Origin of the sequence: Bacteroides sp. OM05-10AA (assembly GCF_003439055.1) — a bacterium.
Taxonomy (GTDB): domain Bacteria; phylum Bacteroidota; class Bacteroidia; order Bacteroidales; family Bacteroidaceae; genus Bacteroides; species Bacteroides intestinigallinarum.
Genome location: NZ_QSUR01000013.1, coordinates 13,151 through 70,821, shown reverse-complemented (window position 1 = coordinate 70,821; position 57,671 = coordinate 13,151). Strand labels below are relative to the sequence as shown.

Genomic DNA, 57,671 nt, shown 5'->3' with positions numbered 1-57,671 from the left:
GTTGAAGAAGATGTATGAATCTTATGGCAACCACTCTGCCGACTTCATTTTGATGAATCATCAGGCACAGTATCTGTGGAATAAATTGAGCGAGCCGTTACGTTGGGCTAACCGCTATCAACTGGATGCCTATAGTGTATTTTGTCGTACGCTGGGCTACGGTATTAAGCGGAGCGAACGTTCGCCGGCACGCATATCCGAATCTATGTTCAATGAGAATCTACCGTCTCAAGTTTTGTATCTGTTGGTGCGCATGGAGAAATATCGATGGAATGCCGAGCGTACAGTGGCTGGCTGGAGACGTGCCGAGGTGAAAGATAAAGTTTTCTTGCAACACCCTCTCATTATGCCTTTCAACGAATTGCTGCAAAAGTACCCCGAAGAGGTGGAGAAGGATGCCGACGTTATTCTTAATCTGCCCTATGTACTGGCATTGGGAGGATATGAACTTTATAAACTGGCCGATCAATAAGTCGACTTGACATTTGTATATAATAACAGTATTTAGATCTATGAGAAACATAAAAGTCTTTATTGCTTCGTCGGCCGAACTCGATGAAGATAAATTGCAGATGGATCTTTATTTTTCACAGAAGAATAAGGGGTATAGGCAGCGCGACATCAATTTTGAACAACGTACCTGGCGTGATTTCCCCAGCTATCTTTCTGAAGAGCATCTGCAGAGTAGATACGATGACTACATTCGTCAGTGCGACATTGTGATTTTCCTCTTCCATACCCGTTTGGGGCAATATACATTACGCGAGCTACAAGTTGCATTCGAACAGGTAAAGGCGAGTGGGGGGAAGCGTCCAAAAATCTATATTTATGCTAAGCGCGATGAGCATGGCGAGGCATTACTAGAGAAGCTGAAACAATACAGTGAACAAGAATATGGACATTTCTGTGATACTTATGCCGACTACAATGAGCTGTTTCATCACTTTGACTATCAGTTAACGCAGCTGGAAAACGAAGGATTCATACGCCCCGATCCGGTAGATTTGCCACGTACCAAACGTTTTGTTTTGCTTTGCTTACTTCCCGCAGTGATAGTGGGTCTTTTTTTGCTGGTCTATCAGTTGTGGCAACCTGTAACGTTCAGGGTAGAATTAAAGGAGGCAATCCCCACTGAACTGCCCTTTCGGGGTGCTACGCTCACACTGAAGTATGCCGATGTGGTGGAAACCCGCGAACTGGCTACGTTGCAGGAAGTGGTGGAATTTGAGGGGATCAATCGCAAGCATGCCTGGCTCGACGATTTTACTTTAAGTTTCAAAGCGAAGGGCTATATGCCTATAGATACCACACTAAGTTACATTCATACTTGCCCTCTAAATATCTGTCGTAATAGTGATGCTGGTGTGCTGAAAGGTGTCGTGACCGATGAAGAGCGACGCCCCGTGGCTGATGCTCGTGTGCAAGTACTGGGTTACTCTGCACAGACCGGGGCCGACGGTTCCTTCTTGATAGAAATCCCACTGTCTCAGCAAGCCATTAGTTATCGCCTCACAGTGATGAAAGATGGTTTCGATATTTGGGATTATAATGGAGTGGCTCCATCGCCTACCGAGCAGATGCGCATAGCCTTGCGTAAAAAGTAATATAACCTTCAAACACAGTATACTCATGACAAAACTCTTACTTACTATTGCACTATGTGCAGCTACTCTTTTGTCTATACATGCACAGAGTCAACGCGGTACAGTAGTCATACAAAACTCGGGTAAGAAAGCCTTGCCACAGGTGACGATAGTGATAGAGGGAGCTACCCCCACTACCAGTGATGCCCGAGGCTGCTTCGAAGTGCAACTACCCAATCATATAGAAGGACAACGGTTACTTATACAGCAGATAGCATACCGCGACTGGGTGGTGGTTAACCAACACATGGTGAACCAATGGGTATATGCACCCACCAAAAACTATAGAGTCGATATGTGTGCTAAAGAGGAGTATACGGCTAGAGTTGAGCAATTCTACCAGATAGGTAAAACCAATGCGAAGGCTAAGTATACCAGTGCCATGGTTCAACTCAAACAACTCAAAGAGGAAGGTAAAGTGAATAGCGACCGCTATATGCAACGCCGGAAAGAGATACAAGCGGCTCTGAACACTGCACAAGAGATGTTAGACTGTTATGTACCTTTACTGGTAGCTATCAATACAGACTATTTGGAACCTATAGAAAAACAGGCACAACAACTAGTGACGCAGGGAAAGCTGGATGAGGCTATCGGACTATACGAAGGATTACAATTGGAAAAAAGATTGGCGCATGACCTTGGCTTAAAGAAACAGTGGGATGAAGATATCGAAAGTATGATACCCACTGTTGAACGCTATGCACAAACATTGGTGTTACAAGGTGGTGAGGAGAGTTACCGGAAGGCAGGAGATTTATTCAAGAAGATAGCTGACAGTAGTCCCACACACATGGACCGTAATGCCGATTACGCAAACTTTGCTTATTATCAACGGAATTTTACAGATGCAGAGGCTTACTACAAGAAAGCCATAGAGCACAGCAAAACACCTTATGATTTGGCTGATTGGTATACGAAACTAGGCCTTATCTATGATGATATGAACCGCTTGGATGAGAGTATCGACTACTTTGACAAGGCACAACAATTGCTCGAAAAGTTACCGAGGAACATACTGGCTACAGCCGAACTTACGGTAAACCTTGATATCAACTTTTCGACTGTACTCTTTAAAATGGTACGTAAGGGTACTCCCGAAACAAAATTGAAAGGCTGCCGAATAGCGCTCAATTCGCTCAAAGAGGCTGTGAAGATACTATTAGCTTTAGGTCCCACACAGGCACCAGACTACGAATCTAAGCTTATGGTCTGTTATCAAAACATGACTACTATCTATGGGGTGATGGGCGACAAGAAAGGGCTGGCACAAGCCCAGGCGGACATTGCTAAACTTAATATGACTGATGCCAAAGCTGATACGCAGGTAGAGTATTGGGTGGCGAAAGGAAACAATGCCAATTATAAAAAGAAATATGACGAGATGTTAGCTGCCTATCTGAAAGCTGATGAGATCATAGAGAAATTGTATCGTAACAATCCTTCTCAATATAAAATAGAGCGCATTACTATCTATCAGTTGTTAGCTGCTGCCTATTATGAGCAGGATCGCTATGTCGAAGCGGTGGAGGCTGATGAAGAAGGCTTGGCTATTTTCAATACTCTCCCCGACGAGGAGCAGAGTACACAACGCGAACTTTATTATAACCTCTATTACAATCTCTATCAATGCTACTATTACACCCAACAGCATAATGAGGCATACGATGCTATCGAAAAGATTCATCCTTTCCTGAAGACCGAGGCGTCAGAATATGCTGTAAATATATGGTTCACAGCGCTCAACGCCGCCTACAATTTGGGGCGTTATGAAATCTTGAAATATGGTGAAGAGATTATTGAAACCTTGAAAGCATGTCAGGACAACAAGACTGTTTATTCGCAGGTCAATACTTGTTATGCTTTGTTAGGGGCACTTTTCTTCGTTACCGGACATGTAGATACTGCTTTTTATTTCTATGATCTCAGCGATAAGGGCGCTACCCGGCACGGACATGTCCGTATGTTGGCTTATAATAAACTCAATCGTCTGTCGCTTAGCCTTATATGTCATCGGGCACAAGAAGTCGTTGCAGATGCTCCTGACGTAGAAACGGAATTGAAGAAAAGGCAGGGCGATAACGACAGTTTTGCACAATTAAAGTATATTCAAATGATGGCTTATATGATGTTGGGGCAATGGAACGAAGCTAATCGTATCTCGCAGCTCATGAATCGGATGCCATCGCAGGATGCAGCAACCGGACGTGCCCATGCACTGTTGGCACAGGCAGTGTTATGCATGCACACCAAACAGGAAGCGAAGCCCTATTTTGATCGTTTCATAACCGAGGCAGAGGATGCGCGCCGCTCCAGTCTCTTCATGTACCATGAACTGATGGCAGACTACTATTTTGTATGCCTCTACTATGCTATGCAGAATAAACAATACAAACAGGCTTCAGAGATTACTGCCAAATTAGCTGATGTTGTGAATAATTTGACCGAGGAATCTCCTATTCGAGGCGTTTATATGCAAATACTGTTCCTGAACAAATGCGGAGATTTGGCTTACTTCACTCACCACTATCAGAAGGCTCTTGATATATATGAAAGTACTATCTCTTTATTTTATGAATATCATGCAAACTCAAAAGTGCAATGTTATACCTATATGTATGACTGGGTGTCGACATTATTGCTGGATAATGATTTTTATAAAGTAGAGCAAGCCATGCGACAGATGGGAACAGCCCGTCAGGGAATCATTCAGCAGGCCTTCATACTAGCACTTCATGTTTTACATACCGATGTCCAAGCGGGTAAAGAACTGGTGGCTCATCTCAAAACTCGTAAGTTGTATAAAAGTGAAGAGTATTATGCTCCGGTTTTATTGCTTTACAGTAAACAGATGAAGGATCGCATAGGGCAAGACTATCAACCTACACTAAATCTACTCATTCAATTGTTGTCATGAGAAAATATTTGTTGTCATCAGCTTTCTGTGGGCTATGTGTCCTTGGTATTCAGGCTCAAGTTACACTCAAAGGAGTGGCTGTGAAAATGAACTCTGATTTTACTCCTGTAGCAGGAGTAGAGGTTGTTGTGCAAGGTGGTGTGCCTACTCTCACTGATGGTGCGGGTACTTTTATGCTGAAACTACCTCACATGGAACCGGGCGACCTTCTTTTTGATATCCGTATCAGCAAACAGGGTATGGAGATAGTTAATCTCAAAGAGGTAGAGCAATGGGTGGCAAGCGGAGATATACTCTATAAAGTAGTACTCTGTCCGAAAGGGTATATTGAGCAGAGCAGGCGCAAATTCTACAACATAGGCAAGAGTTACTATCAGCGGGAGTACGAACGCAAATTGCAGGAACTCCGTGTGACACGTGAGTTGCAGCAGGCAGATATTGCTACTTTTGAACAAGAGATGTCACAACTCAGTCAGGAGTATGATAAGCGTATGAAGTTGCTGGATTACTATGCCGATAAGTTTGCACGTATCAACAAGGACGAGCTGTCGGCCATGGAGCGACAAGCTATGGCATTGGTAGAGAAGGGAGACATTGATGGTGCTATACACATCTATGAAGCATCGGGTATTGTGGAACAATTTAGTAACAAAATGGCGCAACGTGATTCATTGCAACAGTCATTGCAAACTACCCGTAGGCTCATTAAACAGCAGTTGGAGTGGTACGAAAAAGAAGGAGGCAGTGTATCTCAAGAAAAAGCGATTCAGCTTAAGCAGGCGTTACAACAACTAGAGGAAAAGTACAAACTAATGAATAGAAAATGAAGTAAGCACTATCTATACAAAGATTGTGTACTTTTAATCTGGCAGTGACACTACCAGCCGTAATCCATAATCAATATCCCATCGTTGCGGGTTAACTCCGTAGCGGCTGGTGACTTTACAATATTTCTCGAAAGTATAATAACTACCTCCACGCAACACTTTATGCGTATCTTTTTCGCTTATGACCGGAGCGATGTTTCCGGTAAAAGGAACCTTTCTGTCATACCAGTCCATACACCATTCATATACGTTTCCACTCATGTCATAAAGTCCCAGTTCGTTGGGCTTCTTCGTTCCTGTTTCTTTGGATACGTAAGTATTGTAATATTTTTCTCTAAACCAGGCAACCTGTTCTGCATTATTGCTGCCGGCATAAATGAAATTCTTGGTTTTTAGTCCCCCACGTGCTGCATATTCCCATTCTGCTTCGAAGGGGAGACGGAAGGGTAGACCGCTTAATTGAGAAAGTTTTTTGGTAAATCGTTGAGCGTTGAACCAATTGACTTGGTCTACCGGATAGTTACGTCTGTGTTGGTTAGAAGGATTTTCTCCCATAATGACATACCATTCATCCTGACTAACTTCATATCGGTTGATGAAAAAAGAGGCTACATCCACGGGATAGTTGTTGTTGTCTCCGAGATTGGCTGTACCACCTTCCACGTAAACCATATTCCATAGTATATAGCGTATAACCTCTTTTTGTTCTTTATTTATTGTCGGCGACCAGTGCAAGGCTTTTTCTAATTTGGAGGGGAGAGTGTCAATAATACTTGCTTCTCTTCGACATTTATCGTGGTATCGTTGCCACACTTGTTGTTCTTGCGCTCTGCTTGATAATGCGATTCCTTGTAATAGAAAGCAAATGATTATAGTTTGTTTGGTGTACTCTTTTATCATGATAATTGTATGTTTATTTATTGGACGAACTAAAGTAGCAATGACTGCAATAGTAACACTTAAATTTATTTAATATTTTTCGCTAAGAAATGATCTCTGTGATGGTAACCCTCATACGTTGAAAACCCAAAATTTCTTCCTGCATTGGATAAATGCCTTTTTTTCATTAAAATCCTCTTTCTTTTAGGCAATAATCGTGGCGCGTTTGTTATTTATAAATAAGAAGATCAATTATTTAAATAGAATGAACATGAAGAAAAAATTAGCAGGAGTTGCATTGGTGTTGGCTGCCGTCTCTTTGATGAGTATACAGCCTGTAGAAGCATGTACGCGTGCAGTGTATATAGGCCCTGACCAGATGGTGGTAACAGGACGTACAATGGACTGGAAGGAAGATATCATGACGAATATCTATGTATTTCCGCGTGGCATCCAACGTATGGGACATAACAAGGAGAAAACTGTGAACTGGACTTCCAAATATGGAAGTGTGATTGCTACAGGATATGATATAGGTACTTGTGACGGAATGAACGAGAAAGGATTAGTGGCTAGCCTGCTTTTCTTGCCGGAATCCATTTACTCTCTTCCCGGCGATACCCGTCCGGCAATGGGTATCAGCATTTGGACACAGTATGTGCTTGATAACTTTGCCACGGTACGCGAAGCGGTGGATGAATTGAAAAAGGAGACTTTCCGCATTGATGCTCCCCGTATGCCGAATGGAGGACCGGAGTCTACCTTGCATCTGGCCATAACCGATGAAACAGGCAATACGGCTGTATTGGAATATCTGGATGGGAAATTAAGTATTCACGAAGGAAAAGAATACCGGGTGATGACAAATTCTCCTCGATATGAACAGCAGTTGGCCATTAATGATTACTGGAAAGAAATCGGTGGCTTGCAGATGTTACCGGGAACCAACCGGGCAAGCGACCGTTTTGTACGGGCTTCATTCTACATTCATGCCATTCCGCAAATTGCGGATGCAAAGATTGCAGTTCCCAGCGTGTTGAGTGTGATGCGTAATGTTTCCGTGCCATTTGGTATTAATACACCGGAGAAGCCTTATATATCTTCTACCCGTTGGCGTTCCGTATCCGATCAGAAGAATAAGGTATATTATTTCGAATCTACCCTGACTCCGAATTTGTTTTGGCTGGATTTGAAGAAAATTGATTTTAGTCCAAAAGCCGGCATCAAGAAACTGTCTCTGACAAAGGGCGAAATTTATGCAGGTGATGCAGTGAAGGATTTGAAAGACAGCCAATCATTTACCTTCCTTTTTGAGACTCCGGTCATGTAATTTGTCAGTGTGATAGATATATAAAAGAGTGGTGGACAAATGCTTGTAATCAAGCTTGTCCACCACTCTTTTATATATATCGTTTATAACTTGATTGTTATTTATCCGCTTTATCGTCTGGCATATTCTTGATGAAACTCAATGACTGCCTCTATCCCTTTCCGGAAGATATCCAATGAGCAGTTCTCGTTCGGAGAATGGATTGCATTCGATTCGAGTCCAAATCCCATCAATACGGTTTTGATTCCCAATACCTGTTCGAAAGTAGAGATGATGGGGATACTTCCGCCACGGCGTACCGCCAACGGCTTTTTCCCGAAAGCGATCTCGAAACCTTTCTCTGCTGCCTGATAGGCAGGAAGTGAAATCGGGCACACATATCCTTGTCCCCCGTGCATGGGAGTCACTTTCACCTGTACTGTATCAGGAGCGATACTAAGAATATAATCTGCGAACATTTGCGAAATCTTATGGTGATCCTGATGCGGTACTAACCGGCAAGATACTTTAGCATAAGCCTTTGAAGGCAGTACGGTTTTAGAACCTTCTCCTGTATATCCGCCCCAAATACCACATACGTCAAAAGACGGACGGCAACTGTTACGTTCCAATGTGCTATATCCTTTTTCTCCGAAAAGCTCTTTTACACCGATTGCTTCTTTGTATTTCTTTTCGTCAAAAGGAATATGGGCTATCATTTCCCGTTCGGTTTGCGGCACTTCTTCCACGTCATCGTAGAATCCGGGAACAGTGATACGTCCGTCGGCATCCGTTACTTTGCTAATAATCTGGCAAAGCACGTTGATCGGATTGGCTACCGCACCCCCGAAATGTCCGGAATGCAAGTCACGATTCGGTCCCGTCACTTCTATTTCCCAATAAGCCAGTCCGCGCAGACCAGTAGTCAATGAGGGCAGTTCAGCTCCTAGCATACTCGTATCCGACACCAGAATAACGTCTGCTTTCAGCAATTCTTTATGTTCTTCGCAGAAAGCTTCCAGACTGGGCGAACCTATTTCTTCTTCACCCTCGAAGATGAACTTCACATTATTCTTCAGTAATCCGTTTTTGACGAGATATTCAAATGCTTTCACCTGAATGAACGATTGTCCTTTGTCATCATCCGCTCCACGTGCCCAGATATGTCCGTCACGTATTTCCGGTTCAAACGGTTCGCTTTTCCAGAGTTCCAATGGTTCGGCCGGCATCACATCGTAATGAGCGTAGATTAATACAGTCTTTGCATCCGGGTCCACGATCTTTTGAGCGAAAACAACCGGATTGCCCTGTGAGGGCATTACCAATGCTTCGTCCACACCTGCTTCCAATAACAGCTGTGCCCAGCGTTCCGCACAAGCCAGCATATCGTCGTGGTGCTCCGGCAGAGCACTGATACTGGGAATGCGAATAAGGCTGAACAAGTCATCCATCATCTTTGGTTCGTGTGCCGCTATGTATTTTTGAATCTCGTTCATTAGAGTTGCGTCGTTTTATCCAGTAAGTAATAATCGAGTATAGTCATGGCGGCCATTGCTTCTACGATAGGTACGGCACGAGGTAATACACAAGCGTCATGACGTCCGCGTGCTTTCAGAGTGGTGTCGACGCCATCAATGTTGACAGTTTCCTGTTCCATCAGCAGTGTGGCAATCGGTTTGAACACTACACGGAAATAAATATCCTGACCATTACTCAATCCTCCCTGAATACCTCCGGAGTGATTGGTGTGCGTCTCGATCCGTCCGTTATTGTTATAGAAAACATCGTTCTGTTCGGAACCTTTCATTTTCAATCCCTTGAATCCTTCGCCGTATTCGAATGCTTTGGCAGCGTTGATGCTTAACATGGCGTTACCCAAGGCAGCATGAAGTTTACCGAAAACAGGTTGTCCCAATCCGATGGGGCATCCCTTAATGACACAAGTCAGTGTACCTCCGATGGTATCGCCTTCGCCTTTTACCTTATATATAAGATCTGCCATTTCTTTTGCTTTTTCAGGGTCCGGACAACGTACATCGTTGGTTTCTATCAGGTCGAAATTATAGTCCGAGTAAGTACCCTCCAGTTTGATAGGACCTACCTGCGAGGTATAGGCCGTGATATTGACTCCCAGTTGGCGGAGTGCCAGCTTAGCCAATGCACCGGCTACAACGCGCGAAATCGTTTCGCGTGCAGAGGAACGTCCGCCGCCGCGATGGTCACGGATTCCATACTTCACCGTGTATGTGTAATCAGCGTGTGAAGGACGATATACATTTTTCAGATTGTTGTAGTCATTGGGGTGTTGGTTTTCATTCCAAACGATAAAACCGATAGGACACCCGGTTGATTTCCCCTCAAAAATACCTGAAAGAAACTCTACTTTATCAGCTTCTTTGCGTGGGGTGGTAAGGATTGATTGTCCCGGACGACGGCGATTTAGTTCTTGTTGTACAAATTCTTCGTCGATGGTAATTCCTGATGGGAATCCGTCAATCACTCCTCCAATTCCTTTTCCATGAGACTCACCGAAACTTGTGAGTCGAAAGATATTGCCAAATGAATTAAACATAGTTGTGGCTTTTTTAAAATTACTATATGCAAATATAACAAAGTTTTCGGTAAGAAAGTTGCGAACTCGAAATAACTTCGAAAAAGGAAGCATATTGAACCTTTTTTCTTCTTTTTAGTTTATAAAGGACGAATTTATTGTAATAACTAAACCAAAGACGTATGAAAAAGAATCTATTGTATTTATTGGCATTGGTATGTTCTCTTACTCTCTTTGCTGCTTGTAGCAGTGATGACGACGACAGTGATAACAAGAATAATGAGAATCCTCCCGAAGAGGAAGCTGTGATAACGGCTCCGGATGTAATCGGAACGTATTGGGGAAATCTGGATATATCCATGATACCGGATGGCTCGGATCAGGAAATTGTCATTGGCGACGGAATAGAGAAGTTTATCACGCTCTCGCAGGTCAGCAATACGGAAGTGAAGATTGAACTGAAGGATTTTGAATTGTTCATCAACCAGCAGATATTAAAATTTGGAGATATTGTCATTGATAAATGTGAAGTGAAAAAGGGGGAAGGTGTGTCTACATTCACCGGACAGCAAGATCTTACATTTGAAGGAGATGCTGCCTCTTTGGGTACTTGCCCTGTGACAGTTACGGGAACCGTAGAAGATGGAAATGCAGACATGACTATTAATGTGAAAGTGCCTGCATTGCAACAGACGGTGAAGGTAACCTACTCCGGAGTGAAGCAGGTGGCAGAGCCTAGTGGGACTTAAAAAGCATACCCGAAACCTATATTCAAGTAGATGGGGTACATAGCAAAAGTGATTGTATTAAAATCGTTTTTAAATATATCATTCAATCCCCAGGTAAGATCGGCATACACATTGAGGTGCTTGAAGGCTCGCCATCCGGCTCCTACCTGTAATCCCCACTGGAAATGTCTCAAGTCGTCCGAGAAATCGTATGTTGCAATTTTACCGTCGGTAAACTCAACCTTCGGACCGGTGGGATTATCTTCCCGCAAATATCCTTCGTATACGTGACCTGAAAATTCTCTTGAAAGTAGATAGGAGAAATAAGGTCCGGCTTTGATATTCCACCGGTTGGTTAGTTTGTAGGTAGCCATCAGAGGTATTGTCAGTCCGGCGGTATGTACTTTGGTTTTTACTCCGCCTGTCCATACTCCGCTGATTCTTTCACCTCCCTGCCCGAGAATCTCCATATTGTAATTCTTCACGGTGGCTTCGGTAGTCATTGCTTTGTTTTCAAGCCGCAATCCGACTATAATTCCGAGCTTGTTCTGAACGGCAATCCATTTGGTCACTTCACCTCCTATACTGATAGCTAATGTCGGGTTATATCCGTCAATGGAACGGATTTCCACCGGAAGAGGAAGCGGGGCTGTGCCGCCAATGCTGAAACCTGCTTTTATCTCATATTCCAGTCCGTGAAGGGCGGAACGGATCAGTGTTTCATTTCGATCAACCTGTGCATAGCCGGGGAGGGCTATTCCTATACAGGTTAGTAAACTGAATATATACAGATAGATTTTCATTGTTCTTGTTGTTATAAAGTTATTTAGTTCCACTAATCTTCCGAGTGATAGATTAACTCGGCCTCGTCAATGAGCAACGTACTTCCGATTGCTCCGTTAAAATGATCTCCTTCCAGACTTGAGGTGAACACTATGGCTATATTATATTTTCCATCCATTAGCTTTTCCTTATCTATGAATTTGCCGGGGAGAGTGGTGAAAGGAAGCTTAAAGTAAGTCCATTCGTTCGTTTCTTTGGCGTTATTAATCCGTGCTGTTGAAATCAGGTTTGGGCTGGTAAATGCGTTCGTTCCGTCAAGGGTTGGAACAGATTCGCTGGTTTCGTACATGATGGCATATATGTCACAGATATCTCGTTTCCCATTTACAGGTTTGCCTCCTTCTGTAAACTGATCTCCCGCTTTGTACTTATAATAGCCAGCCAGATAAGTAGGTACATGCCGGAAAGGAAGACCGAATTTAGTTGCTTTAAGCGGATTACTCATCGCATTGCTTACATCAAAGGAACCGATAAACAGATTTCCTGCCGCGATAGGCATTCCTGCTATTTGTCCAAAGAATCCGGTACTGCGTGTCACTAAAGAAAGGCATTTGCCGGCTTTTCCGTCCGTTATTTGGAAAGTGGGAGTCATCAGCAGTTTTGGCTACGCCGGTCATGGCATAGCCCGCATTTCCACTGGCCCATTCCATAACGACTTTACCTCCTTCGCGTTCTACAAATATGTAGTACTTCTTTCCGCCAAGCGTATCTTCGAAATTATAGTTCGTGGCAAGTTCCGTGTCGATAACGGATATGATATACGTTTTCTTCCAAACACCATCGGCAGCTGTAACAGTATATTCTTGTGGAGTATTGAAATTTCGTTCCGTACCGCTAAGAGGATTAATTGTAGCTCCCGGAGTCAATGTAAATTCAGGTGTAAGTTCTGAAATATCAGTTCCCGGACCGACGAAGATAGTGATGGAATTATTGTTAATAATAGGACTGGTTGTCATGGCTACTCCCGGTAGTGTGCAACTTACTATGTCTGCTTCTGCATTGAGAGCTTCTTCGCCGATACAGGAAGAGGAAACAATAGCCAGTAGCAAATAGAGAATCACGTGTTTTGCTTTCATTTTTCTATCAATTCTTTCTGTTAAAGTTTGGTGTATGGGAGATTTTATAACAATATGAGATTTTATTTGTTCATTATAGAATGTTGGAAAAGAAAGAATTTCCTATTTTTGTGGAACCAAAACTTATAAGTCCATGACTGAATCAGAAAGAAGGCAAATTATAGAGTTGATTAAGAAAGAAGTCATTCCGGCTATTGGATGTACGGAACCTATCGCAGTAGCGCTTTGTGTAGCTAAAGCTGCTGAAACGTTGGGAGTGAAACCGGAAAAGATAGACGTCTTGTTAAGTGCTAATATACTAAAGAATGCCATGGGAGTCGGAATCCCGGGAACGGGTATGGTAGGTCTTCCCATAGCTGTGGCTTTAGGTGCGTTGATTGGTAAATCAGACTATCAGTTGGAGGTGTTGAGGGACTGTACGCCGGAAGCAGTGGAGCAGGGGAAACTGTTCATTGCAGAAAAACGGATTTGTATTTCTCTGAAAGAAGATATTACGGAGAAGCTTTATATCGAAGTGATCTGTAAAGCGGGAGATAAAACAGCTAAAGCTATCATTGCCGGTGGACATACTACCTTTATATATATAGCCAAAGATGAACAGACATTGCTCGACAAGCAACATACAGTCAGCGAGGAAGAGGAAGATGCTTCGCTCGAATTAAACTTGCGTAAAGTCTATGACTTTGCACTGACTGCTCCGCTGGAGGAGATTCGCTTCATTCTTGATACAGCCCGTTTGAATAAAGCTGCTGCCGAGCAAGCCTTTAAAGGTAACTACGGACATTCTTTAGGTAAAATGCTTCGGGGAACTTATGAACATAAAGTGATGGGGGACAGCGTATTTTCTCATATTCTCTCTTATACATCAGCTGCTTGCGACGCCCGGATGGCGGGTGCAATGATTCCTGTCATGAGTAATTCCGGCAGTGGTAATCAGGGGATATCCGCTACACTCCCTGTCGTTGTCTTTGCCGAAGAGAACGGAAAGAGCGAAGAAGAACTTATCCGTGCTTTAATGCTAAGCCATCTCACTGTTATATATATCAAACAAAGTTTAGGACGTCTGTCAGCTTTGTGTGGCTGCGTGGTAGCTGCTACCGGATCCAGTTGTGGAATCACCTGGTTGATGGGAGGAAACTACAATCAGGTTGCCTTCGCCGTTCAAAACATGATTGCTAATCTGACAGGAATGATTTGTGACGGTGCAAAACCGAGTTGTGCATTGAAAGTAACTACCGGAGTTTCGACAGCCGTATTATCTGCAATGATGGCAATGGAAGACCGTTGTGTGACTTCCGTAGAGGGAATTATCGACGAAGATGTAGATCAAAGTATCCGCAACCTGACAAGAATCGGCTCGCAAGCCATGAACGAAACGGATAAAATGGTGCTTGACATCATGACGCATAAAGGATGCTGATTTCAAGTATTAAGTATCAGGTATTAAGTATTAGCTCAAATAACGGCATAAAAAAAGTATTAAGTATTAAAGCCCGGTTGTGTCCGCATGGAATTAATACTTAATACTTTATAATTTAATATTTTATTTAGTGACAGTGTCCGCCTTCGCAACCGCAGTCGTCGCCACAGCCATCACCGCAGCTGTCGCATCCGCAACTGCAGCCACCTTCGCCACTCATCATTTTCACAAGTTCCTGAATTTCTTCGTTCGTAGCAGGGCGGCTTTCCAGTATTTCACCTTCAAAGATCAGGTCGGCACCAGCCAACGGGTGGTTGAGGTCAACTACTACAATATCCGGTTTGATTTCTACTACGCTGGCATTTACGCGTTGACCGTCACCAGTCATCAAAGGTACGATGTTACCTTCTTTAATACGTTCGCTGTCAAATTTGCCATCTATTTCAAATATATTTTTGGGGAGGTCAATGACGTGTTGTTCGTCATATTGTCCGTAAGCCTTATCTGCCGGAATGGTAAAGTCAAATTTATCACCTTTAGAAAGAGCAGTTATTTGATTTTCGAAGTCTTCGAGTGTTGTTCCTAATCCTGAAATGAATTGAAAGGGATGTTCTGCTTTTGCTTCTTCGAACAACTCTTTTTCACCATCTTCCATTGTATATAGTTTGTATGCAACGGTAATGTACTTGTTTTCTACTGTTTCCATCTGATATTTTTTGTTTCTGATTAATAATTCCCGGTAATCCGGGTCGACAAAGATACGAATTATTTGCTTGTCCTCCGGTATAGGGAGGGTAAATTTCAGATTATTAAGTGCTTTTGTCAGAAAAAGAAGGTGGAATGTGCACTTAGATAATAGTTGTAAATTCAACCTTTAAGTGATAAAATAGAGAAATAATACCTCTCTTTTCTTACAATTATTCGCTTTTAAGTGATTTTTTTCTTCGATTTGTTTGGATATAATAAAAAAGCCCTTACCTTTGCAGCACGAAAATAAAGAAAAGAAGATATGAATATGTTACATACATCTATTAACCTAGCAGTCCTGCATATTATTCGCCTCGTGGTGGTCCCATCAAGAGCGTGAGAAAGGTTTTTGTGTTGTATGTGTTCGTACCATAAAAGATAGAATTTAGAGCCTTTCTCACTTGTGTGAGGAAGGCTCTTTAATTAAAAGATAGATTGAAATGAAAAAGCAATTACGCAGTTCGTTTAGTACACAAGGCCGTCGGATGGCGGGAGCCCGTGCGTTATGGGCAGCCAACGGCATGAAGAAGAATCAGATGGGTAAACCCATTATCGCTATCGTCAATTCGTTCACACAGTTTGTTCCGGGACATGTGCATCTGCATGAAATCGGTCAGCTGGTGAAGGCAGAGATTGAGAAGCTGGGATGCTTCGCTGCGGAATTCAATACAATAGCTATCGACGACGGTATAGCAATGGGGCATGATGGTATGCTTTACTCGCTTCCTTCACGTGACATCATTGCAGACAGTGTAGAGTATATGGTTAATGCGCACAAGGCAGATGCAATGGTATGTATCAGCAATTGCGATAAGATTACTCCCGGAATGTTGATGGCGGCTATGCGTCTGAATATTCCTGCCGTATTTGTATCGGGCGGTCCGATGGAAGCCGGAGAATGGAATGGTCAGCACCTGGATTTGATCGACGCGATGATTAAATCGGCTGATGAAAGTGTCAGCGATCAGGAAGTAGCGAATATCGAGCAAAATGCTTGTCCTACTTGCGGATGTTGTTCCGGTATGTTTACCGCCAACTCAATGAACTGTCTGAATGAAGCAATCGGACTGGCTCTTCCCGGAAACGGAACCATCGTAGCTACACACGAGAATCGTACGCAGCTTTTCAAAGATGCAGCAGAACTGATCGTGAAAAATGCAAAGTTATATTATGAAGAAGGAGACGAAAGTGTGCTTCCTCGTAGCATTGCTACCCGTCAGGCTTTCTTGAACGCCATGACGCTGGATATAGCAATGGGTGGTTCTACTAATACAGTTCTTCACCTGTTGGCTATTGCTCATGAAGCAGAGGTAGATTTCAAGATGGATGATATCGATATGCTTTCCCGCAAGGCTCCTTGTCTCTGCAAGGTGGCTCCCAATACACAGAAATATCATATTCAGGATGTAAACCGTGCCGGTGGTATTATTGCTATCATGGATGAACTGGCAAAAGGCGGTCTGATAGATACATCTGTTCGACGGGTAGACAGAATGTCATTGGCGGAAGCTATTAATGAATATTCAATCACCAGCCCGAATGTAAGCGAAAAGGCAATTAAAAAATATTCGAGTGCAGCCGGAAATAGATTCAATCTCGTACTTGGTTCACAGGGCATGTACTATAAGGAACTGGATAAAGACCGTGCAAACGGATGTATCCGCGATTTGGAACATGCTTATAGCAAAGACGGTGGATTGGCCGTATTGAAAGGCAACATTGCCCAAGACGGTTGTGTGGTAAAAACAGCAGGTGTAGACGAAAGTATCTGGAAGTTTACCGGACCTGCCAAAGTATTTGATTCGCAAGAAGCAGCCTGTGAAGGCATCCTCGGAGGCCGAGTCGTCAGTGGTGATGTCGTCGTCATTACGCACGAAGGTCCGAAGGGTGGTCCCGGTATGCAGGAAATGCTTTATCCTACCTCTTATATCAAATCTCGTCATCTCGGAAAAGAATGTGCTTTGATTACCGACGGACGTTTCAGTGGTGGAACTTCCGGATTGAGTATCGGACATGTTTCTCCCGAAGCGGCAGCTGGAGGCAATATCGGAAAAATTGTGGATGGAGACATTATCGAAATCGATATTCCGGCCCGGAAGATTAACGTGCGACTGACGGATGAAGAACTGGCGGCTCGTCCGATGACTCCTGTCACTCGTGACCGTTATGTACCGAAGAGTCTGAAGGCGTATGCCAGCATGGTAAGCTCTGCCGATAAGGGAGCAGTGAGATTAATCTGATATAGTTCATTTATCAACTATCAACTAATATGAAAGATTTAATAACAGGTGCAGAGGCTATGATGCGCTCCTTGGAACATCAGGGAGTGACTACCATCTTCGGTTACCCCGGTGGTTCCATAATGCCGGTGTTCGATGCCTTGTACGATCATCAAAATATATTGAACCATATTTTGGTTCGTCACGAGCAGGGAGCTGCCCACGCGGCACAAGGTTATGCCCGTGTATCAGGAGAAGTAGGTGTTTGCCTGGTGACGAGCGGTCCCGGGGCAACCAATACGGTAACAGGTATTGCAGATGCGATGATCGATAGTACACCTATCGTAGTGATTGCCGGACAGGTAGGAACAGGTTTTCTCGGAACGGATGCTTTTCAGGAAGTTGACTTGGTAGGTATTACGCAACCAATCGCTAAATGGAGCTATCAGATCCGTCGTGCGGAAGATGTAGCCTGGGCGGTAGCACGTGCGTTTTATATTGCCCGTAGTGGTCGTCCCGGTCCGGTGGTACTGGACTTTGCCAAGAATGCGCAAGTAGAAAAAACGAAATATGAACCGACGAAAGTCGATTTTATTCGCAGTTATGTTCCCGTTCCCGATACGGACGAGGAGTCTGTACAGGCAGCTGCCGAACTGATTAATAACGCCGAACGTCCGCTTGTATTGGTTGGACAGGGTGTTGAATTGGGAAATGCACAGAACGAATTGCGTGAATTTATCGAAAAGGCAGATATGCCTGCAGGCTGTACGCTGCTCGGACTGTCAGCTTTACCGACAGAACATCCGTTGAATAAAGGAATGTTGGGTATGCACGGTAATTTGGGACCGAATATCAATACCAATAAATGCGATGTACTGATTGCTGTCGGTATGCGCTTTGACGACCGTGTGACTGGCAATCTGGCTACTTACGCCAAACAGGCGAAGGTGATTCATTTTGATATCGATCCTGCAGAAGTCAATAAGAATGTAAAGGTAGATGTAGCTGTTTTGGGAGATTGCAAGGAGACATTGGCTTCTGTGACTAAACTCCTGAAAAAGAAAACTCATACCGAATGGATTGATAGCTTCAAAGAATATGAGAAAGTAGAGGAAGAAAAAGTAATCCGCCCTGAACTTCACCCTGCAACAAACTCTTTGAGTATGGGAGAAGTGGTACGTGCGGTAAGCAATGCCACTCAACATGAAGCAGTTTTGGTAACAGATGTAGGTCAAAATCAGATGATGTCTGCACGTTACTTCAAATATACGAAAGAACGCAGTATCATCACTTCCGGAGGACTCGGAACTATGGGCTTCGGTCTTCCCGCAGCTATTGGGGCAACTTTTGGAGCACCGGAACGTACCGTATGCGTATTTATGGGAGATGGTGGACTGCAAATGAATATTCAGGAGTTGGGTACGATAATGGAGCAGAAAGCTCCGGTGAAAATTATCTGCCTGAATAATAATTACCTCGGAAACGTACGCCAGTGGCAAGCTATGTTCTTCAATCGCCGCTATTCGTTTACTCCGATGTTGAATCCGGATTATATGAAGGTTGCTTCGGCTTATGATATTCCTTCCAAACGTGCTTTCACCCGTGAAGAACTGAAAGAAGCTATTGCAGAGATGCTGGCGACAGATGGTCCGTTCCTGCTCGAAGCGTGCGTAGTGGAAGAAGGCAATGTTTTGCCGATGACTCCTCCGGGTGGTTCGGTCAATCAGATGCTGTTGGAATGCTAGGAGAAGTTGAATATTGAGAATGGAAGATTGAAAGTTCGCAATTAAAATTTAGGATTATGAGTGACAAGACATTATATACGATAATAGTTCATTCCGAAAATATAGCCGGATTGCTGAATCAGGTAACTGCTGTATTTACTCGTCGGCAAATCAACATCGAGAGTCTGAATGTATCTGCTTCTTCTATTAAAGGTGTACACAAGTATACGATTACAGCTTTGACGGATAAGGACACCATTGAGAAGGTAGTGAAACAGATCGAAAAGAAGATCGATGTGATTCAGGCACATTATTTCACCGAGGATGAAATATACTTCCATGAGATTGCACTATATAAGGTATCTACTCCTGCTTTTCAGGAAACTCCGGAAGCATCCAAGTTGATCCGCAGATACAATGCCCGTGTAGTGGAAGTTAATCCGGTATTTTCTATTGTCGAGAAAAATGGTATGAGCGAAGATATAACCTCACTCTACGGTGAACTGAAGGCTTTAAATTGTGTTTTGCAGTTTGTTCGGTCGGGACGCGTAGCGATTACTACCAGTTGCTTTGAACGGGTGAACGAGTTTCTCGATGGACGGGAAGCCATGTATAACCAGAGTAAAAACCAACAAGAATAATGAGTGAAGAAAATAAAATAGGAACTTATCAGTTTGTGGCAGAGCCGTTCCATGTTGACTTTAATGGACGTCTGACTATGGGCGTACTGGGAAATCATCTGTTGAATTGTGCAGGTTTTCACGCAAGTGACCGTGGCTTTGGTATTGCAACACTGAACGAGGATAATTACACCTGGGTACTTTCACGTCTGGCCATTGAGTTGGATGAAATGCCTTATCAATATGAGAACTTTTCAGTTCAAACATGGGTGGAAAATGTCTACCGCTTGTTTACTGACCGTAACTTTGCTATTATTGATAAGGATGGGAAAAAGATTGGTTACGCGCGTTCCGTATGGGCGATGATTAATCTCAATACCCGCAAACCGGCCGATCTATTGACCTTGCACGGAGGAAGTATCGTAGATTATGTCTGTGACGAACCTTGTCCTATTGAAAAGCCTTCACGTATTAAAGTGACAAGCGATCAGCCAATGGCTACCCTGACGGCAAAATACAGTGATATTGATATTAACGGTCATGTGAACAGCATACGTTACATCGAGCATATCCTTGATTTGTTCCCGATAGAGCTGTACAAGACCAAACGTATCCGCCGTTTCGAGATGGCGTACGTAGCCGAAAGTTATTTTGGTGATGAGCTCTCTTTCTTCTGCGATGAAGTGAATGCAAACGAGTTTCACGTAGAAGTAAAGAAGAATGGCAGCGAAGTTGTTTGCCGTTCGAAAGTGATATTTGAATAAATGTGAGAATACAAAATTAATTAATAACGGATGACGTAAGTCATCAAAAACTAAAAACAAAAAGAAAATGGCACAGTTGAATTTTGGAGGTACTACTGAAACTGTAGTAATCCGTGACGAATTTCCATTGGAAAAAGCTCGTGAAGTATTGAAAAATGAAACAATTGCTGTAATCGGTTATGGCGTACAGGGACCTGGACAGGCACTGAACTTGCGTGATAACGGTTTCAATGTAATCGTTGGTCAACGTGAAGGAAAAACATACGATAAAGCAGTAGCAGACGGATGGGTTCCGGGCGAAACTTTGTTCGGCATTGAAGAAGCTTGCGAGAAAGGTACTATCGTAATGTGCTTGTTGTCTGACGCAGCAGTAATGTCTGTATGGCCTACTATCAAACCTTACCTGACTGCCGGAAAAGCTCTTTATTTCTCACATGGTTTTGCTATCACTTGGAACGACCGTACAGGTGTAGTTCCTCCTACTGATATCGACGTTATCATGGTTGCTCCTAAAGGTTCGGGTACTTCTTTGCGTACAATGTTCCTCGAAGGACGTGGCTTGAACTCTTCTTATGCTATCTATCAGGATGCTACAGGCAAAGCAATGGACAGAACCATCGCACTGGGTATCGGTATTGGTTCCGGTTATCTGTTTGAAACAACTTTCCAACGTGAAGCTACTTCTGACTTGACAGGTGAACGCGGTTCATTGATGGGCGCTATCCAAGGTTTGTTGCTGGCACAATACGAAGTATTGCGTGAAAACGGTCATACTCCTTCTGAAGCATTCAATGAAACAGTAGAAGAACTGACACAGTCATTGATGCCGTTGTTTGCAAAGAACGGTATGGACTGGATGTACGCTAACTGTTCTACTACTGCTCAACGTGGTGCTCTTGATTGGATGGGCCCATTCCACGACGCTATCAAGCCGGTAGTTGAAAAGTTGTATAATAGCGTGAAGACTGGTAACGAAGCGCAGATTTCTATCGACAGCAATTCACAACCTGATTATCGTGAAAAATTGAATGAAGAGCTCCGTCAGCTGCGTGAAAGTGAAATGTGGCAGACTGCTGTAACTGTTCGTAAACTTCGTCCGGAAAACAATTAAGCTGGGTAAATTATACAAGTTATTAAAAGGGAGAGGGCTGTTTGCTTTCTCCCTTTTTTTGTTAAAAAGAGATTTAGAAATGAACAAATGAGGCTTCCCTAATTTTTTTTCAAAAATATATTGATTATATGGACAAAAAATGCAAGTTTATGTTTATCTTTGCGTCATCAGATAAAATAAACGAGAAGTATGAATTAATTTAACCAGCCCTGAAGAATGATTAACATCACTAAATAAATAAACGAATAACGCTGCTTTTGATTTATCAGAAGTGGTGATTTAGTGTGTTTTACCTTTGTGGAAGTTGATATTTCTTTTTGAGATCTGTATTTGTATATTGGAAGTAAAAGTCATTTTTTGACTTCTTAAATAAAGAATAGTACTGATGTGAAATAAAATATTGTTTGTTTTGTTTGTGTTAAAACGAAGTGTGGTTTCGTGAGAAAGTGCACTTTGTTAAAAGGAGGATTAAGTATTTAATCCTCCTTTTTAATGAATAACATCAGTCTTTTGTAGAAAGGATGTTTGGTAAGGGTGGAGGCATCTCCTAATATAACAAGCTTCATTCGTGCCCTTGTAATCGCTACATTCATTCGTCGCAAATCATTCAGGAATCCAATCTGCCCATCCTCGTTGGCACGTACAAGACTGATGAAAATAACATCTCGCTCCTGTCCCTGAAAACCGTCTACCGTGTTTACGGTGATGAGGCTGCGGAAGGGACGTAAAAAGCTGCTCCCTTTGATCTTTCCCCTCAAATATTGCACTTGCGCCTTGTAGGGTGAAATCAGGCCGAAATCAATTCTTTCATCCAGTATCCGTTCTTTGCCGATACGTTCGATATATGCTTCCAGTTCCTGTAGTAATAGATTGGCTTCCTGCTTGTTGATGCGTCCGAAGCTCTCGCCTACAAAATCTTCGTGAAAGTCCATTTCTGAAGTATCAATCCAGTTCATAGGAGTGTCAAAGTCAAGAATACCTCGGTAGCGCACTTCCGGGGCAGCTTCTAGTTCTCCGTGGTAGAACCAGTCGGAGGGAAACTGCATGATAGCCTCGTGCATTCTGTACTGTACCTTTAGTAAAGAGACAGCAGAAGGCTTTTGCTGAACCACTTTTTCCATTAACGTGTGATCCAGTCCTCCACGAGCTGCTTCTATACATTTGATAGTTGGCGGAAGCTGGCAATGATCTCCTGCAAGGATGACACGGTCTGCTTTGCGGATGGCAATCCAGCAGGCAGCTTCGAGCGCTTGAGCAGCTTCGTCAATGAACAAAGTAGGAAAACGACGCCCGTTGAGCAGACGATGGCTACTGCTGACTAGCGTAGAAGCAATCACACGGGCACTATCAAAAAGATCGGCATTGATTTGTATTTCCAACTCCGTAGCACGATCGCGGAGATGACTCATGCGATTACGTATACCTTCCCGTTCAGAATAACTACCCCGGCGCATCCGGCTACCCATTTCACGGATAGATTTGCGAATTCCCCAAAGTTCCGGATAGGCAGGATGGCTTTCAAACCTACGTTCATAGGTGGATGATAGCATTTTGTCGTTGACCCGGGTAGGATTTCCGATGCGGAGTACGGGTACTCCCCGGTCTACCAGTTTCTCACAAATCCAGTCGACAGCAGTGTTACTTTGTGCACAGACAAGCACTTGCGGTTCCCGGTGCAATGTTTCATAAATCGCTTCGACAAGAGTCGTTGTTTTTCCGGTTCCCGGAGGACCGTGAACGATGGATACATCACGCGTGCAGAGTACCTTGTTGACAGCTGTTTCCTGTGTGCTGTTCAACCAGGGGAAGCGGACAGGATACAACTCCCGGAATCCCGGTTTTTGTGTGCCAAGCAAAATATCACGCAGTTCTGCCAGACGATTATCTTTAGCTCGTATGGTGTCTTCCAGTGCCTCGAACATGGCCCGGTAGGATGTTTCGTCAAAATAAAGTTGCACCCCCAGTATGCCGTCAGTTTGCAGTTCCGCTAAAGCTCCCGCTCCGGGAAGTACAACTACCATTCGCTCCTCATCCGCAAAGCTGACAGTAGCGATGAAATTCATGTACTTCACTTTTCCTTCGAATGATTGGTGGAAAAAGCAGACGGGACGGCCGAACTCGAAGGAATGCTCTATTTCTTTATTTTCGGTCCGTGTAATATCTATTACAAGCTGATTCAGAGAATTGTAGTAACTTCGGCCAAGAGAGACGGGATACCAGCAGAGACCGCGTTTCACTTTACGGGCAACGCCCATTGTTTCGGTCTGCCGTTTAAATTCTTCCTTCTCGTATTCATACTCCATCCGCAGGAGGAGTTGCTGTTGCTGAAGGTCGATGATTGGACTTTTCGGATTATTACTCATAATAGGCGCAAAGGTAACAAATCTTCGTTCCGGGTAGAAAAAATATTTCATTTTGTTAAACATTACTCGAACGCCGTTCGTTATTTTTATAGATAGACTCATAAAAGATAAAACAATATGGTATATGATGTGACTATGTTAGAAGCTTTCTACGCTGCTTATAAAGGAAAGGTAGAACACGTACGGGCTATATTGAAACGCCCCTTAACGTTGGCCGAGAAAATTTTGTATGCTCATCTGTATGATGTAACCGATTTAAAAGATTACAAACGGGGAGAAGATTATGTGAACTTCCGTCCCGACCGTGTAGCTATGCAGGATGCGACTGCGCAGATGGCATTGCTTCAATTTATGAATGCAGGTAAGGATCAGGTGGCTGTGCCCTCAACAGTACATTGCGATCACTTGATACAGGCGTACAAAGGTGCAAAGGAGGATATTGCTACGGCAAGATTGACCAATGAAGAAGTATATGACTTCCTTCGTGATGTATCTTCCCGTTATGGCATCGGTTTCTGGAAACCGGGAGCAGGTATTATCCACCAGGTAGTACTCGAAAACTATGCTTTCCCCGGAGGTATGATGGTAGGAACGGATTCTCACACTCCTAATGCAGGCGGACTGGGCATGGTAGCTATCGGTGTCGGTGGCGCGGATGCAGTGGATGTGATGACAGGAATGGAATGGGAACTGAAAATGCCGAAAATTATCGGTGTCCGTCTGACCGGAAAACTAAGTGGTTGGACATCTCCGAAAGATGTAATCCTGAAACTGGCCGGCATTCTTACCGTAAAAGGAGGAACGAATGCTATTATCGAATATTTTGGTCCCGGAACCGAATCCCTTTCTGCTACCGGGAAAGCTACCATTTGTAATATGGGTGCTGAAGTAGGGGCTACTACCTCTCTGTTTCCGTTTGACGGGCGCATGGCTGCCTATTTGAGAGCTACCGGCAGAGATTGTGTAGTCGATTGGGCTGAAGCTGTCGATGCCGATCTTCGTGCGGATGATGTAGTGACCGACGAACCATCCAACTATTACGACCGTGTGATTGAAATAGATTTGTCGGAACTCGAACCTTATATAAACGGACCGTTTACACCGGATGCCGCTACTCCAATTTCCGAATTTGCAGAAAAAGTGTTATTGAACGGCTACCCTCGCAAAATGGAGGTGGGCTTGATTGGTTCATGTACCAATTCTTCTTATCAGGATTTGAGCCGTGCGGCTTCTCTGGCAAAACAGGTCACTGAAAAGAACTTGAGTGTCGCTGCTCCGTTGATTGTCAATCCGGGTTCGGAACAAATCCGGGCTACTGCCGAAAGAGATGGTATGATTGAAGCTTTTGAACAGTTGGGCGCCACGATTATGGCAAATGCCTGCGGCCCTTGTATCGGTCAATGGAAACGCGAGACGGACGATCCGACACGGAAAAATTCAATCGTTACTTCTTTCAACCGTAACTTTGCCAAACGTGCTGACGGTAATCCGAATACCTATGCGTTTGTAGCTTCTCCGGAACTGACGATGGCATTAACGATTGCTGGTGACCTCTGCTTCAATCCGTTGAAAGACAGACTGGTAAATCATGACGGAGAAAAGGTGAAACTATCCGAACCTGTAGGAGATGAACTTCCTTTGAAAGGTTTTACATCCGGGAACGAGGGATATATTGCCCCACACGGAGCAAAAACGGAAATCAAGGTGAAGTCTGATTCTCAACGTCTCCAACTCCTGACGCCTTTCCCGGCGTGGGACGGACAGGATTTACTGAATATGCCTTTACTGATTAAAGCACAAGGCAAATGTACTACCGACCATATCTCTATGGCAGGTCCGTGGCTCCGCTTCCGGGGACATTTGGAGAATATTTCCGACAATATGCTGATGGGAGCTGTCAATGCTTTTAACGGTGAAACGAACAGCGTTTGGAATCGTTCAACAAATACTTATGGAACAGTTTCCGGTACGGCAAAAATGTATAAGTCTGAAGGTATTCCGTCTATAGTTGTTGCCGAAGAGAATTATGGAGAAGGTTCCAGCCGTGAACACGCAGCCATGGAACCGCGCTTTCTCAATGTGCGTGTCATTCTGGCTAAGAGTTTTGCCCGTATCCACGAAACGAATCTGAAGAAACAGGGAATGCTTGCTCTTACTTTTGTAGACAAGGCGGATTATGACAAGATTCAGGAACATGATCTTCTGTCAGTCGTAGGTTTAGTCCATTTCGCACCCGGTCGTAATTTGACGATTGTTCTTCATCACGAAGACGGAACGAAAGAAAGTTTTGAAGTACAACATACATATAATGAACAGCAGATAGCCTGGTTCCGTGCCGGTTCTGCTTTAAATGCAAGATAAAAAATGAGCAAGATAACCATGCAAACAGATGGTACGTTGCTGGTGCCTGATGTGCCTACCGTACCTTATATTACCGGTGATGGAGTAGGAGCGGAAGTGACTCCTGCCATGCAAGCCGTAGTGGATGCAGCTATCCGGAAAGCCTATGGCGGCAAACGTCGGATCGAATGGAAAGAAGTGTTGGCGGGAGAACGTGCCTTCCATGCAACAGGTTCCTGGTTGCCGGATGAAACAATGGAAACCTTTCAGGAATACTTGATAGGAATCAAAGGGCCGTTGACAACTCCTGTCGGAGGTGGAATCCGGTCGTTGAATGTAGCGCTGCGTCAGACACTTGATTTATATGTCTGCCTTCGTCCGGTCCGTTGGTATCAGGGAGTACAGTCGCCTGTCAAATCACCTGAAAAAGTGAACATGTGCGTGTTCCGTGAAAATACGGAAGATATTTACGCAGGTATCGAGTGGGAAGCCGGTACTCCGGAAGCTGAAAAGTTCTATAAATTCCTGAAAGACGAAATGGGAGTAACAAAAGTCCGTTTCCCGGAAACCTCCTCTTTCGGTGTGAAACCTGTATCACGTGAGGGTACCGAACGTCTGGTACGTGCTGCCTGCCAGTATGCACTCGATCATCATTTACCTTCTGTAACCCTGGTGCATAAAGGAAATATCATGAAGTTCACAGAAGGTGGTTTCAAGAAATGGGGCTACGAACTGGCACAACGTGAATTTGCCGATGCTTTGGCAGACGGCAGACTGGTGATAAAAGATTGCATTGCCGATGCTTTCTTGCAAAATACACTCCTGATTCCCGAAGAATATTCCGTAATAGCTACCTTGAACCTGAATGGAGACTATGTTTCCGATCAACTTGCAGCTATGGTAGGCGGTATCGGTATTGCTCCGGGAGCAAACATCAACTATCAAACAGGACATGCCATCTTTGAAGCGACTCATGGAACAGCTCCCAATATTGCGGGAAAAGATGTGGTGAACCCTTGTTCTATTATACTTTCGGCAGTGATGATGCTCGAATATTTTGATTGGAAAGAAGCGGCTGCTCTGATAGAGAAAGCCTTGGAACAAAGCTTCCTGGACGCTCGCGCTACACACGATTTAGCTCGTTTTATGCCGAATGGAACCTCCCTCTCTACTTCCGCTTTCACTCGTGAGATCGTGGAAAGAATTGAAAAATAAAAGTAACGAATAAAAAACGAAGAAAGATGAAAAAAGAGTACCTGATTTACAAACTTTCCGAGGAGATGAAGGAAGCTACCCGGATTGATAATGAATTGTTCCCAAAGTTTGATGTGAAACGCGGATTGCGTAATGAAGACGGCACGGGTGTATTGGTAGGTTTAACCAAAATCGGTAATGTAGTAGGCTATGAACGTATTCCGGGTGGTGGACTGAAACCGATACCGGGAAAATTATTCTATCGTGGTTATGATGTGGAAGATATTTCGCATGCCATTATCAAAGAGAAACGTTTTGGTTTTGAAGAAGTGGCTTACCTGTTGCTTTCCGGACGTCTGCCGGATAAAGAAGAACTGCTTTCTTTCCGTGATTTGATTAACGACAATATGCCGTTGGAGCAGAAGACAAAAATGAATATCATAGAGTTGGAAGGAAACAACATCATGAATATTCTTTCACGCAGTGTGCTCGAAATGTACCGTTTTGATGCGAATGCGGATGATACTTCCCGAGATAACCTGATGCGCCAGAGTATTGAACTGATTTCGAAATTCCCCACCATCATTGCTTATGCGTACAATATGCTTCGTCATGCTACTTTCGGACGTTCTCTGCATATCCGCCATCCGCAGGAAAAACTCTCTATTGCCGAGAACTTCCTGTACATGCTGAAAAGAAATTATACCGAACTCGATGCTCGTACCCTCGATTTGTTGCTGATTCTTCAGGCAGAACATGGGGGTGGTAACAACTCCACTTTCACCGTTCGCGTTACTTCTTCTACCGGAACGGATACATATTCGGCCATCGCCGCAGGTATCGGTTCATTGAAAGGCCCGCTTCACGGAGGTGCAAATATTCAGGTTGCCGACATGTTCCAGCATCTGAAAGAAAATATCAAAGACTGGACAAGTGTGGATGAGATAGACACTTATTTCACCCGAATGTTGAATAAGGAAGTATATAATAAGAGCGGACTGATCTACGGAATAGGACATGCCGTTTATACGATCTCCGATCCCCGTGCTCTTCTGTTGAAAGAATTGGCTCGTGACCTTGCCTGTGAAAAAGGAAGAGAAAGCGAATTTGCTTTCCTCGAACTGTTGGAAGAACGTGCTATCGCTACTTTCGGACGTGTTAAAAACAACGGAAAGACAGTATCCAGCAATATTGACTTCTATTCAGGCTTCGTGTATGAAATGATCGGCTTACCGCAGGAAATCTTCACTCCTCTGTTTGCTATGGCGCGTATTGTAGGCTGGTGTGCACACCGTAATGAAGAATTGACCTTCGAAGGCAAACGAATTATCCGCCCGGCTTATAAGAATGTACTCGATGATTTGGCTTATATTCCAATCAAGAAACGCTGATAAAAACAAATCCTTTTATTGAATATATAAGTGATCCCGGATGTATGCCTGGTAATTCCAGGTATGCGTTCGGGAATGCTGTTTTTATATTTGTAAAGGAATGTATTTCAGATTCTTTCTCTTTTTTGTACTGTCATTCGTCTCATTTTTGTTATTTTTGCGTGTTACAAAAAAAAGATCGACATGAATATAGATGCTTTTAATCTGTTTCTGGGCGTGATGAGCCTGATTGCCCTGGTTGTTTTTATCGCCCTTTACTTTGTGAAAGCCGGATATGGCATTTTCCGCACGGCATCGTGGGGCGTAGCTATATCCAATAAACTAGCCTGGATATTGATGGAAGCTCCGGTTTTCCTGGTGATGTCCGTAATGTGGATATATTCCGAGCGTCGGTTTGAACCGGTGATCTTCACTTTTTTCCTGTTTTTCCAGATTCACTACTTTCAGCGTGCTTTCATTTTTCCTCTGTTACTGACGGGGAAAAGTAAGATGCCGCTGGCAATCATGTCGATGGGTGTTCTTTTTAATTTGCTGAATGGCTATATGCAAGGTAAATGGATCTTTTATCTTGCTCCCGAAACGATGTATCAATCCGATTGGTTCACTTCACCGTGGTTTATTATAGGTACACTGCTTTTTTTTACAGGTATGCTGACGAACTGGCATTCGGATTATATCATCCGGCACTTGCGCAAACCGGGAGATACCCGGCATTATTTGCCTCAAAAAGGAATGTACCGTTATGTCACTTCCGCCAACTATTTCGGTGAAATAGTAGAATGGGCAGGATGGGCGATACTCACTTGTTCACTTTCCGGACTTGTTTTCCTTTGGTGGACGATTGCTAACCTTGTTCCCCGTGCCAATGCCATCTGGTGCCGTTATCGCGAAGAATTCGGAGATGCGGTGGGAGAACGGAAACGAGTGTTTCCTTTCCTTTATTAGGTATTAGAGGCACTTTTCATCACGACTTAAATATGACTCAATAAATATAACTACTATGGAATCTAAACTTTTTAGCCCGGTCACTTTTGGCCCTTTGACGTTGCGGAATCGAACAATCCGTTCGGCAGCTTTTGAGAGCATGTGCCCGGACAATACTCCTACGCAGATGTTGCTGGATTACCATCGTTCGGTAGCTGCAGGAGGAGTGGGCATGACAACAGTGGCTTATGCCGCCGTGACGCAAAGCGGACTTTCTTTCGACCGTCAGTTGTGGTTGCGCCCGTCTATTATTCCCCGTTTGCATGAATTGACAAAAGCTGTGCACGATGAAGGTGCAGCAGTGGGTATACAAATCGGCCATTGTGGAAATATGTCCCATCGAAATATTTGTGGTGTCACTCCTATATCCGCATCTTCGGGTTTTAATCTTTACTCTCCTACGTTTGTGCGTGGAATGGAAAAGGAGGAGTTGCCGGAAATGGCACAAGCGTATGGAAATGCAGTCAATCTGGCGAGAGAAGCAGGATTTGACGCTGTTGAAGTACATGCAGGACATGGTTATTTGATTAGTCAGTTCCTTTCTCCATATACCAATCATCGGAAAGATGAATACGGTGGTTCGCTCGAAAACCGGATGCGTTTTATGGACTTGGTGATGGAAGAAGTGATGAGAGCGGCAGGCAATGATATGGCTGTTTTCGTGAAAATGAATATGCGTGACGGTTTCAAAGGAGGCATGGAGATTGACGAATCGATACAAGTGGCCAAACGTCTATTGGAACATGGCGTTCATGGATTGGTGTTGAGTGGAGGCTTTGTGAGCCGTGCACCGATGTATGTGATGCGGGGTGCCATGCCGATCCGTTCGATGTCTTACTATATGAATTGCTGGTGGTTGAAATATGGGGTTCGTATGTTTGGTAAATGGATGATACCCACTGTACCTTTTAAAGAAGCATATTTCCTTGAAGATGCACTAAAATTCCGGGCAGCTCTTCCGAATGCGCCGCTGATTTATGTCGGTGGTCTTGTTTCCCGTCAGAAAATAGATGAAGTGCTCGATTCCGGTTTTGATGCCGTGCAGATGGCGAGAGCTTTGCTCAACGAACCGGGATTTGTAAACCGGATGAAAAAGGAGGAACAGGCACGCTGCAACTGTGGACATAGTAATTATTGCATCGGTCGTATGTATACGATAGAAATGGCTTGTCATCAACATTTGAAAGAACAAATCCCTTTATCTTTGCAAAAGGAGATTGATAAATTGGAGAAAAAATGAGTGAAATGAAATGGGCGATTATCACCGGTGCAGACGGAGGAATGGGGACAGAAATAACACGTGCCGTAGCCAAAGCCGGTTATCGAATCATAATGGCATGTTATAATCCGAAGAAAGCGGAGATTGTTCGCGAACGTTTGAGCAAGGAAACCGAAAACTCGTATTTGGAAGTAATGGCTGTTGATTTATCTTCCATGCAATCGGTAGTTTCTTTTGCCAACCGTATCTTGGAAAGAAACCTTCCCATTACTCTGTTAATGAATAACGCCGGAACGATGGAGACAGGTTTTCATACTACTTCTGATGGGTTTGAGCGAACGGTAAGTGTGAACTATATGGGACCTTATCTGCTTACCCGGAAATTGGTTCCGCTGATGGTGCGTGGAGCGCGTATCGTCAATATGGTTTCTTGTACATACGCAATCGGTAAACTCGATTTTCCCGATTTCTTTCACAGAGGAAAAACGGGGCGTTTTTGGAGAATTCCTGTTTACAGTAACACCAAACTGGCTTTGTTACTATTTACTTTCGAACTCTCCAGGCAGCTTAGTGAGAAAGGAATCACCGTCAATGCCGCTGATCCGGGAATTGTTTCTACTAATATCATTACGATGCACAAGTGGTTCGATCCGTTGACGGATATTTTTTTCCGTCCTTTTATCCGCAAACCGAAGAAGGGAGCTTCTACGGCAGTCGGTTTATTGTTGGATGAAAAGGAAGCAGGCGTGACAGGACAACTGTATGTCAATAACCACCGGAAAAACTTGTCTGATAAATACACGAATCATGTGCGGAAAGAACAGTTATGGGAGGTGACGGAACGTGCGTTGGCGAGCTGGCTGAAGTAGTATTTACTTATATATAGGTATTGCGCATATCTATATATCTCTTTTATCTTGTCTTATTTTTACCGAAAGATAGGGATTGTTTTGCACTTTTCTTTCTACTTACCTTTGTATCGCTTTTAGAGCGATGAAAAGGTATAAAGTAAAAAGGTAAAAAGGAGATGAGTAATAAGTATTTTCTGGTTTTTCTAGTGTTCTTGTTTTCCGTATCAGCATATTCACAACGTGGGCATCATCGTAACAGTTTGATTTCGGGTAGAGTGATGTCTACGGAAAAGGAAGTCGTGGATTTTGCAACGGTCTATCTGAAAGGAACCAATCACGGTTGCTATACGGATGAAAAGGGCATTTATCATTTGAAAACTACGGCAGGTGAATATACCCTGGTTGTTTCAGCTATCGGCTACCAGACTGTAGAAAAGAAAGTAAAACTGGGCAAGGGAGAAAAAATAAAGGTAAATATCACCATTGCTCCGGCAGTAAAAGAGTTGGGAGAGGTGGTAGTTACGACATCCGGTGTCGGTCGTGTGAATAAATCTGCTTTTAATGCGGTAGCCATTGATGCGAAGAAACTGCATAACAGTACGCAGACCTTGGCGGGCGCACTGACTAAAGTGCCGGGTGTAAAGCTCCGCGAATCAGGTGGAGTAGGGTCGGATATGCAATTGTATATTGATGGTTTCAGCGGGAAACATGTGAAAATATTCATTGATGGCATACCACAAGAGGGAGCCGGTGCTGCATTCGATTTGAATAATGTCCCTATTAATTTCGCAGACCGTATAGAGGTATATAAAGGAGTGGTTCCGGTAGGATTCGGAACAGATGCCATTGGAGGCGTTGTGAATATCGTTACCAACAAGCAGCCCGGAAAATGGTTTATGGACGCTTCCTATTCTTACGGGTCATTTAATACTCATAAGTCATACGCACGTTTCGGACAAACATTCAAGAACGGTTTCATGTATGAAGTCAATGCTTTCCAGAATTTCTCGGACAATGATTACTATGTGGACACTTATGTACGCGAGTTTGAGATTCGGGAAGACGGCAGCGTACGTTTTCCGCCACTCGACAAAAGCAAAATTTATCATCTGAAGCGTTTTAACGATCAGTACCATAATGAAGCGGTGATCGGAAAAATCGGTCTGGTGGGAAAGAAATGGGCGGACAGACTGGCATTGAGTTTCAATTATTCTCATTTTTATAAAGAGATACAGACAGGCGTTTATCAAGATGTCGTGTTCGGTGAGAAATTCCGCAAGGGACATTCGTTGGTTCCTTCATTGGAGTACTATAAAAAGAACTTGTTCGTCAAGAATCTGGATTTGCTATTTACTGCCAACTATAATCATAATATCACCAACAATGTAGATACAGCTTCCCGGGCTTATAACTGGCGAGGAGATTTCTATGAAAAGGGCAGCCGGGGAGAACAATCTTATCAGAATAGTGAATCTAAAAATAAAAACTGGAATGGAACACTGAAGATGAATTATCATATCGGACAGGCGCATACATTTACTTTCAGCCATGTGATTAGTGATTTTGAACGTACAAGTCGTTCTACGGTAGGCTCTTCTTCCAAATTTACGGATTTCACTATACCTAAGATTACACGTAAGAATGTCAGCGGACTTTCTTATCGTCTGATGCCATCGGAAAAGTGGAATGTTTCTGCATTTGCCAAGTACTACCGGCAATACAACAAGGGACCGGTGTCACAAAACACAGATGGTATAGGCAACTATATCAACCTGTCCAATACCGCAAGTTCCCTCGGATATGGTGCAGCGGGTACGTATTTTCTATGGAAGGACCTGCAGGTGAAGCTATCGTATGAGAAGGCTTTCCGGCTTCCTACGACAGACGAGCTGTTTGGAGATGAAGACCTTGAAGCCGGCAAAATAAACCTGAAACCGGAGAAGAGCGACAATATCAATTTGAGTTTCAGTTATAATCACCAGTTTGGCAGGCACGGACTGTATGCCGAGGCCGGTCTGATCTATCGGGATACGAAAGATTACATAAAAAGAGGATTGGATGTGCTGGGAGGAACCAGTTACGGGTATTATGAGAACCACGGTCATGTGAGAACGAAAGGATATAATCTGTCATTACTGTATAGCTTTTCACGTTGGTTTGATATAGGAGGAACATTCAATAGTATTGATACCCGCGATTATGAGAAATATCTGGCAGGCTCTTCTTTGCAGGAAAGTATGCACTATAAGGTGCGCATGCCCAATCTTCCCTATCGTTATGCCAATATCAACGCTAATTTCTATTGGAACGACTTGTTTGTCAAGGGAAATGTATTGAGCATAGGGTATGATAGCTACTGGCAACATGATTTTCCTCTTTATTGGGAGAATCTGGGAGATAAAGAATCAAAAAATATAGTGCCGGAACAATTCTCTCATAATCTGTCTTTGTCCTATACAATGAAACACGGACGTTATAATGTATCATTTGAATGTCGGAATTTCACAGATGCCCGGTTATTCGACAATTTTAGTCTGCAAAAAGCGGGGCGGGCATTCTATGGAAAGTTCAGGGTATTTTTCGGTAAATAGGTAGAGTAAGTTTTTAGTATAAATCAATAATAAAGAATATATGAAGAAGTTTTTATTACAGGCTTTTGCTACAGCTTTTTGTTTGAGTAGCGGTGTGTTTGTCGCATCTTGCGATGATGATAATAATCCGGTAGATAATCCTGCGATCGATGGAAATACGGCCTATGTGGTTGCTGCCACATCCGGTGAAGCCAGTTATCTGGTGGTGGCCAATTCTTTGGATGAGGGAACGGTGTCGACCCAGGGGAATGGAACCGAAGTGATTGGCGGTACATATTGGGTGTATAAAGGATTGGATTATGTTTTTGCCTTAGTTTATAATAAAGGCGGAGCGGGTACGGGAGCTTCTTATTATCTGGGTGCCGATGGTAAAATGAAAGAAAAATATACCTATACTTATAACCGTATCACATCTTATGGAACCTGGGGAAATAAAGTAGTGACCGTTTCTACCGGAGATTCGAATATAACGGATGAGGACCAGAATGTGGCTCAAGCTTTATTGTTTAACTATCTGGATGCGACGGATGGTTCCCAGGAAGAAGGTACATTGCTTGCCGAAAATTTCTTGGGTAACGGCGAAAAAGTTTCATGGGCAGGTTTGGTTGAAGCCAACAACAAGATTTATACGTCGGTGATTCCGATGGGTATGAGTAAATACGGTATTAAACAGTGGCCGGACAAAGTGACGGATCAGGAACTTGTGACTAAAACTGATGGCGGTAGCGGCAGCGGTGCCTATACGGCTGGTGTCATTCCCTCTACACAATATCCCGATCATGCTTATGTCGCAATTTATAGTGGTACTAATTTCAACGAGACACCGGTGATTGCTACGACAGATAAAATAGGTTATGCATGTGGCCGTATGCGTTCACAATATTATCAGACTATCTGGGCTGCTGATAATGGCGATGTGTATGTATTCTCTCCCGGATATGGACGTACGGCTGTTTCGTCTGCCGATTTGAAAAAGGTAACGGGGCAGAAACCTTCCGGTGTGATGCGTATCAAAGCAGGCGCAACAGCTTTCGATCCGGATTATTATGTGAACTTTGAGGAAATAGGAACTCGTCATCCGATTTTCCGTTGCTGGCATATTTCTGAAGATTATTTCCTGCTCCAGTTGTATAAAAACGGTGCGGAAGATATGATTCAGGATGGTAAAGATGCCGATGTCAGTGAATTGGCGGTGTTCAAGGCAGAAGATGAAACAATTATACCCGTTACAGGTTTGCCGGCTGATGGTAAGTTTGGCGGTGAGCCTTATGGAGAAAATGGTTATGCTTATATGGCGGTTACTGTGACTACCGGCGAAAAACCGGCTTTCTATAAGATTGATGCAAAGACGGGTAAAGCAGTCAAAGGCCTGACGGTAAATGCTGATGCCATTACTACGGTAGGTAAGATGGAATATCTTTCTAAATAAATACTGGTTTAGTAGAAAATAGTTTTAAAGATGAAAGCCTGCCGAGCGGAAAGCCTTGCAGGCTTTTCAAGAATGATAATGAAAACATGAAGAAAATATTCAGAAAGATACATTTATGGCTTTCCGTCCCTTTCGGGTTGATAATCACTCTGATCTGTTTTTCCGGTGCGATGCTGGTATTTGAGGATGAAGTGAATGAACTGTCTTGTCACGATCTTTACTACGTGGAAACGGTGAAGGAAGAACCTGTTCCTATCGAAAAGTTGCTTGAAAAAGTGGCATCTGCATTGCCGGATAGTATATCTGTGACCGGTGTCAGTATTTCCTCTGATCCCGAACGGGCTTATCAGGTCACTCTTTCCAAACCACGCCGTGCCTCTTTATATGTAGACCAGTATACGGGTGAAATAAAAGGTAAAAAAGAACGCAGCGGCTTTTTTATGTTTATGTTCCGGATGCATCGTTGGCTGTTGGATAGTATGAATCCGGGAAATGAAGGAATATTTTTGGGAAAGATGATTGTAGGTATCAGTACACTGCTATTTGTGGTGGTACTGGTCTCTGGTATTGTCATTTGGTGGCCCCGTACACGTAGGGCACTGAAAAACAGTCTGAAGATATCGGCAACAAAAGGCTGGAAAAGATTCTGGTATGACTTACATGTGGCAGGTGGAATGTATGCTCTGATCTTTTTGTTAGCTATGGCGCTGACGGGATTGACATGGTCTTTTCCATGGTACCGGACGGCTTTTTATAAAGTTTTCGGGGTAGAGGTACAACAACGGGCTTCCCATGGAAATGAACAGAAGCATAATGAGCATAAAGGAAATACCGGACTGGCTAATCAGGAAAAGAAAAGGGGAGGAAATGGTAGGCGAAGTGCTGATAAAAGAGAGGGTTTGGAAAACAATCACGGTGATCGGTATTCTGCGGCTTCGCCATTCGCTTATTGGCAGGAAGTGTATGATAAGTTAAAGCATCAAAATCCGGAATATAAGCAAATTAGTGTTTCTTCCGGTACGGCAAGTGTGTCTTTCGACCGCTTTGGAAATCAGCGTGCGTCTGACCGTTATTCTTTCAATACAGATACTGGTGAATTTACGGAAACAAGTCTTTATCAACATCAAGACAAGTCAGGAAAAATTCGCGGCTGGATTTATTCGGTACATGTCGGCAATTGGGGACGGATGTTTACCCGCATACTTGCTTTTATTGCTGCTTTGATTGGAGCTGCATTACCACTGACCGGCTATTATTTATGGATAAGGAAATTCATCAGGCAATCTAAAATAACATAGGTACGAAGAAATAAAAGCTGCATAATGGTAGATTATTGCCAGCAATAACATCTTTTGCCCATTTCTATAGCGCTATGAGCAAACCATATGGTTTTGTTTAGGTAATACATCATGATTTGTACTCTTTTTATCGTCAATCTGTCAGGATAGTATTTAAGTTGTTGAATATCAATTTTATATATCCTGACAATAGATGCTGATAATATCCTGACAATAAAATATATGAACTTTTATTGTCAGGCTTGACTTCTTATCAAGTAGCTTGTTTTAAGGTTGATTAAGTGAGGTTTTATAACGAGAGTAGCCGGTATAGTTGCGTTGGGATGCCGGTATAGTTGCGTTAGGATGCCGGTATAGTTATGTTAAGATGCCGCTATTAGTAGTTCGTCACGGCCGTGGTGAGATCTCTTCATGGCTGTGGTGGGATACTACCACGGCCGTGACGAATACTTACCACGGCCGTGGTGAACTACCAATACCGGCATCTTGATTGAACAATGCTTACCGGATAATAGAAGTATAACGGCTGTATAATGCTTGTTTAATGGGGATCTGTCACGAAAGGTAAGTAAAACTGGGCGGATAGGATATACGGGAGGGTAAATCATGAAATAATGGTCTGACAATAAGAACCGCTAAATTAATATATGTGAATGTGCTCGGTGATGTAGTTGTAGTTCATCTCTATACCACATTATATAAATAAAAGAGCAGTGAATAAATGGGGTTATCCCATCATTCACCGCTCTTTGTCGTCATATATCAGTAAAAATAAACTCTTTAGAATAAAAAAATTAGATCGAAAGCTCTTTCAATACAGTAACAAGATCTCTCTTGATAGGTTTGTCATTCTTGATAGCCTTGCTGAACGGCACGTAAACGATTTCATCATGTTCGATTCCGATCATAACATTACGTTGGTCTTCCATGATAGCATCGATAGCAGCAGCACCAAGGCGGCTTGCCAGGATACGGTCGTGAGCGGTAGGGCTACCACCACGTTGCAGGTGACCTAAAATCGTCACACGTACATCATATTGCGGATATTCGTTTTTCACACGTTCGGCATAATGCATGGCTCCTCCTGTCAGTTCGCTTTCGGCTACCAATACAATGCTACTGTTTTTTGATTTGCGGAATCCGTTTTTGATAAACTCTTCCAGTTGGTCGACTTCCGTACTGAATTCCGGAATAATGGCAGCTTCCGCACCCGAAGCGATAGCTCCGTTCAACGCAAGGAAACCGGCATCACGTCCCATAACTTCAACGAAGAACAGACGTTCGTGTGAAGTGGCTGTATCGCGAATCTTATCTACGGCATCCAATATGGTATTCAATGCAGTATCATATCCGATGGTCGTATCTGTACCATAAAGGTCGTTGTCAATAGTTCCCGGCAGTCCGATACATGGAACATCAAATTCCTGTGCAAAGATACGCGCACCTGTCAGTGAGCCGTCTCCACCAATGATAACCAAAGCATCGATGCCTTCTTTTTTCATGTTGTCATAAGCCAACTGACGACCTTCCGGAGTCGTGAACTCTTTACAACGTGCTGTTTTCAGGATAGTACCACCCAACTGGATGATATTACTCACATTCTGACTCTTGAATTCTTTGATTTCACCTGTAACCAGACCTTTATATCCTCTGTATATACCTTTAACTTGCAATCCATTGTAGATTGCTGCACGTGTCACTGCACGTATAGCAGCGTTCATTCCCGGAGCATCACCTCCGGAGGTCAAAATTCCGATACACTTAACTGTTCCCATATAACAATCTCTCATTAATTAGTTTGACGCGGCAAATGTACAACAAAAAGTTGAAAGCAGTGGTTATGAAGTTTTTTTTCGTAAGAAGAAAACATTAAAAATGTTCAAATGACCTTTTTCCGCTTTCCTTTTATTCGTTCATGTTACTTTGCCGTTTCCTTATGTTGCTTTGCTATTATTCTTTGTCAGAATAAAGCTGTTATTCTTTGATGAGCGTCCGAATGTGATTGTAAATCTTCTCCATCAACCATTTAGGAGTAGAAGTCGCACCACATACGCCAATTGAATTTACGTTTTGAAGGAGAGAAGGATCTATTTCTTTCTCGTTATCTATCAAATGTGAATTGGTATTCACCTTCAAACATTCTTCGAACAGCATTTTTCCGTTTGAACTCTTTTTGCCGCTGACGAAAAATATCAAATCGTGTGTAGCCGCAAATTCCCGGAGCTTAGGCATCCGGTTGGCAACCTGACGACAGATAGTATCGTAATATTCGAAAGTCGCCTCCGGTGAAATATGTTGCTTGAAGTATTCCACGATTTCCTGAAACTCGTCCAGTGACTTGGTAGTCTGTGAGAAAAGACGGATGCTTTTGTTTAAATCCAACTTTTTGGCTTCTTCTGCCTTTTCGATGACAATTGCTTTTCCATCTGTTTGACCCACCAATCCCAGCACTTCAGCATGACCGCTTTTGCCGTATATGACAATTTGTTTTTCTTTGTCACTGTCTGCCAGATACCCTTGTCTGATGCGTTTTTGCAAACGTAATACTACCGGACAGGTCGCATCGATAATTTCTATATTATTTTCACGGGCAATCATGTAAGTTTCCGGTGGCTCTCCATGTGCGCGAAGCAATACCTTGGTATTCTTCAGTTGCTTGAATTCTTCCCGGTTGATCGTGATTAATCCCATCGTTTTAAGCCTTTCCACTTCCCGGCTATTGTGTACAATATCTCCGAGACAATAGAGAGTCTCTCCCTTTGCCAACTCCTCTTCTGCCTTATGAATGGCTGTCACCACACCAAAGCAGAAGCCGGAACCTTCGTCTATCTCTACCTTGATCATAAAGCAAACTATTTACTTACCTTATTAAATTGTCCGAAAAGCCATTCCTTTTGCTCTTCAATCGATAAGTGGGTGTTATCCAGAAGCAGAGCATCTTCAGCTTTGCGAAGTGGACTTACTTCCCGGTTCTGGTCGATATAATCCCGTTGTTTCACGTTTTCCAGAATTTCGTCGAAGCTGGCTTCCTGTCCTTTTGCTTTCAGCTCGTCATAACGACGTTGAGCACGGATTTCGGGAGTAGCGGTTACAAATATTTTCAGTTCCGCATCCGGGAAAACGGTAGTTCCTATATCCCGGCCATCCATGACAATGCCCTTTTCCTTTCCCATTGCCTGTTGCTGCGCCACCATTTCTTCACGTACGAAGTCAAGCGTACTGATAGGGCTCACTTTGGAAGAAACCTCCATTGAACGGATTTTATTCTCCACATTCACGCCGTTCAGATACGTGTCGGGACGTCCGGTTTCCTTATTCAGCTGGAAAGATATACGAATGTTCTTGATTTCTTTTTTCAGTTTCTCCGTATCGATCACGTCTCCGTTGAAAATCCCGTTCTCTATACTATATAAAGTGACCGCACGATACATGGCTCCGCTGTCAATGTAAATGTAACCCACTTCGCGGGCAAGATCTTTGGCCATTGTACTTTTTCCACAAGAGGAAAAGCCATCGATTGCAATTGTTATCTTTTTCATATTCAGTTCATCTGATTTGTCCGCCAAAGATACGGTAAATTTGAAAATCAACCATAGCTTTGCCGTTAAAAGGAACAAGACAAGTACGAAAGAATTAAAAAAGTTAAAAAGCCGGATAAAAAGAGGTAAAGAGGAGAATGAATCTATGAAAATGTACTATATTTGCCCAGAGACACACGGAAGACACTTTTTTTTAATCATTATATTAATAAATTTATGGAAGTTAAAAAATCACCCAAGGCAGACCTGGAAGGCAAGAAGTCTACATGGTTGCTCATTGGTTACGTGGTAGTTCTAGCTTTCATGTTCGTGGCGTTCGAATGGACCCAGCGTGACGTGAAAATAGATACAAGCCAGGCAGTAGCCGATGTTGTGTTTGAAGAGGAAATCATTCCTATTACCGAAACCCCGGAACAGGCAGCACCACCACCACCTGAAGCTCCAAAGGTAGCAGAATTGCTGGAGATTGTGGATGATAAGGCTGAAATTGAGGAAACTACAACTATTATTAATGAGGATAATCAAGCCCGCGTAGAAGTAAAATACGTGCCTGTACAAGTGGTTGAAGAAGAACCGGAAGAACAGACTATTTTCGAGGTTGTAGAAAATATGCCGGACTTCCCGGGAGGCCAGGCAGCTTTAATGCAGTATTTGGCAAAAAATATTAAATATCCGACTATCGCACAGGAAAACGGAACTCAAGGTCGTGTTATCGTACAGTTCGTTGTTAACAGAGACGGTAGTATCGTAGATGCGAAAGTTGTACGTAGCGTCGATCCCTATCTGGATAAAGAAGCCCTCCGTGTGATTAATACCATGCCGAAGTGGAAACCAGGTATGCAGCGCGGAAAACCGGTACGTGTTAAATTTACGGTTCCTGTGATGTTTAGATTGCAGTAATTTGTAACACTATAAATTGGGAGGCTGCTTTCGGCAGCCTCTTTTTATTCATTAATTTTTTTATTCATCATGTTTACAGCTTCTCAATTACTCGATAAGATAAATAATCATATCTCTGAAATCCAGTTTACCCGGACGCCGAAAGGGCTTTATGAACCGATTGAATATATCCTTTCTCTGGGTGGGAAGCGGATACGTCCTGTATTAATGTTGATGGGATATAACTTGTATCGGGAGGATGTTGCGTCTATATACGATCCTGCCACTGCAATTGAAGTTTATCACAATCACACCTTGTTGCATGATGATTTGATGGATCGTTCGGATGTGCGCAGAGGGAAACCTACGGTGCACAAGGTCTGGAATGATAATACTGCTGTACTTTCGGGAGATGCTATGCTGATTCTGGCATTTCGGTATATGACGGGTTGTCCGCCGGAACACCTGAAAGAAGTGATGGATTTATTCAGCCTGACTACACTCGAAATCTGTGAAGGACAGCAACTGGATATGGAATTTGAATCTCGCTGTGACGTCACAGAAGACGAATACATTGAAATGATTCGTTTGAAAACAGCTGTGTTGCTTGCGGGTAGTCTTAAAATAGGTGCAATTCTGGCAGGAGCGACTGCTGAAGATGCAGAGAATCTATATAATTTTGGAATGCATATCGGAGTAGCATTCCAGTTGCAGGATGATTTGTTGGATGTATATGGTGATCCGGAAGTGTTCGGGAAGAAGATAGGTGGAGACATCCTCTGCAATAAAAAAACATATATGCTTATCAAAGCACTGAACCGTGCAGATGAAAAGCAGCATACTGAATTGAATCGTTGGTTGAATGCGGAGGCTTTTCAACCTTCTGAAAAAATCGAAGCGGTAACTGAAATCTATAATCAGTTGAACATCCGCAATATCTGTGAAAGCAAAATGCGTGAATATTATACGCTCGCTATGGAAAGCCTGGCAGCGGTAGCTGTTGCGGAAGACAGAAAAAAAGAATTGAAGAATCTGGTGAAATTATTAATGTATCGTGAAATGTAGTTAAGTATCGGAGATATGCCTTATAGACGACTACCAAATACAGATCAAGCAAGGGTTCGGGCACTGAAAGCGGCTGTCGAAAAGGGAGAAATGTATAATGTACGTGACTTGGCTATTACATTGAAGACATTATTTGAGGCGCGCAACTTCTTGCACCGGTTCGAGGCAGCACAAATTTATTATACACAGTGCTACGATAACCAGTCGCGTGCCAGCCGTAAACATCAGATGAATGTGAAGACTGCCCGGTTGTATATCTCTCATTTTATTCAGGTGCTCAATCTGGCAGTGCTTCGTGATGAAATCAAGGTGACACATAAAGAGTTATATGGCTTGCCTGCTTCCAATACCGTACCTGACCTGTTGAGTGAAGCCTCACTGGTAGAGTGGGGGAAGAAAATAATCGAAGGCGAACAACTAAGGACCACTCAAGGTGGCATACCTATTTATAATCCGACTATTGCACGTGTGAAAGTGCATTATGATATTTTCCTGGATAGCTATGAACGGCAGAAGAACTATCAGGCATTAACCAATCGTAGTCTTGATGAACTGGCGTCCATGCGTGACCGTGCGGATGAATTGATTTTGGATATCTGGAATCAGGTAGAAGCCAAATACCAGGATGTCACTCCCAATGATACCCGATTAGAAAAATGTCGTGATTATGGGCTGATATATTATTATCGCTCCAGCGAAAAAATAAAAGAAGAAAAAGAAATATCATGTTGATCGATACTCATTCTCATCTTTTTGTTGAAGAATTTACCGAAGATTTGCCTCTGGTGATGGAACGTGCCAGGAAAGCAGGAGTTTCCTATATATTTATGCCCAATATAGACAGCACGACCATTGATGCTATGTTGTCGGTTTGTAGGGATTATCCGGGATTTTGCTATCCGATGATCGGATTGCACCCCACTTCTGTCAATGAATCGTATGAACAGGAATTAGCGATTGTTCACAAATACTTGTCGACTTCCCGTGAGTTTGTGGCTATCGGAGAAATAGGTCTTGATCTTTATTGGGATAAGACTTTTCTGAAAGAGCAAATCTTGGTTTTTGAAAAGCAAATAGAGTGGGCGCTGGAATATGGTCTTCCCATTGTAATCCATTCAAGAGAAGCATTTGAATATATATATAAGGTAATGGAACCCTATAAAAATACCCCATTGACCGGCATTTTTCATAGTTTTACCGGGACGTCGGAAGAAGCGGCGAAATTGTTGGAATTTGAAGGATTTATGTTAGGTATCAATGGAGTTGTAACTTTCAAGAAATCGACTTTGCCGGAGGCATTGACGACTGTTCCTTTAGAGCGCATTGTGCTCGAAACCGATTCTCCCTATTTGGCTCCCGTGCCGAACCGGGGAAAGAGGAATGAAAGTGCCAATGTGAGAGACACACTCATGAAGGTGGCTGATATTTATCAGAGGGATCCGGAGTACGTGGCACAGGTCACTTCTGTGAATGCGCTAAAAGTGTTCGGAATCCGCAAATAAGGTTCGAAAGGTTTTAAATTATATTAATTTGCCGTATTTATTCGAGATAAAAGAGGGAGAATGCTTCTTGAAAAGAAAAAAAAGAATACATTTGTAGCTGAAAATGCTGAAAACTCAGAGGGAGAGATGCTCGAGTGGTTGAAGAGGCACGCCTGGAAAGCGTGTATACGCCAAAAGCGTATCCGGGGTTCGAATCCCCGTCTCTCCGCAGAAATGAAAGAGAGATGAGAAGTAAATACAATAATAATAATCAATTAATTAATCTTAAAAATTAGACACACAATGAAAAAGTTATTTGCAATTGTTGCTGTGATTGGGGCCTTCACTTTTGGCTCAATTCAACTTGCTCAGGCTCAAGACGCTCCTGCAGCAGAACAAACTGAACAACAAGCTGCTCCTGCCGCTGAAGCTACTACAGCTGCTGCTCCTGCTGCAGAAGAGGGTGGTATTCACAAGGAAATCAAAGTTAAATTCATCGAAGGTACTGCATCTTTCATGAGTTTGGTAGCTATCGCTTTGGTGATCGGTTTGGCTTTCTGTATTGAACGTATCATTTATTTGAGTTTGGCTGAAATCAACACAAAAAAATTCATGGCATCTATCGAAGCTGCTTTGGAAAAAGGTGATGTTGAAGCTGCTAAAGACATTGCTCGTAACACCAGAGGCCCGGTTGCTTCTATCTACTACCAAGGTTTGATGAGAATCGATCAAGGTATCGACGTAGTTGAGAAGTCAGTTGTATCTTATGGTGGTGTACAGGCAGGTTACCTTGAAAAAGGATGTTCTTGGATCACACTGTTTATCGCAATGGCTCCGTCACTCGGATTCTTGGGTACTGTAATCGGTATGGTGCAGGCATTTGATAAGATCCAGCAGGTAGGTGATATCTCTCCGACGGTTGTTGCAGGTGGTATGAAAGTTGCCTTGATTACAACTATCTTCGGTTTGATCGTAGCATTGATCCTTCAGGTATTCTATAACTACGTACTTTCTAAAATTGAGGCTCTTACAAGTGAAATGGAAGATTCTTCTATCTCTTTGCTTGATATGGTAATCAAATATAACTTGAAATACAAAAAATAATCTGAAATGAGTAAGTTAACATATAGAATATCGTATTACGCACTGTATGCGATGTTTGCTATTATTCTGATCGTTATCGGCTTGTTCTTCTTAGGAGGAGATGCCACTGGCGATGCCTTGATTCCGGGGGTAGATCCCGAGATGTGGCAACCAGCTCAAACAGACGCCTTACTCTATCTGATGTACGTTTTGTTTGGTGTAGCTGTTGCTGCCACTGTGATTGCTGCTGTATTCCAATTTGGTGCAGCTTTGAAAGATAATCCGGCAAACGCTATCAAGTCTTTACTTGGCTTGGTTCTTTTAGTTGTTGTTTTAGCTGTAGCTTGGGCTATGGGTGATGGAACACCGATGCAAATTCCGGGCTATGATGGTACAGATAACGTTCCTTTCTGGCTGAAACTAACTGATATGTTCCTTTATGCTATTTACATCCTGTTGTTTGTGACAGTTGTTGCAATCATTGGAAGCGGTATAAAGAAAAAATTATCGTAATCAATTGAGGATACTCAATTAAATAAGTAATTAAAATGGCAAGAGGAAAAAGAAAAGTTCCTGATATTAACTCAAGTTCTACGGCGGATATTGCTTTCTTGTTGCTGATCTTCTTCTTGATTACAACATCAATGGATACGGACCGTGGTTTGGCAAGACTTTTGCCTCCACCACCCGAAGATCAAGATCAACAGAACACAGATAAGATCAAAGAACGTAATGTCTTACAGGTATACCTGAATAAGGATGATGCCTTGATGTGCGGAAATGATTATATAGGTGTTGACGAGCTAAGAGAAAGAGCTAAAGAATTTATTGCTAATGTTGCTAATGCAGAACACATGCCTGAAAAAACACAGAAGAATGTAGAATTTTTCGGCACATATTTGGTTAATGACAAGCACGTAATTTCTTTGCAGAATGACCGTGGATCTTCTTATCAGGCATATATCAGTGTGCAGAACGAGTTGGTGGCTGCATACAATGAATTGAGAGATGAGTTGGCTCAGGAAAAATGGCAAAAGACATATGCAGAATTGAATGACGATCAACAAAAGGCGATTCGTGAAATTTATCCGCAGAGAATTTCTGAGGCAGAACCTAAAAAATACGGAGAAAAAAAGAAGTAAGTAATGGGAAAATTTAATAAGACTGGTAAACGTGAAATGCCGGCATTGAATACTTCTTCGTTGCCTGACCTTATCTTTACTTTGTTGTTCTTCTTTATGATTGTAACAACAATGCGTGAGGTAACATTAAAGGTGCAGTTTACACTTCCGCAAGGTACTGAACTCGAAAAACTGGAGAAGAAATCGCTGGTAACATTCATCTATGTAGGGGAACCTACACAAGAATATCGCGCGAAAATGGGTACTGAAAGTCGTATTCAGCTGAACGACAGCTATGCTGAAGTTGGTGAAGTACAAGACTTCATTTTTCAGGAACGTGCAAGTATGAATGAAGGTGATGCAGCTAAAATGACTGTGTCTCTGAAAGTAGATCAAAAGACAAAGATGGGTATTATTACTGACGTAAAAAATGCTCTTAGAAAATCTTATGCTTTGAAGATTAACTATTCGGCTACTAAACGTGGTGAGAAGTAATTAGTTAATTTAATATATAAAAAGAAAGGGTGTCCAAACCGATTGGGACACCCTTTCTTTTTTATTCTTTAGAACTTATAGAAGTAGTTTTCTGTAGGTTAATTTATATCGGCTTTTCTTTTTTATTTTCCAACTCTTTTACTCCGTATACTTCCGTATGAATTTTATTCTTGATTGTTTCAAAATCCTTTTCACAATCCAATTCTCCGTGTACCATTAAATACATGGGCAGAAAATCATCTCCGGGTTTGTAAGGAGGTTGGCAATAGTCTTTTCCCCACAGTACAAAGCCTTGACGTTGATAAAAGCTGATACGTCGTTTTGCCATTTCCTCTATCGGACGTTCCACTTCCAATACAATCGGGCGTTTCAAATAATTGCACAAGTATTCCAGCGTGCGTTTTCCATAGCCTCCATTTCGTAGGGCAGGATTGGTTGCAAAGTGTTCTACATAGTAGAAACTGTCAAAATCCCAATAGGTAATGAAGCCGACTGGCAGGTTATCATCAAAGATGATGTTATTATGAAAGTTGTCCGTACGATCAGTGTACTCGCGCAGTTGTTCCAACTGACGGTACTCTTCCGGTGGGAACGAATCAATTAGAAGCTCTTCCATGAATTTGTAATGCTGCAGATCCGACGTACTAATTGGTTGAAGTCTAATCATGAGGTTTGGGTTTTAAGTTTGACAATAATATGATTGTATATGATTTTGTTTTAGCTGAATATTTGCAGTAGACTGTCATCAATGATTGTAGTCGGTTAAGGGACATAAAACTCAATCATTCGACGGATGGCACGTTGACAAACCGGACAAAACTCCGGGTATTCGTTTGTTTTCATACGGCAGTCGTAGGCGGGACGATAAATGCCCTTGGCAGAATAGCCACCTCCCTCATACACTCCTACCGGATATTTCTTTCTTTCAGCAATAGGGGTAGGAATCGGAATACCTGACGGAAGCATATCTTTCCATTTGGAAGCGAAGTTTACCCGTGTTGAAATATTCTGTTCCCACGGTTCGACATCCAGCGGATAAGTATCTGTCATCACATCATCATCATAGAAATATTCGTCGGCCAGTCCACCGAAACTGTGTCCGAATTCGTGCACGACTACCGGCTTGAACATAGGGTGATGGGCTGTGGTCAGCGTATACGAATTGTATATTCCTCCTCCACCATATACATCTGTGTTAGCCAGGATAATGATATGTTCGTAGGGGATGCCTGCCAATGCATTGTGGATAGATTTTACCCGGCTGGTAGTCAGATAGCGGTCCGAATAAAAAGTATCGAAATGAGAATGAACTGCCGTTTGTTTCCACTGGTTTTCGCGGGGAACACTGACACCGCTGTCCGTAGAAGGGCTTGCTACGGCAACAATATTAAATTTGCCCTTCATGGAGCGGAACGGCTCATACGAAAACAAACTTTCGCAGGTGCGTTGTGCATCCTGATAGAAGACATCCATTTCTTTTTCTGTGTATCCTTCTGCAAGGATGGCAACGTCTATGCAGTCTTTTTCATTACCACTTTGAAGCATATACCGATGCGGAGTGATATGTGATACTCCCCGTTTATGAATCAATATATCATCCGGACGGATGATATGTTTGTAGGTAGCCAATCTTTTTTTTCGCGGAGAATATAAAGTGACTTCTACCTCCACGGGCTGTTTAGGATAAGGAAGAAGGAAAGTATTCTCAAATCCTTTGGCTGTTTCTTTGGCTTCGTCTGTAGACAGCCACTCTTGAAACAAAGAAGAGAATGACGTTTGGTAGATACACTGTTTGCTGGCAAGGTCCTTCACTATAATTTGTCCGTTGCCTTCCAAAGGAAGTTCCGAAAGATGATGTTGGCGGCCTGCCCAAGTAGGAAGCTGTGATAGCTCATCCAAATAAATAGCCTGTTGTGTAGCATCCCCGGTAAAGATATAATCCACTCGCAATGTTTTGTTCTGAAAATAATCAGCAAAATTCTGTGCATAACTTCCTATAGAAGTACAGAAACACAGAATGATACAGCAAATATGTTTCATATAAACGGTATATTTATGTTTTTCGCAAAGGTACGAACTATTGTTGACTTATCCGCTTTCTGCAAATAAAAGTAATAGATTATAGTATTTGTTGTCGAAAAATCGCTAACTTTGCATAAAAGATTCATTGATAAAAACAATTTGATTCAAAAATGGGACATCATCAATTAGATGCTTTAGATGAGCAAATTCTGAAACTGATTGCAGGGAATGCGCGTATTCCTTTTTTGGAAGTAGCACGAGCATGTAATGTTTCCGGCGCTGCAATCCATCAGCGTATTCAGAAGCTTACTAATTTAGGTATATTAAAAGGTTCGGAGTATGTCATCGACCCCGAGAAAATCGGATATGAGACTTGCGCTTATATTGGTATATATCTGAAAGATCCCGAATCCTTTGATTCGGTAACGAAAGCTTTAGAAGCTATCCCCGAAGTGGTGGAATGTCATTTCACTACCGGAAAATACGATATGTTTATCAAAATTTACGCAAAGAATAACCATCACTTATTGAGTATTATTCACGATAAGTTGCAACCATTGGGTTTGGCGCGTACCGAGACATTAATCTCCTTCCATGAAGCCATTAAGCGGCAGATGCCAATCATGGTCGACATAGAAGATGAAGATTAATCGTTATTTTCTCACGTAATCAACAAAAGCATAGGAGCAGAGATGTTTCTCATCCGCAGGATGAGCTTCTCTGCTTTTTTCTTGCCACATCTCTGGTGATACTTCCGGAAAATAGGCATCGACTTCGGGAGCCATATCATTTATTTCTGTCAGGCAAAGTTCGTCAGCGAAAGAAAGAGCCTGCTGATAAATACTTGCTCCTCCTATAATATAAATGTGTTCCTCCTCTTTACAACTTTGCAAAGCTGCTTCGAGTGAAGGGAAAACTTCCGCACCGGGACATTCTGTAGCCGGGTTGGAAGACAAAACGATGTTTCTGCGATTGGGTAATGCGCCTTTCGGTAGTGACTCGAAAGTTTTGCGTCCCATCAGTATCGTGTTTCCGGTAGTTAATGCTTTGAAACGTTTTAAATCATTGGGTAACCAGAAAAGAAGTTTGTTCTCGAAGCCGATAGCCATACGGCGGTCTACGGCAGCAATGATAGATATTTTACTCATAAAGTTACACGGCTACTGCTCCTGCAATATGCGGATGCGGGTCATAGTTCACTAATTCAAAGTCCTCAAATTTGAAGTCGAAGATACTTTTCACATCCGGATTGATCTTCATTTGTGGCAATGGACGAGGTTCACGTGATAATTGGAGCTTCACTTGTTCCAAGTGGTTCAGGTAGATATGTGCATCACCGAAGGTATGAACAAAATCTCCGGCTTTCAGTCCCGTCACTTGTGCCATCATTTGCAGCAATAATGCGTATGAGGCAATATTAAAAGGAACACCCAGAAAAATATCTGCACTGCGTTGATACAGTTGCAGGCTCAACCGTCCGTCTGCTACATAAAACTGAAAGAAAGCATGGCAGGGAGGCAAATTCATATTATTCAAATCTGCTACGTTCCAGGCGCTTACAATGATACGGCGTGAATCCGGATTATGTTTGATTGTTTCCACCACTTCACTGATCTGGTCGATAAATCCACCGTTATAGTCAGGCCATGAACGCCATTGATAACCATAAACATGTCCTAAGTCGCCGTTCTCATCCGCCCATTCGTTCCAGATACGCACTCCATGTTCCTGAAGATATTTCACATTAGTATCACCTTGCAGAAACCAAAGCAATTCGTATATGATTGATTTCAGATGTAGTTTCTTGGTTGTCAGGCACGGGAAACCGTCATCAAGATTAAAACGCATTTGATGACCGAAAACGCTGATGGTTCCGGTTCCGGTACGGTCACTTTTTTCTGTACCTTCGGTTAGTACACGATTGAGTAAATCCAGGTATTGTTTCATAATGAATAAGTTGTGGTGAAAATGATTCTCCGCACAAAATTACAAAAATGGAGTGAATAAATTAGCAAACCAGCCGACGAACTTCTTCCACGGGGAGCGCTTTTTCCAGAATTCAGGCGTTAGTTGAGTGCAATGCTCGATATCGTTCCGGAACATTGTATTTAATTCACCCGTTATTTTTGTATCAAAGATGAAAGCATTAGTTTCGTAATCATAGCGCAAGCTGCGGCTGTTCAGGTTGGCAGTGCCAACTGTACAGAACAAATCATCCACCATCATTATTTTAGAGTGATGAAATCCACCGTTATACATATAGACTGTAGCTCCTCTTTTCATCAGTTTGTGTAACTTATAAAGTGCGGCATCCGGAGTAAACGGGATATCGGAGGCAGAAGAAACCATGATTGTAACATTTACGCCTCGGTCGATTGTCCGGTTCAACGCCTTTTTGATTGAAGAAGTCGGTACAAAATAAGGATTGACGATATGAACATTCTTTTGGGCTGAATAGATGCTCATGGCATAAGCGTGGCTTAACATGCGGCTATTCTTTTTCGGGGTACGGTCTACGATTGCTACCACAATATTCGTACTGTCCGTTTGTTCCTCATGTTGGGGGAAATAAGCGGCTCCACCTACATTCTGTTTGGTTTCCTTATTCCAGATCGTTAGGAATATCTCCTGCAGATCATTGACGGCATCCCCTTCAATGCGTGTGTGCATATCACGCCAAGTTCCGATTTTGGGTAGTCCGTTAATGTAGTAGTCAGCGATATTCATACCACCGGTATAAGCCACTTTTCCATCGATGACAGCTATTTTCCGGTGATCGCGATGGGCGGCGTGATTGATATAAGGGAAAGTGAACGGATCGAACTTGACAATCTCGATTCCTTGTTCACGTATTTTCTTGAGATGTCTCTTTTTAAGTGGTTTGTTGTTCGACCAGTTTCCGAATGCATCGAACATAGATCGTACTTCTACCCCTTCTTTCACTTTTTCGGCCAGCAGGGCAAATAAAGCATTGGCGATGGAGTCATTTCGGAAGTTGAAATATTCCAGGTGGACGTGGTGTTTAGCTTCCCGGATGGCTTCAAACAAATCGATAAACTTCTCCCGTCCGCTTTTTAGCAGTTTTACCTTATTATTATCAGATATAGGGATTCCCGATTCTTGTAAATAGCGTAGCACAAGGGAATCGCTGGTTAATCCGATTGAGTCCCTGGGATGTATCATCAGACTGTCGATGATACCTGCCTGAACACTCAATATAGGCAGGAACAGAAATAAAATAAATATACGTAATTTCAAAACTCTTCTCACTCTTTTAGTTTACAGAAGAACAAAGATACGATATCTAAGTTTGGGCTCCTTTGCTAACAAGGGCAAATTTATCATTCTTTAACGAAATAACTTCTTTCCAGGAGTTAATTATGCCATCGAAGCAACCTTTCGTGTAGCCATGAATAATAGTACAACAGCTGCGATAATAATTGACTTCGGATCAAGGCTGGAAGTGCCATGATTAATCATACCGATAAATACTTCTCTTATGGTTTCCCAAGCTGCTTCCAATCCGCCTAACCATACAAAAAGTGCGGCCGCCACAGTCATCACGAAAGCGCTCCAGATACGAGCCAGGCGATTACTACGATCGGGTAAGTGGTGCATGACACGGCGACTGAATCCGTTATCTGCTATTTCTTGCTTGTTTTCTGTGAAGAAATCGCGCAAGAGCTTATCATTGTCTATTTCTGTCATAACCGTTTTGTTTTAAATACGTTGCTAATTTTTCTTTTCCGCGTGACAGATGGCTTTTCACTGTCCCTGAGGGTACTCCTACAATCCCTGCAATTTTGTCGATACTAATGTCCTCCATGTAGAACAACGTGATGCAGGTTCTTTCCACTTCTTTAAGCATTTTGAGTGACTGGTAGACATCCATTTTTTGCCCGATATTCTCCTGTTCGGTGCTGTTGATGGCGTCTATTTCTCTTGTATCCAAGTCGGCTGTCTCTTTCCGGCTGCGAATATAATCATAAAAAACATTATAAGCAATACGATACAGCCACGTAGAGAAACTTGACAAGTTCCGGAAAGAGGCAATGTTCGTATACGCTTTGATAAATGTATCTTGCGCAAGGTCGTCACTCAATTCGCTGTCGCCGCAAGTCAGGTTCAGGAAGAATCGCCGGATGGGCGACTGATACTCCTTCACCAACTGGTCAAAGGCCCTGGTGTTCTTGAACACCACGACCTGTGCGACTAACGATATATCATTGAGTTGGCTCATTTATTCTCGTCGTTCTTTTCTTCGTTTACTCCTTTGTCTTTCTCTTCGGATTCGGAAGGGATGATTTCGAAACTATCGGTTCTAACGTTATTCGGGTTCTTTTTTTCATCCTTATTACCCGTATACATCCGGGTAGCATTTGCGTCTTGAGTCTGTTGTTTACTACCGATAATCCATTGTCCGATACCCATGAATGTAACGAGTAAGCCGATAGCTCCAATTCCGAATTCGCCGGTGATTGCCCAGAGGAAGATGAAAAGACCGATACCCGTAAAGGTGTTCTTGATGCCTTGTGAACGCGAATCGACTGTTTTGTTTTCACGGATAAACTCTGCCGGAAGCGGTTGGCCGGCAGCAAGTGCCTGTTCGGCAAGGCGATAACGTGCTTTCCGGTTTTTATAACGGAAGAAGAAGATTACAAATAGAATGAATACCGGAAATCCGAATACAGCAATGATTGCAATGATTGCTACCAGAATACCTCCGCCGGCACTAACATTGTGGAAGGGGAAATCGCTGTCATCCGAATCGAATGTGAAGCTGGCTTTGCCATGAGTGGTGCTAACATTACTTGAGTTTGCATTTACGTCTGCAGAATCAGCATCTGCTGTGTCTACACCAATCACTGTGACAGCAGTATTGTTCGTATTTGCTTTATTGTCTTTGGTCACGGTAACTTTTACTTTCCCGATGGAATCACGAACAACGGTGGTCTGGGCAACAGCCAGTGTGCAAGTGGTCAGTACAACCATCAATGCTAATAGAAAATTTTTCATATCAATAGTTTTTTAATTTATTTCTTTATCTGTTAGACGTAGTTAATATCATAGAAAGTTGCAAAGAGACGAAATATTTTTGATATTTGCGGAAATTAATAAACGAAAGATGGAATTACCTGCTTCTTTTATAGACTACACCCGCGCTCTATTGGGCGATGAAGAATACGACAAACTGGCTGTTGCCCTCCAACAGGAACCACCGGTTAGCATCCGGTTGAATCAATTGAAAATCAATCATTCTTTATCGGATAAAGTACCTTGGTCTTCCGAAGGATTCTATTTGGAGGAGCGTCTCACTTTCACGTTCGATCCCTTATTCCATGCAGGCTGTTATTATGTTCAGGAAGCTTCTTCCATGTTTGTGGAGCAGGTACTCCGGCAATATGTCACCGGGCCGGTGAAGATGTTGGATCTTTGTGCGGCTCCCGGTGGAAAATCGACTCATGCCCGTAGTGTACTTCCCGAAGGGAGCCTGTTGGTAGCCAATGAGGTAATCCGGAATCGTTCGCAGATTCTTGCTGAAAACCTGACGAAGTGGGGACATCCGGATGTGGTAGTGACCAATAATGATCCGGCAGATTTTTTGGCTTTACCCTCTTTCTTTGATGTGATTCTTACAGATGTTCCCTGTTCCGGTGAAGGTATGTTCCGTAAAGACCCGATAGCTGTGGAAGAGTGGAGCCCCGAGAATGTGGAAATCTGTTGGCAGCGCCAGCGACGGATTATTGCGGATATCTGGGATGCGTTGAAGCCCGGAGGTATTCTTATATATAGTACGTGTACATTTAATACAAAAGAGGATGAAGAGAATGCACGTTGGATTCAACAAGAGTATGGGGGCGAACCATTAACTGTGCAGGTGCAGGAGAATTGGAATATAACAGGAGATCTTTTGTCAGATAAAGGGGATCATTCTAAATCTTCTATTCCCGTCTATCATTTTTTTCCTCATAAGACGAAAGGTGAAGGCTTTTTTCTGGTGGCTTTTCGTAAGCCGGAGACGGAAGAAGAGATTCCGGTATCTTCTTTCGCGAAAGAGAAAGCTTTCAAGAAGAAGGATAAGAAAGGAATAGCAGCATCTTCTCCTGTATCGAAAGAACATCTGAATATGGCTAAAAACTGGTTGAATGATGAAAATTCGGACAAGTATCTTTTATTGGCGGAAGGAACAAATATCCGGGCTTTTTCGCAGTACTATACTAATGAATTAACAATGATGAAGCAAAGCCTGAAAATCGTGTCGGCAGGGATTGAGATAGGCGAGGTGAAAGGAAAGGATTTGATCCCTAACCATGCGTTGGCAATGTGTATCTCCCTTTTGTGCCGGGAAGCATTCGCTATCGAAGAAATAAGTTATGAACAGGCTATCACTTATTTACGGAAAGAGGCCATTACCTTACCGGCAACAGCCCCTCGTGGGTATGTTTTGCTCACTTATCGGCATATCCCTCTCGGATTTGTGAAGAATATCGGCAATCGTGCCAATAATCTTTATCCGCAAGAATGGCGCATCCGTAGTGGATACTTGCCGGAAAATATACGCATCTTGTCAGAAGACGTTACTGATTAAGGCAGTATTCCCGCAGGTATTTCCTGTTGGGAAAGACTAAAGCTAAGCTGTCTGCCTTTTCCGATTTCTGTGCCTTCAGCTATTTCTTCCAACGTGTAGGAAGGAGGAGGTGCAGGTGATGTCCGCGTTTCTCCAATGGGCGGAGTGTTCCAGTTCAGATTTAAGCTTTTATCCAACCGGTGAAATAAGTACGAGTTTCCCCATATAATGAATTTATGATTGGAAACAGGTGTTGCCATATCTTCCGAAAAAGTGAGGGTTAGTGTCACTTTCTCATCGTCTCCTTCTTCTTTTTCCAGTTTGTAACTTCCTTGGGTTATTAATTCAAGTCCGGATGAAAAGGCGGTCTGTTCTCCCTGTTTGAAAAAATAAGCATCCCGTGCGTGGTTGTTAATCAGAAAAATGTCGGAAATACCGGGTAGAAGATTCGCATCTCCGTTGGGTAAGTTAGACAAGTAGCTGCGGAGCAACTTTATATTTTCGTAATTATCGACCACCTTGATTGGTAAAGTGCAACTCTCTTGTGTGGCGTTGTCTGTTACTGTCAGATAAGTCGTTCCGGTGAGGATACCGGTCACATAAATCATACGTCCGGCAGGTACTCCGCTCCAGCCAGTTTCGGTTCCGGCACTTGCGATGCGTGTGTCTTTCACTGCAAGTGAGTAGTCACCATTTCCGCTTTCCAGGCCAAGGTAACGTCTGCCACCCATAGGCACTTCGTATTCACTGTTGTAAAAACGTAGTGGATTGTCGTCATCATCTTTACAGCCGCTTAGTAGCGTAAGGATGCAGCATAACATGAATAAATAGAAATGTTTAGGTCTCATAATTCAGATTTTATGTTCATTGCAAATGTAATGTATTGTTTTGAAATATCCGGTAGGAATTTGAAGAAAAAGAGAGAAAAGAGAGGGAAAGAGAGGAGATGTATTTAGGCACGGATTACACGGATTTTACGGTCTTTAGTGTTGTCATTATTATAAAGCAGCAGTGTTAATCCGTGTAATCCGTGCCTAATTTATGATATAAACATACTTATATCACTTAAAAATAGAAATTAGTATGTTCAGCATAACCCATGATTAAAGGGCTTTATGTAGTCTGTTTATAGTTTGCTTTTGTAAATCCGTGCCATTGCCTTTTGGTACTGATTTTCCAGTTGCAGATAATTTTGATGACTTTGATAGATTACCGACACTTCAACAAAGTACTCGATCATACTAATTTGTCCACCCGCCAAAGCTTGTTTCAGCAATGCCAAATCTTGTTGCGACTGGAAAGTCTTGCTATATTCTTCCATTGAAGCATGCAGCGTTTTCGCTTCCCGGTAAAGCTGTGCCAATTCTGATTCCACTTGCAGGGTAGCATTATCCTTTTGCAAGTCGATGTTGAGTGCCTGCGCTTTAGCAATTTTCACCTTATTCCGATTTTCGAAAAGCGGGAAGGAGAAGCCTACTACTACACCGTTGAAAGGCACACCTGTTTCCGTATTCCGGCGATAGCCGAGCTCCAGCTTCGGCAGCCACTGGGATTTATTGACAGCGATTTGTTTACGGGCAACGAGACTTTCGTTGCCTAGTGCCATTAGAGTGCGGTCTGTTGCCATAACTTCCGATTTCAACATTTGGTAATCGCTTGGGAACGGTATAGTCGGATATTGATTCTCTTCGAAAACCACCGGAATATTACCATTCAGCGTATTCAGTTCCTGCTGCTTATTGCGTAGTGCCGTCTCGTTCAGAGATGCTTCCGTTTTCACATTCAGCAGTTCCAAGTTGATTTTATTGGTTTCGAGTGCATTTGCATCTCCTGTCTGGAGACGCTTGGCGTACATTTTAGCCAGCTCTTCCGCATTGCGGAGGCGTTCTTCTAAAATATGCTTTTGTTGGCGAAGCATAATAATATCCAGGCAGAGTTCTTTTGCCTGTAACAGCTTCTCCTGACGAAAAACATCCGCCTGGCTGTCAAAAGCTCCTGCCTTCAGGCGGTTCAACTTGTTACGTGTAGCATATAGACTGGGGAAATCAAAACTTTGTGAAACAACCAGCTCACCGATTGTTTCGTTTTTATCTTTTGCTCCCCATAGATGCGCATAAGAAAGAGTAGGGTCAGGCAAGTTATTATCCGTTTTGGCTTCCAGCTTCTGCGAAGTAATCAGTTGCTCGTTTGCCTGCAGCTCCCTATTGTTCGTTTCGATATTTTTCAATACCTGGTCAATTCCGTTTTGAGCTTGCACTCCGCCTATGGCTAAAGATAGAAGTGCAGTGCTTATAATCATGATTCGTTTCATTCTGATTTTCTTTATTTGTTACAATCGATTGTTGATAGATACTTTATGATAAGGTATCTGTTTGTTCGG

At 42.9% G+C, this 57,671-nt stretch carries 50 protein-coding genes, 1 tRNA gene and 1 pseudogene (1 of these 52 cut by a window edge); 32 read left to right on the top strand and 20 right to left on the bottom strand.

Annotated features, from left to right (window positions below):
• The 4 genes in view from DXB58_RS12160 to DXB58_RS12145 are tightly spaced (at most 40 nt apart) and all read left to right on the top strand, a layout consistent with a single transcriptional unit that may run on beyond the window.
• Nucleotides 1-472, top strand: partial view of a hypothetical protein gene (locus tag DXB58_RS12160; protein WP_122136884.1) — the 3' portion only. The gene continues 1,568 nt to the left of window position 1, outside the view; the window shows 472 of its 2,040 coding nt (coding positions 1,569-2,040); its start codon lies off the left edge, out of view; it ends in the stop codon at nucleotides 470-472.
• Nucleotides 473-512: 40 nt separating this feature from the next.
• Nucleotides 513-1,604, top strand: coding sequence for a carboxypeptidase regulatory-like domain-containing protein (locus DXB58_RS12155; RefSeq protein ID WP_122136883.1), 1,092 nt, complete (start codon nucleotides 513-515; stop codon nucleotides 1,602-1,604).
• A 25-nt stretch (nucleotides 1,605-1,629) separates the two neighbouring features.
• Nucleotides 1,630-4,560 carry a tetratricopeptide repeat protein gene (locus DXB58_RS12150; protein ID WP_122136882.1) on the top strand — a complete coding sequence of 977 codons (2,931 nt, stop codon included), beginning with the start codon at nucleotides 1,630-1,632 and terminating at the stop codon, nucleotides 4,558-4,560.
• Nucleotides 4,557-5,387, top strand: a complete 831-nt coding sequence (locus tag DXB58_RS12145; RefSeq protein ID WP_122136881.1) for a hypothetical protein — start codon at nucleotides 4,557-4,559, stop codon at nucleotides 5,385-5,387. The genes DXB58_RS12150 and DXB58_RS12145 overlap by 4 nt, the downstream gene beginning before the upstream one ends.
• A gap of 33 nt (nucleotides 5,388-5,420) precedes the next feature.
• Here the strand turns inward: DXB58_RS12145 and DXB58_RS12140 are convergent, their stop codons facing one another.
• Entirely contained in the window at nucleotides 5,421-6,287 is an 867-nt protein-coding gene (locus tag DXB58_RS12140) for a formylglycine-generating enzyme family protein (protein WP_004326147.1), read from the bottom strand.
• A gap of 250 nt (nucleotides 6,288-6,537) precedes the next feature.
• On the opposite strand from DXB58_RS12140, the gene DXB58_RS12135 reads away from it, so the two are divergent.
• The gene (locus DXB58_RS12135) at nucleotides 6,538-7,596 is read left to right on the top strand and encodes a linear amide C-N hydrolase (RefSeq protein ID WP_004312408.1); all 1,059 of its coding nucleotides are present in this window, start codon (nucleotides 6,538-6,540) and stop codon (nucleotides 7,594-7,596) included.
• 110 nt (nucleotides 7,597-7,706) lie between these two features.
• Here DXB58_RS12135 and DXB58_RS12130 read toward each other — a convergent pair whose 3' ends face one another.
• On the bottom strand, nucleotides 7,707-9,071 hold the full coding sequence (locus DXB58_RS12130; RefSeq protein ID WP_122136880.1) for a dipeptidase: 1,365 nt from the start codon (nucleotides 9,069-9,071) through the stop codon (nucleotides 7,707-7,709).
• Nucleotides 9,071-10,147 (bottom strand): chorismate synthase, encoded by a 1,077-nt coding sequence (aroC, locus tag DXB58_RS12125; protein ID WP_004306728.1) that lies wholly within the window; start codon nucleotides 10,145-10,147, stop codon nucleotides 9,071-9,073. The genes DXB58_RS12130 and aroC overlap by 1 nt, the downstream gene beginning before the upstream one ends.
• A 161-nt stretch (nucleotides 10,148-10,308) precedes the next feature.
• Here aroC and DXB58_RS12120 point away from each other — a divergent pair, with 161 nt between their 5' ends.
• A complete protein-coding gene (locus DXB58_RS12120) occupies nucleotides 10,309-10,875 on the top strand; it encodes a calycin-like domain-containing protein (RefSeq protein ID WP_117971810.1) in 567 nt (188 codons plus the stop codon).
• Here the strand turns inward: DXB58_RS12120 and DXB58_RS12115 are convergent.
• Nucleotides 10,872-11,657: a porin family protein gene (locus tag DXB58_RS12115; RefSeq protein ID WP_122136879.1), complete on the bottom strand. Its 786-nt coding sequence runs from the start codon at nucleotides 11,655-11,657 to the stop codon at nucleotides 10,872-10,874. The genes DXB58_RS12120 and DXB58_RS12115 overlap by 4 nt on opposite strands.
• Before the next feature lie 32 nt (nucleotides 11,658-11,689).
• Nucleotides 11,690-12,773 (bottom strand): annotated as a pseudogene (locus DXB58_RS12110) (PCMD domain-containing protein).
• A gap of 133 nt (nucleotides 12,774-12,906) precedes the next feature.
• On the opposite strand from DXB58_RS12110, the gene DXB58_RS12105 reads away from it, so the two are divergent.
• Nucleotides 12,907-14,193, top strand: a complete 1,287-nt coding sequence (locus DXB58_RS12105) for a serine dehydratase subunit alpha family protein (RefSeq protein ID WP_122136878.1) — start codon at nucleotides 12,907-12,909, stop codon at nucleotides 14,191-14,193.
• A gap of 127 nt (nucleotides 14,194-14,320) precedes the next feature.
• On the opposite strand, the gene DXB58_RS12100 is transcribed toward DXB58_RS12105, so the two are convergent.
• On the bottom strand, nucleotides 14,321-14,899 hold the full coding sequence (locus DXB58_RS12100; protein WP_008998836.1) for a peptidylprolyl isomerase: 579 nt from the start codon (nucleotides 14,897-14,899) through the stop codon (nucleotides 14,321-14,323).
• A 481-nt stretch (nucleotides 14,900-15,380) separates the two neighbouring features.
• Between DXB58_RS12100 and ilvD the strand changes: the two genes are divergently transcribed.
• From ilvD to ilvC, 5 genes are all read left to right on the top strand, one after another.
• Nucleotides 15,381-17,180: a dihydroxy-acid dehydratase gene (ilvD, locus tag DXB58_RS12095; RefSeq protein WP_122136877.1), complete on the top strand. Its 1,800-nt coding sequence runs from the start codon at nucleotides 15,381-15,383 to the stop codon at nucleotides 17,178-17,180.
• Between the two features lie 29 nt (nucleotides 17,181-17,209).
• Entirely contained in the window at nucleotides 17,210-18,904 is a 1,695-nt protein-coding gene (ilvB, locus tag DXB58_RS12090) for a biosynthetic-type acetolactate synthase large subunit (protein WP_122136876.1), read from the top strand.
• A gap of 56 nt (nucleotides 18,905-18,960) precedes the next feature.
• Nucleotides 18,961-19,524 (top strand): acetolactate synthase small subunit, encoded by a 564-nt coding sequence (gene ilvN / locus DXB58_RS12085; RefSeq protein ID WP_008650275.1) that lies wholly within the window; start codon nucleotides 18,961-18,963, stop codon nucleotides 19,522-19,524.
• A complete protein-coding gene (locus DXB58_RS12080; RefSeq protein WP_099146824.1) occupies nucleotides 19,524-20,267 on the top strand; it encodes an acyl-[acyl-carrier-protein] thioesterase in 744 nt (247 codons plus the stop codon). Before ilvN ends, DXB58_RS12080 begins: the two co-directional genes overlap by 1 nt.
• 67 nt (nucleotides 20,268-20,334) lie before the next feature.
• Entirely contained in the window at nucleotides 20,335-21,378 is a 1,044-nt protein-coding gene (gene ilvC / locus DXB58_RS12075) for a ketol-acid reductoisomerase (protein ID WP_122136875.1), read from the top strand.
• Nucleotides 21,379-21,854: 476 nt separating this feature from the next.
• Here ilvC and DXB58_RS12070 read toward each other — a convergent pair whose 3' ends face one another.
• Nucleotides 21,855-23,792: an AAA domain-containing protein gene (locus DXB58_RS12070; RefSeq protein ID WP_233527284.1), complete on the bottom strand. Its 1,938-nt coding sequence runs from the start codon at nucleotides 23,790-23,792 to the stop codon at nucleotides 21,855-21,857.
• Nucleotides 23,793-23,858: 66 nt separating this feature from the next.
• Between DXB58_RS12070 and DXB58_RS12065 the strand changes: the two genes are divergently transcribed.
• From DXB58_RS12065 to DXB58_RS12025, 9 genes are all read left to right on the top strand, one after another.
• On the top strand, nucleotides 23,859-26,102 hold the full coding sequence (locus tag DXB58_RS12065) for an aconitate hydratase (RefSeq protein ID WP_122136873.1): 2,244 nt from the start codon (nucleotides 23,859-23,861) through the stop codon (nucleotides 26,100-26,102).
• Nucleotides 26,103-26,105: 3 nt separating this feature from the next.
• A complete protein-coding gene (gene icd, locus DXB58_RS12060) occupies nucleotides 26,106-27,296 on the top strand; it encodes an NADP-dependent isocitrate dehydrogenase (protein WP_032853484.1) in 1,191 nt (396 codons plus the stop codon).
• A gap of 26 nt (nucleotides 27,297-27,322) precedes the next feature.
• Nucleotides 27,323-28,666, top strand: coding sequence for a citrate/2-methylcitrate synthase (locus DXB58_RS12055; protein WP_122136872.1), 1,344 nt, complete (start codon nucleotides 27,323-27,325; stop codon nucleotides 28,664-28,666).
• A 183-nt stretch (nucleotides 28,667-28,849) separates the two neighbouring features.
• Nucleotides 28,850-29,611 (top strand): DUF1295 domain-containing protein, encoded by a 762-nt coding sequence (locus tag DXB58_RS12050; RefSeq protein ID WP_122136871.1) that lies wholly within the window; start codon nucleotides 28,850-28,852, stop codon nucleotides 29,609-29,611.
• A gap of 55 nt (nucleotides 29,612-29,666) precedes the next feature.
• A complete protein-coding gene (locus tag DXB58_RS12045; protein ID WP_122136870.1) occupies nucleotides 29,667-30,890 on the top strand; it encodes an NADH:flavin oxidoreductase in 1,224 nt (407 codons plus the stop codon).
• Nucleotides 30,887-31,738, top strand: coding sequence for an SDR family oxidoreductase (locus DXB58_RS12040; RefSeq protein ID WP_122136869.1), 852 nt, complete (start codon nucleotides 30,887-30,889; stop codon nucleotides 31,736-31,738). Before DXB58_RS12045 ends, DXB58_RS12040 begins: the two co-directional genes overlap by 4 nt.
• A gap of 158 nt (nucleotides 31,739-31,896) precedes the next feature.
• Complete coding sequence (locus DXB58_RS12035; RefSeq protein ID WP_122136868.1) at nucleotides 31,897-34,311, top strand: TonB-dependent receptor; 2,415 nt, start codon at nucleotides 31,897-31,899, stop codon at nucleotides 34,309-34,311.
• Between the two features lie 40 nt (nucleotides 34,312-34,351).
• Nucleotides 34,352-35,740 carry a DUF4374 domain-containing protein gene (locus DXB58_RS12030; RefSeq protein ID WP_122136867.1) on the top strand — a complete coding sequence of 463 codons (1,389 nt, stop codon included), beginning with the start codon at nucleotides 34,352-34,354 and terminating at the stop codon, nucleotides 35,738-35,740.
• An 86-nt stretch (nucleotides 35,741-35,826) separates the two neighbouring features.
• Nucleotides 35,827-37,038 carry a PepSY domain-containing protein gene (locus DXB58_RS12025; RefSeq protein ID WP_122136866.1) on the top strand — a complete coding sequence of 404 codons (1,212 nt, stop codon included), beginning with the start codon at nucleotides 35,827-35,829 and terminating at the stop codon, nucleotides 37,036-37,038.
• A 794-nt stretch (nucleotides 37,039-37,832) separates the two neighbouring features.
• Here the strand turns inward: DXB58_RS12025 and pfkA are convergent.
• The 3 genes from pfkA to cmk all read right to left on the bottom strand — a co-directional run bounded on the left by pfkA (nucleotide 37,833) and on the right by cmk (nucleotide 40,577).
• Nucleotides 37,833-38,813, bottom strand: coding sequence for a 6-phosphofructokinase (pfkA, locus tag DXB58_RS12020; protein ID WP_004297914.1), 981 nt, complete (start codon nucleotides 38,811-38,813; stop codon nucleotides 37,833-37,835).
• 199 nt (nucleotides 38,814-39,012) lie between these two features.
• Nucleotides 39,013-39,882 carry a 4-hydroxy-3-methylbut-2-enyl diphosphate reductase gene (locus DXB58_RS12015; RefSeq protein WP_122136865.1) on the bottom strand — a complete coding sequence of 290 codons (870 nt, stop codon included), beginning with the start codon at nucleotides 39,880-39,882 and terminating at the stop codon, nucleotides 39,013-39,015.
• 8 nt (nucleotides 39,883-39,890) lie between these two features.
• On the bottom strand, nucleotides 39,891-40,577 hold the full coding sequence (gene cmk, locus DXB58_RS12010) for a (d)CMP kinase (protein ID WP_085931522.1): 687 nt from the start codon (nucleotides 40,575-40,577) through the stop codon (nucleotides 39,891-39,893).
• Between the two features lie 216 nt (nucleotides 40,578-40,793).
• Here cmk and DXB58_RS12005 point away from each other — a divergent pair, with 216 nt between their 5' ends.
• The 9 genes from DXB58_RS12005 (at nucleotide 40,794) to DXB58_RS11965 (ending at nucleotide 46,701) form a co-directional block, all read left to right on the top strand.
• On the top strand, nucleotides 40,794-41,477 hold the full coding sequence (locus DXB58_RS12005; protein WP_122136864.1) for an energy transducer TonB: 684 nt from the start codon (nucleotides 40,794-40,796) through the stop codon (nucleotides 41,475-41,477).
• 69 nt (nucleotides 41,478-41,546) lie between these two features.
• Entirely contained in the window at nucleotides 41,547-42,521 is a 975-nt protein-coding gene (locus tag DXB58_RS12000; protein WP_122136863.1) for a polyprenyl synthetase family protein, read from the top strand.
• 15 nt (nucleotides 42,522-42,536) lie between these two features.
• Nucleotides 42,537-43,253, top strand: coding sequence for a hypothetical protein (locus tag DXB58_RS11995; protein ID WP_008998813.1), 717 nt, complete (start codon nucleotides 42,537-42,539; stop codon nucleotides 43,251-43,253).
• On the top strand, nucleotides 43,247-44,023 hold the full coding sequence (locus DXB58_RS11990; protein ID WP_122136862.1) for a TatD family hydrolase: 777 nt from the start codon (nucleotides 43,247-43,249) through the stop codon (nucleotides 44,021-44,023). Before DXB58_RS11995 ends, DXB58_RS11990 begins: the two co-directional genes overlap by 7 nt.
• Nucleotides 44,024-44,143: 120 nt before the next feature.
• Nucleotides 44,144-44,231 (top strand) — tRNA-Ser (locus DXB58_RS11985).
• A 74-nt stretch (nucleotides 44,232-44,305) separates the two neighbouring features.
• Nucleotides 44,306-45,106 carry a MotA/TolQ/ExbB proton channel family protein gene (locus tag DXB58_RS11980; RefSeq protein ID WP_004312432.1) on the top strand — a complete coding sequence of 267 codons (801 nt, stop codon included), beginning with the start codon at nucleotides 44,306-44,308 and terminating at the stop codon, nucleotides 45,104-45,106.
• A gap of 6 nt (nucleotides 45,107-45,112) precedes the next feature.
• On the top strand, nucleotides 45,113-45,598 hold the full coding sequence (locus tag DXB58_RS11975) for a hypothetical protein (RefSeq protein ID WP_122136861.1): 486 nt from the start codon (nucleotides 45,113-45,115) through the stop codon (nucleotides 45,596-45,598).
• Between the two features lie 35 nt (nucleotides 45,599-45,633).
• Nucleotides 45,634-46,227 (top strand): biopolymer transporter ExbD, encoded by a 594-nt coding sequence (locus DXB58_RS11970; protein ID WP_122136860.1) that lies wholly within the window; start codon nucleotides 45,634-45,636, stop codon nucleotides 46,225-46,227.
• Between the two features lie 3 nt (nucleotides 46,228-46,230).
• Complete coding sequence (locus DXB58_RS11965; RefSeq protein ID WP_004315772.1) at nucleotides 46,231-46,701, top strand: biopolymer transporter ExbD; 471 nt, start codon at nucleotides 46,231-46,233, stop codon at nucleotides 46,699-46,701.
• Between the two features lie 103 nt (nucleotides 46,702-46,804).
• Here DXB58_RS11965 and DXB58_RS11960 read toward each other — a convergent pair whose 3' ends face one another.
• Complete coding sequence (locus tag DXB58_RS11960; protein ID WP_122136859.1) at nucleotides 46,805-47,368, bottom strand: GNAT family N-acetyltransferase; 564 nt, start codon at nucleotides 47,366-47,368, stop codon at nucleotides 46,805-46,807.
• Nucleotides 47,369-47,463: 95 nt separating this feature from the next.
• Complete coding sequence (locus tag DXB58_RS11955) at nucleotides 47,464-48,741, bottom strand: IgA Peptidase M64 (RefSeq protein ID WP_122136858.1); 1,278 nt, start codon at nucleotides 48,739-48,741, stop codon at nucleotides 47,464-47,466.
• Nucleotides 48,742-48,893: 152 nt separating this feature from the next.
• Here DXB58_RS11955 and DXB58_RS11950 point away from each other — a divergent pair, with 152 nt between their 5' ends.
• Nucleotides 48,894-49,373 (top strand): Lrp/AsnC family transcriptional regulator, encoded by a 480-nt coding sequence (locus DXB58_RS11950; RefSeq protein ID WP_004297952.1) that lies wholly within the window; start codon nucleotides 48,894-48,896, stop codon nucleotides 49,371-49,373.
• Nucleotides 49,374-49,376: 3 nt separating this feature from the next.
• Here DXB58_RS11950 and DXB58_RS11945 read toward each other — a convergent pair whose 3' ends face one another.
• The 6 genes from DXB58_RS11945 to DXB58_RS11920 all read right to left on the bottom strand — a co-directional run bounded on the left by DXB58_RS11945 (nucleotide 49,377) and on the right by DXB58_RS11920 (nucleotide 53,739).
• Nucleotides 49,377-49,871 (bottom strand): dihydrofolate reductase, encoded by a 495-nt coding sequence (locus DXB58_RS11945; RefSeq protein WP_122136857.1) that lies wholly within the window; start codon nucleotides 49,869-49,871, stop codon nucleotides 49,377-49,379.
• A gap of 4 nt (nucleotides 49,872-49,875) precedes the next feature.
• Nucleotides 49,876-50,670, bottom strand: coding sequence for a thymidylate synthase (locus DXB58_RS11940; RefSeq protein ID WP_004311691.1), 795 nt, complete (start codon nucleotides 50,668-50,670; stop codon nucleotides 49,876-49,878).
• A gap of 39 nt (nucleotides 50,671-50,709) precedes the next feature.
• Entirely contained in the window at nucleotides 50,710-51,981 is a 1,272-nt protein-coding gene (gene cls, locus DXB58_RS11935) for a cardiolipin synthase (RefSeq protein ID WP_199487947.1), read from the bottom strand.
• A 120-nt stretch (nucleotides 51,982-52,101) separates the two neighbouring features.
• On the bottom strand, nucleotides 52,102-52,431 hold the full coding sequence (locus tag DXB58_RS11930; protein WP_122136856.1) for a DUF5056 domain-containing protein: 330 nt from the start codon (nucleotides 52,429-52,431) through the stop codon (nucleotides 52,102-52,104).
• Complete coding sequence (locus DXB58_RS11925; RefSeq protein ID WP_004297960.1) at nucleotides 52,412-52,963, bottom strand: RNA polymerase sigma factor; 552 nt, start codon at nucleotides 52,961-52,963, stop codon at nucleotides 52,412-52,414. Before DXB58_RS11925 ends, DXB58_RS11930 begins: the two co-directional genes overlap by 20 nt.
• On the bottom strand, nucleotides 52,960-53,739 hold the full coding sequence (locus tag DXB58_RS11920) for a DUF6249 domain-containing protein (RefSeq protein ID WP_004306807.1): 780 nt from the start codon (nucleotides 53,737-53,739) through the stop codon (nucleotides 52,960-52,962). The genes DXB58_RS11925 and DXB58_RS11920 overlap by 4 nt, the downstream gene beginning before the upstream one ends.
• A gap of 109 nt (nucleotides 53,740-53,848) precedes the next feature.
• On the opposite strand from DXB58_RS11920, the gene DXB58_RS11915 reads away from it, so the two are divergent.
• The gene (locus DXB58_RS11915; RefSeq protein ID WP_122136855.1) at nucleotides 53,849-55,312 is read left to right on the top strand and encodes an rRNA cytosine-C5-methyltransferase; all 1,464 of its coding nucleotides are present in this window, start codon (nucleotides 53,849-53,851) and stop codon (nucleotides 55,310-55,312) included.
• Here DXB58_RS11915 and DXB58_RS11910 read toward each other — a convergent pair.
• Both DXB58_RS11910 and DXB58_RS11905 read right to left on the bottom strand, forming a co-directional pair.
• Complete coding sequence (locus DXB58_RS11910; RefSeq protein WP_122136854.1) at nucleotides 55,309-56,139, bottom strand: hypothetical protein; 831 nt, start codon at nucleotides 56,137-56,139, stop codon at nucleotides 55,309-55,311. The genes DXB58_RS11915 and DXB58_RS11910 overlap by 4 nt on opposite strands.
• Nucleotides 56,140-56,417: 278 nt before the next feature.
• Entirely contained in the window at nucleotides 56,418-57,602 is a 1,185-nt protein-coding gene (locus DXB58_RS11905) for a TolC family protein (protein WP_122136853.1), read from the bottom strand.
• Nucleotides 57,603-57,671: the final 69 nt, after the last annotated feature.

Bases quoted from the DNA above. Each gene is read 5' to 3' on its own strand.
- DXB58_RS12155 (WP_122136883.1), top strand. From the start codon at position 513: ATGAGAAACATAAAAGTCTTTATTGCTTCGTCGGCCGAACTCGATGAA.
- DXB58_RS12150 (WP_122136882.1), top strand. From the start codon at position 1,630: ATGACAAAACTCTTACTTACTATTGCACTATGTGCAGCTACTCTTTTG.
- DXB58_RS12145 (WP_122136881.1), top strand. From the start codon at position 4,557: ATGAGAAAATATTTGTTGTCATCAGCTTTCTGTGGGCTATGTGTCCTT.
- DXB58_RS12140 (WP_004326147.1), bottom strand. From the start codon at position 6,287: ATGATAAAAGAGTACACCAAACAAACTATAATCATTTGCTTTCTATTA.
- DXB58_RS12135 (WP_004312408.1), top strand. From the start codon at position 6,538: ATGAAGAAAAAATTAGCAGGAGTTGCATTGGTGTTGGCTGCCGTCTCT.
- DXB58_RS12130 (WP_122136880.1), bottom strand. From the start codon at position 9,071: ATGAACGAGATTCAAAAATACATAGCGGCACACGAACCAAAGATGATG.
- aroC (WP_004306728.1), bottom strand. From the start codon at position 10,147: ATGTTTAATTCATTTGGCAATATCTTTCGACTCACAAGTTTCGGTGAG.
- DXB58_RS12120 (WP_117971810.1), top strand. From the start codon at position 10,309: ATGAAAAAGAATCTATTGTATTTATTGGCATTGGTATGTTCTCTTACT.
- DXB58_RS12115 (WP_122136879.1), bottom strand. From the start codon at position 11,657: ATGAAAATCTATCTGTATATATTCAGTTTACTAACCTGTATAGGAATA.
- DXB58_RS12105 (WP_122136878.1), top strand. From the start codon at position 12,907: ATGACTGAATCAGAAAGAAGGCAAATTATAGAGTTGATTAAGAAAGAA.
- DXB58_RS12100 (WP_008998836.1), bottom strand. From the start codon at position 14,899: ATGGAAACAGTAGAAAACAAGTACATTACCGTTGCATACAAACTATAT.
- ilvD (WP_122136877.1), top strand. From the start codon at position 15,381: ATGAAAAAGCAATTACGCAGTTCGTTTAGTACACAAGGCCGTCGGATG.
- ilvB (WP_122136876.1), top strand. From the start codon at position 17,210: ATGAAAGATTTAATAACAGGTGCAGAGGCTATGATGCGCTCCTTGGAA.
- ilvN (WP_008650275.1), top strand. From the start codon at position 18,961: ATGAGTGACAAGACATTATATACGATAATAGTTCATTCCGAAAATATA.
- DXB58_RS12080 (WP_099146824.1), top strand. From the start codon at position 19,524: ATGAGTGAAGAAAATAAAATAGGAACTTATCAGTTTGTGGCAGAGCCG.
- ilvC (WP_122136875.1), top strand. From the start codon at position 20,335: ATGGCACAGTTGAATTTTGGAGGTACTACTGAAACTGTAGTAATCCGT.
- DXB58_RS12070 (WP_233527284.1), bottom strand. From the start codon at position 23,792: ATGAAATATTTTTTCTACCCGGAACGAAGATTTGTTACCTTTGCGCCT.
- DXB58_RS12065 (WP_122136873.1), top strand. From the start codon at position 23,859: ATGGTATATGATGTGACTATGTTAGAAGCTTTCTACGCTGCTTATAAA.
- icd (WP_032853484.1), top strand. From the start codon at position 26,106: ATGAGCAAGATAACCATGCAAACAGATGGTACGTTGCTGGTGCCTGAT.
- DXB58_RS12055 (WP_122136872.1), top strand. From the start codon at position 27,323: ATGAAAAAAGAGTACCTGATTTACAAACTTTCCGAGGAGATGAAGGAA.
- DXB58_RS12050 (WP_122136871.1), top strand. From the start codon at position 28,850: ATGAATATAGATGCTTTTAATCTGTTTCTGGGCGTGATGAGCCTGATT.
- DXB58_RS12045 (WP_122136870.1), top strand. From the start codon at position 29,667: ATGGAATCTAAACTTTTTAGCCCGGTCACTTTTGGCCCTTTGACGTTG.
- DXB58_RS12040 (WP_122136869.1), top strand. From the start codon at position 30,887: ATGAGTGAAATGAAATGGGCGATTATCACCGGTGCAGACGGAGGAATG.
- DXB58_RS12035 (WP_122136868.1), top strand. From the start codon at position 31,897: ATGAGTAATAAGTATTTTCTGGTTTTTCTAGTGTTCTTGTTTTCCGTA.
- DXB58_RS12030 (WP_122136867.1), top strand. From the start codon at position 34,352: ATGAAGAAGTTTTTATTACAGGCTTTTGCTACAGCTTTTTGTTTGAGT.
- DXB58_RS12025 (WP_122136866.1), top strand. From the start codon at position 35,827: ATGAAGAAAATATTCAGAAAGATACATTTATGGCTTTCCGTCCCTTTC.
- pfkA (WP_004297914.1), bottom strand. From the start codon at position 38,813: ATGGGAACAGTTAAGTGTATCGGAATTTTGACCTCCGGAGGTGATGCT.
- DXB58_RS12015 (WP_122136865.1), bottom strand. From the start codon at position 39,882: ATGATCAAGGTAGAGATAGACGAAGGTTCCGGCTTCTGCTTTGGTGTG.
- cmk (WP_085931522.1), bottom strand. From the start codon at position 40,577: ATGAAAAAGATAACAATTGCAATCGATGGCTTTTCCTCTTGTGGAAAA.
- DXB58_RS12005 (WP_122136864.1), top strand. From the start codon at position 40,794: ATGGAAGTTAAAAAATCACCCAAGGCAGACCTGGAAGGCAAGAAGTCT.
- DXB58_RS12000 (WP_122136863.1), top strand. From the start codon at position 41,547: ATGTTTACAGCTTCTCAATTACTCGATAAGATAAATAATCATATCTCT.
- DXB58_RS11995 (WP_008998813.1), top strand. From the start codon at position 42,537: ATGCCTTATAGACGACTACCAAATACAGATCAAGCAAGGGTTCGGGCA.
- DXB58_RS11990 (WP_122136862.1), top strand. From the start codon at position 43,247: ATGTTGATCGATACTCATTCTCATCTTTTTGTTGAAGAATTTACCGAA.
- DXB58_RS11980 (WP_004312432.1), top strand. From the start codon at position 44,306: ATGAAAAAGTTATTTGCAATTGTTGCTGTGATTGGGGCCTTCACTTTT.
- DXB58_RS11975 (WP_122136861.1), top strand. From the start codon at position 45,113: ATGAGTAAGTTAACATATAGAATATCGTATTACGCACTGTATGCGATG.
- DXB58_RS11970 (WP_122136860.1), top strand. From the start codon at position 45,634: ATGGCAAGAGGAAAAAGAAAAGTTCCTGATATTAACTCAAGTTCTACG.
- DXB58_RS11965 (WP_004315772.1), top strand. From the start codon at position 46,231: ATGGGAAAATTTAATAAGACTGGTAAACGTGAAATGCCGGCATTGAAT.
- DXB58_RS11960 (WP_122136859.1), bottom strand. From the start codon at position 47,368: ATGATTAGACTTCAACCAATTAGTACGTCGGATCTGCAGCATTACAAA.
- DXB58_RS11955 (WP_122136858.1), bottom strand. From the start codon at position 48,741: ATGAAACATATTTGCTGTATCATTCTGTGTTTCTGTACTTCTATAGGA.
- DXB58_RS11950 (WP_004297952.1), top strand. From the start codon at position 48,894: ATGGGACATCATCAATTAGATGCTTTAGATGAGCAAATTCTGAAACTG.
- DXB58_RS11945 (WP_122136857.1), bottom strand. From the start codon at position 49,871: ATGAGTAAAATATCTATCATTGCTGCCGTAGACCGCCGTATGGCTATC.
- DXB58_RS11940 (WP_004311691.1), bottom strand. From the start codon at position 50,670: ATGAAACAATACCTGGATTTACTCAATCGTGTACTAACCGAAGGTACA.
- DXB58_RS11930 (WP_122136856.1), bottom strand. From the start codon at position 52,431: ATGACAGAAATAGACAATGATAAGCTCTTGCGCGATTTCTTCACAGAA.
- DXB58_RS11925 (WP_004297960.1), bottom strand. From the start codon at position 52,963: ATGAGCCAACTCAATGATATATCGTTAGTCGCACAGGTCGTGGTGTTC.
- DXB58_RS11920 (WP_004306807.1), bottom strand. From the start codon at position 53,739: ATGAAAAATTTTCTATTAGCATTGATGGTTGTACTGACCACTTGCACA.
- DXB58_RS11915 (WP_122136855.1), top strand. From the start codon at position 53,849: ATGGAATTACCTGCTTCTTTTATAGACTACACCCGCGCTCTATTGGGC.
- DXB58_RS11910 (WP_122136854.1), bottom strand. From the start codon at position 56,139: ATGAGACCTAAACATTTCTATTTATTCATGTTATGCTGCATCCTTACG.
- DXB58_RS11905 (WP_122136853.1), bottom strand. From the start codon at position 57,602: ATGAAACGAATCATGATTATAAGCACTGCACTTCTATCTTTAGCCATA.